Genomic DNA, 47,558 nt, shown 5'->3' with positions numbered 1-47,558 from the left:
CCGGTACGCCGCGCGCGTGCGGGCGCTCGCGTCCGACGATCTCGTCGAGTGGGTGCATCGCGAGCCGATCGACTGAGATCCCCGTCCGGCGGTATCCCCGCACTACCCAAAGCTGATCGTCAGCGCCGCCCGCCGCGGCGATCACTACCCGTGACCGCGCCTACCCCCGTCCAGGGCGCGGCCTGCCGGATACGGTGCCCGGGTGAAGGTACGCGTCACGGGCGTCGTCATCGAGGACAACCGGATTCTGCTCCTGGACCAGGACACCGACACCGGCCGCTCCTGGTCGCTGCCCGGCGGAAAGGTCGAGCCGGGCGAGCCCATCGGCGACGCCCTGATGCGGGAGATGCGCGAGGAGACCGGCATCGACGTGGAGGTCGGCCGGCTTCTGTACGTGTGCGACCACCTGCCCGGTGGCGGTACCCACGTCGTGCACCTGACGTTCGAGGCCACCCGGGTCGGCGGCAGTGTGGGCGCGGTCGCCGAGGGCGCCGACACGGCGCCGATCCGCGGCGTGCGGTTCGTGCCACTGGCCAATCTGCCGTCGATCGGCTTCTCCTCGCGTTTCGTCGAGCTGGCGCAGGCCGGCTGGCCCGGCGCCGGCTCCTACATGGGCGCCAAGTCCAACATCGGCCTGTGACCGTGTGAACGCGGTGACCACGTGGCCGTTCAGCACGCTCAAGGGCAGGCTGCGCTCAACCAGGCCGTTCATCCGTGCGTTCAGTACCCCGGCCACCAGGTCGGCCGGCATCCGATGGTCCGGATCGTCGGCGATGAAGCGGATGCCGACGCCACGGCCCCGGTCAGCCACCTGCTCACGGGCCCGTCGGCCTGATCCGGGCCGTCGGCGCACCACACCTGCACGTTGCCGAGCAGGTGGTGGATGGCGCCGGCCGGTACGTCGTCCCGAACAACGTCCACGGTGTCGCCGCCGCGTAGTCGGCGTTGGTGGCCTCCATGCCGTCCATCAGGCGGGCCATCTCTGACAGCCGCAGCAGGTGGGCGCCATGGCGGGCCGCGAACGAGGCGGCGCCAATCCAGGTCACCCAGTACACCGGATGGGGCTCGAAACCTGGGCGGACCGTCCACCGGTCGCTAACAGGATCGCGGTGGAGGCGGAGATCCCTCTGGCTGCGGACATCGCGGCATGAGCTGCTCTACCGTGCAAGCTCTCGCTGGCTGTCTCTATCCGGCGACCGGCTCAGCGAGTGGAGTGAAGAGCTCGCCGAGCCGAGCCACCGCCGTTGGGATGATCCAGTAATAGACCCACGTGCCCCGTCGCTCGCTGTCGATCAGGCCCGCTGTGCGCAGCACCTTGAGGTGATGGCTGATCGTCGGTGCGGTCAGATCGAAGGCGGCAGTGAGGTCGCACACGCAGACCTCGCCCCCAGGGTGCGAGCCGATCATCGACAGCAGACGCAGCCGTACGGGATCGGCGACCGCCTTCAGCAACACGACCAGCTCGGCGGCGTCGGCCTCCGACAGCGGAGCGCGAGCAATGGGCGCACAGCACTCCTGGTTGAGTTGGTTGTCCCCGAGACTCACGGCGATACTCCCCGATCCGGTCGTTGCTGCCCCGCTGCATAGTTCGACGGTCGTCTAAATGGTAGGTGGCGACGGCTGAACAACGCGAATGCTCTGAAATGCCTTGCCTTGGTGGTCAGCCGCAGCAGCTGCCTGACGTGGAGACGGTCGCCAGCGGCAGCTCGGTGCCCAGCAGGCCGCCGCTGATCCCGGGGGCCAGTCCCACGCGCTGCTCCTGGGCCTCGGCCAGGGACGAGGAGCATACTCCGGTCTCGGGCAGCTCCAACTGGACCTGGCGGGCGGCGTCCCAGTCACCGGCCAGTGCCGCGACCACCGAACGGACCTGCTCATAGCCGGTGGCCATGAGGAAGGTCGGAGCGCGGCCGTAGCTCTTGACGCCGACGGCGTAGTAGCCGGGCTCGGGGTGAGCGAGCTCGTCGACGCCGTGGGCGGGCACGGTTCCGCAGGAGTGGGCGTTGGGGTCGATCAGCGGGGCCAGCGCGCGGGTGGAGCCCAGGATCGGGTCCAGGTCCAGGCGGAGCTCGCCGGCGATGGAGTGGTCCGGGCGGTAGCCGGTCGCGGCCACGACCCGATCCACGATGACGGTCTTTTCGTGGCCGGACGGATCCTTGCTGACCACCTCGATCCCATCGCCAGTCTGGTGCAGGCGGTGGGTGAAGAAGCCGGTCACCATGTGGATGCGGCCTGACTCGATGTGGGCGCGCAGCCGGGTGCCGAGCGCGCCACGAGCGGGCAGCGCGTCGGCCTCGCCGCCGCCATAGGTGCGGCTGGGGTTGCCGGCCCGGATCGCCCAGGTGATCGGCGTGTTCTCCAACTGGGCCAGCGCCAGCAGGGTGGTGGCGGCCGAATGGCCCGCGCCGACGACCAGGACACGCTTGCCTTCGTACCTGTCGCGGTCGGTGCCGAGCACATCCGGCAGCGCGTGGTCGACCTCGATCCGGGATTCGCCGTGGGCGGGCAGTCCGCTGGCGCCGAGCACGTTGGGAGTGGTGGAGGTGCCGGAGGCGTCGATGATCGCGCGGGCCTGGAGTTCCTCGCCGCTTTCGAGACGGATGAGGAACGGCGCCTCATTACGGCCGGCGGTGCGGACCCGGTCGTAGCCGTGTCGGCTGATCGCCGTGACCTTCGCGTTCAGCCGTACCTTGTCGCCGAACAGCTTGGCCAGCGGGGCGAGGTAGTCGTCGACGAGCTCGGCGCCGGTGGGCAGCCAGCCGGGGTCGGGGGCGCTCCAGCCGTCGCCCTCCAGGAGACGGCGTGCGGCGGCGTCGATGTTGTACTTCCACGGGCTGAACACCCGCACGTGCCCCCACTTGGCGACCGATGCGGCGACCTGGTCACCGGCTTCCAGGATGAGGAAGTCCAGGCCGCGCTCGGCCAGGTGGGCGGCGGCGGCCAGTCCGACAGGGCCCGCGCCGATCACGACCACGGGCAGGGCGCCGGTCTGCTCGGCCCCGGTGAACTGCTCGATCTCGATCGCGGTGGTGCCGCAGCATCCATCACTCATGAGTGTTCTCCCAGATGAGATGGGACTCCAGGGGCGAGCAGCAGAGGCGAAGCGCGCCGCCATCCCCTTGAATAGAAGTTGGTCTAAGCAATCGACAGTATGCCGCATTGATTAGATATATGCCAAATTAGAAGCTTGTCGAAACAGGCAAGGTTTTGGCGAGAGTCAGCTGGCGCAGGAGGGAGCGGGCATCGGCGCCGACGCCGCGCAGGCTGTTGGAGGCCGGGGTGCGCTGTCACTCCAGCCCGAGATTGCCGAGACCGCGGCGTGCTCGAGAGCCCGCCCGCCTGATGGTGCGACCGTTGCTGGTCAGCGCTCCCAATGGTGCGAGGTAGTCAAGGATGGGGCGGTAGCCGGTGGCCAACAGCACCACTTCCACGAGCCCACGACGGCCGTCGATCCACTCCACCTTGCTGCCGTCCAGGCGAGCAAACATGATGTTGAGACCTCTGCGAGGTCCTTGACGGTGCCCAGTATCAGCGCCTGGTCGTTATCCCGGATCGCTTTCTCCAGCCGGACTCGATAGCTCTCGATCGATGCCCACGCGGCCTCCTCGAGACCGTCGGGGCGGGGGAGCGCTAGATCCATAGGACCACTCTGGCGTGTTGCTACGGCTCATCGACCGAACGGCGGGGACCCGGATACGCCGAGAACCAGTCAACCCGTAGAACCGCGAATCAACTTGAACACGGCAGTGCACGGTCACGAGGTTCAGCGCGACGGTCAAATGACGGTCAAACGATCAAGAGGCCAGATCCGCAACCTCGGGATCTAGCCTCTGAGCTGGTGAAACTGGGTGGGGCTACCAGGACTTGAACCTGGGACCTCTTCCTTATCAGGGAAGCGCTCTAACCGACTGAGCTATAGCCCCGCGCACACCGAACGTTATCGCATCCGCAGGAAGGAGGCGAACCGGTTGTTCGGACGAGGAAAAGCTTACCGCCTCCGGAGTGCTGCTCGCGCCGTTCCCGTGCTCGGTCCCGGCGCGAGCAGCCCCGCCTACTCGGCCTCGCTGAAGGTGACCTCGACGCCTCCGACCAGGTCAGAGGCGATGTTGTAGATGACCGCCCCCAACGTCGAAAGCGCCGTGATCAGTACGACGTTCACAGCCCCGATCAATGCCGTGTAGCCAAGGATCCGCACAGGCTCGAACCACGAGGCGATGTTGATGGGGATCGAGTTCTGTCCCTGCTCGCCCTGGCCGAGCTGGTTGACCAGGTCGACCAGCGAGTCGAACACGCCCAGGGCCGACAGCACGCCGTACAGGACGGCCACCGCCACGAACAGCACCACGAAGCAGACCAGGGAGACCACGAAGCTGAACTTCATGGCCGACCACGGCTCGACGCGGCGCAGGACCAGGTGGGCCTTGCGGGGGAGGCGGGCCCCCGAGGCGCTGGACGACTTCTTCTTGCCGGTCAGTTCGACCGCAGGCGGTGCCTCCGTGGCCAGCGACGGACGCAGGCGGACCGTCTCGTTGCCACCCTCCGCAGGGGGCGCGGACGCGGGAGCCGACGACCGCGCGTCCTCCTTGGCCGGACCGGCCGGACCGGCCGGACCTGGCTTGCCCGGCGCAGGCGGCGCGGACGGCCCGGACTGTGCAGGCTGCGAGGACGGCGCAGACTGCGCGGGCTTCGTGTCCTTGCTGTCGTCGACCGCGCCGAATGTCTCGGATTGGTTGGGCTTCTTCGGTTGCTGTCCGTTACCCGAAGCCGCCTTTGTCCTGGCGGGGCCACCCTGGGCGCTCATGGACTACTCTCCTCCCCCGTTTTCCTCAATTTCCACCGAAGTCTCCATCGACTCCGCGTTCCGGGCGAGGGCCACCACGCTGTCGCCTTCAGCGAGATTCATCAATCGCACTCCCATGGTCTGGCGGCCGGACTGCTTGATCTCGCCGGCACTCGTCCGGATCACCCCGCCGGCGGACGTGATCGCGAAGACCTCGTCCTCTGGGTTGACCATGACGGCTCCGACCAGCTTGCCACGGGAAGACACGATTTTCGCAGTAAGCACTCCCCTACCGCCACGTCCTTGAACTGGATACTGCTCCACTGGCGTCCGTTTTGCGTACCCACCCTCCGTGGCGATAAGCACATCTTGACCATCGGCCATCCGATTCATGGCGAGAAGTTCGTCACCCTCGAGGAACCTCATGCCGATGACACCGCTGGTCGCGCGGCCCATGGGCCGCAGCGCCTCGTCGGAGGCGGTGAACCTGATCGACTGGGCGCCCTTGGAGACCAGCAGCAGGTCGTCGTTCTCGGAGACCAGGCGGGCTCCGATGACCTCGTCGTCCTCCCGCAGGTTGATCGCGATCAGACCGCCGGTCCTGGGGGAGTCGTACTCGGACAGGCGCGTCTTCTTGACCAGCCCACTGCGGGTGGCCAGGACGAGGTAGGGGGCGACGTCGTAGTCGCGTAGGTCGAGAACCTCCATGACTGTTTCGTCGGGCTGCATCGCCAGAAGGTTCGCGAGATGCATGCCACGCGCGTCGCGCCCGGCGTCCGGCAGCTCGTACGCCTTGACCCGGTACACCCGGCCCTTGTTCGTGAAGAACAGCAGCCAGTGGTGGGTCGTGGTGACGAAGAAGTGGTCGACGATGTCGTCCTGGCGGAGCTGTGCACCGCGTACGCCCTTGCCGCCGCGCTTCTGCGCCCGGTAGAGGTCGGTACGGGTGCGCTTGGCGTAGCCGCCCCGGGTGATCGTGACGACGATCTCGTCCTCGGCGATGAGGTCCTCGATCGACATGTCGCCGTCGTAGGCGATGATCTCGGTCTTCCTGTCGTCGCCGTAGCGGCCGACGATCTCGCCGAGCTCCTCGCCGATGATCTCGCGCTGCCGGGCCTCGCTGGCCAGGATCGCGTTGTACTCGGCGATCTGCGTCATCAGGGCGTCGTACTCGTCCTGGATGGACTGCCGCTCCAGGGCGGCCAGCTTGCGCAGCTGCATGTCGAGGATGGCCTGCGCCTGCACCTCGTCGATCTCCAGGAGCGCCATGAGGCCCTGCTGGGCGTGCGAGGCGGACTCGGAGGCCCGGATGAGGGCGATGACGTCGTCGAGCCGCTCCAGGGCCTTCAGCAGCGCACGCAGGATGTGGGCGCGCTCCTCGGCCTTGCGCAGGAGGTAGCGGGTCCTGCGGACGATGACCTCGATCTGGTGCGCCACGTAGTGCCGGATGAACTGGTCGAGCCGGAGCGTACGCGGCACCCCGTCGACCAGCGCCAGCATGTTGGCGCCGAACGTGTCCTGCAGCTGGGTGTGCTTGTACAGGTTGTTGAGCACGACCTTGGCGACCGCGTCGCGCTTGAGCACGATCACCAGGCGCTGCCCGACCCGCGAGGAGCTCTCGTCGCGTACGTCGGCGATGCCGGCCAGCTTGCCCTCACGCACCAGCTCGGCGATCTTGAGGGCGAGGTTGTCGGGATTGACCTGGTACGGCAGCTCCGTGACGACGAGCGCCTGCCGCCCCTTGTCCTCCTCGACCTCGACCACGGCGCGCATGGTGATCGAGCCGCGCCCGGTGCGGTAGGCGTCCTCGATGCCCCGCCGGCCGACGATCAGCGCCTTGGTGGGGAAGTCGGGACCCTTGACCAGCCTGATCGCCGCTTCGAGCAGCTCTTCCTCGCTGGCCTCCGGGTTCTCCAGCGCCCACTTGACCGCCGCCGCGACCTCGCGCAGGTTGTGCGGCGGGATGTTGGTGGCCATGCCGACGGCGATGCCGCCCGAGCCGTTGACCAGCAACTGCGGGAAGCGCGCCGGCAGGACGTCGGGCTCCTGCGACTTGCCGTCGTAGTTGGGGCGGAAGTCGACGGTGTCCTTGTCGATGTCGCGCAGCAGCTCCATGGCGATGGGCGCGAGCTTGCACTCGGTGTAGCGCATCGCCGCCGCCGGGTCGTTGCCGGGCGAGCCGAAGTTGCCCTGCCCGTCGACCAGCGGGTAACGCATCGACCAGTCCTGCGCCAGGCGTACCAGCGCGTCGTAGATCGAGGTGTCGCCGTGGGGATGGTAGGTGCCCATCACGTCACCGACGACGCGGGCGCACTTGAAGTAGCCGCGGTCGGGACGGTAGCCACCGTCGTACATCGCGTAAAGCACCCGCCGGTGCACCGGCTTGAGACCGTCGCGGACGTCCGGCAGCGCCCTGGACACGATGACCGACATCGCGTAGTCCATGTAGCTGCGCTGCATCTCGGACTGGATGTCCACCGGCTCGATGCGTTCAGCCGGGGGAGTGGTGTTCACGTCCGTCACAGGTAAATGTCCTTAAACGTCGAGGAAGCGCACGTCGCGGGCGTTGCGGATGATGAACTCGCGCCTGGCTTCCACGTCCTCGCCCATGAGCACACTGAACAGGTCGTCGGCCTGCGCCGCGTCGTCGAGTGTGACCAGTCTCAGCAGCCGGGTCTCCGGGTTCATCGTGGTCTCCCAGAGCTGGCTCGCGTTCATCTCGCCGAGGCCCTTGAAGCGCTGCACGTTGTCGCGCGGCCGGGGGTCGGCCTTTCCGTTGGCGATGCCCTCGGCGATGACCGCGTCGCGCTCGCTGTCGGAGTAGGCGTACGAGGCGTCCTCGCCCTTGCGGTCCCACTTGATCTTGTAGAGCGGCGGGCACGACAGGTAGACGTGACCGGCCTCGATCAGCGGCCTCATGAACCTGAACAGCAGCGTCAGCAGCAGCGTGTTGATGTGCTGGCCGTCGACGTCGGCGTCGGCCATCAGGATGACCTTGTGGTAGCGCAGCTTGGCGATGTCGAACTCGTCGTGCACGCCGGTGCCCAGGGCGGTGATCAGCGCCTGGACCTCGTTGTTCTTCAGGACCTTGTCGATCCGCGCCTTCTCGACGTTGAGGATCTTGCCGCGGATGGGCAGGATCGCCTGGAAGCGCGAGTCGCGGCCGCCCTTGGCCGAGCCGCCGGCCGAGTCGCCCTCGACGATGAAGAGCTCGCACTTCTCCGGGTCGTTCCACTGGCAGTCGGCCAGCTTGCCCGGCAGGCCGCTGCCCGACTCGAGCAGCGACTTGCGCCTGGTCAGGTCGCGGGCCTGGCGGGCGGCGATGCGGGCGCGCGAGGCCTGCAGCGACTTGTTGATGATGTCCTTGGCCTCGCCGGGGTTTCGCTCGAACCAGTCGCGCAGGTGGTCGTTGCAGGCCTTCTGCACGAACGACTTGGCCTCGGTGTTGCCCAGCTTGGTCTTGGTCTGGCCCTCGAACTGCGGGTCGGACAGCTTGACCGAGATGATCGCGGTCAGCCCCTCGCGGACGTCCTCACCGCTGAGGTTGTCGTCCTTGCCCTCCTTGAGGAACTTCTGCTCGCGCGCGTAGCGGTTGACGATCGTCGTCAGCGCCGCGCGGAAGCCCTCCTCGTGGGTGCCGCCCTCCGCGGTGTTGATCGTGTTGGCGAACGTGTAGACCGACTCCGAGTAGGAGTTGTTCCACTGCATGGCGATCTCGACCGCGATGCCGTCGCCCTCCTCCTCGAAGGAGACGATCGACGCGTGCGCCGGCTCCTTCTTGGTGTTGAGGTGCTGGACGAAGTCGGCCAGGCCGCCCTCGTAGTGGTATTCGACCGTCAGGGGCTCGCCGTTGACGTGGTCGGGCCGCTCGTCGGTCAGCGTGATCGTCAGGCCCTTGTTGAGGAAGGCCATCTCCTGGAAGCGCCGCGAGAGCGTCTCGTAGTTCCACGTGGTGGTCTCGAAGACGTCGGGGTCGGGCCAGAACGTGATCGTGGTGCCGGTCTCGTCGGTGCCCTCGCCCTTGGCCAGCGGCGCGACGGGCTTGGAGTGCTCGTAGCGCTGGCGCCAGTAGTGGCCGTTCTGCTTGACCTCGACGTCCATGGCGGTGGACAGCGCGTTGACGACGGCCGAGCCGACGCCGTGGAGGCCTCCGGAGACCGCGTAGGACTGGCTGTCGAACTTGCCGCCCGCGTGGAGCGTGGTCAGCACGACCTCGACGGCGGAGCGCTTCTCCACCGGGTGGATGCCCGTGGGGATGCCACGGCCGTTGTCGACCACGCGTACGCCGTTGTCGGCCAAGAGCGTGATGTCGATCCTGGAGGCGTAGCCGGCGAGGGCCTCGTCCACCGCGTTGTCCACGATCTCGTAGACGAGGTGGTGCAGGCCGCGCTCACCGGTGGAGCCGATATACATACCCGGGCGCTTGCGAACCGCCTCAAGCCCCTCGAGTACGGTGATAGAGCTAGCGTCGTAGGACAACTGCAAAATCCTCCTGCCGCGGACACGCGGCGGGGGAGGCGATCAAATACAAAGCTGCCCCTACCGTGCCCGTCACCGTCGTGAGTGCCCCGATGCGCGGTCACCCAGGGGAGTCGGTTTGCTGCCGGGGTGACACGCAAGCGGACGTGTCCGGAATCCGTCTTCATTCTACCGGGTCCGGAGCCCGATGGTGGCAAGGAACGCGCCTGTGATGCGCTGTAGCTCGTTTTGCCCCCAGTCCAGCATCCCCCCTCCGGAAAGGGGGCTTATCGCGTCTGCGGCTTTCTGATCGCCCCTGGAGCCCAACCACACGTCCTATCCGTAGGTGTCGCCCGGGCCCCGGCTTCCGGTCACCCTCAACCCGCCCGACGGTCTCGGCGCGTTCTGCGGGCCTCTGACCTTGACCTTCGTGACGGTGCCGTCGCCGAGCTCCTCGTTCAGCCTGCGTACGAGGGTGCGGGCGAGCAGCCGCACCTGCGTCGCCCACGCCGTCGAGTCGGCCAGGATCAGCACCTCGCCGTCCTCGAACGACTCGGGCTTGGTGTGGGCGGCCAGGTCAGGGCCCACGATGTCGATCCAGCGTCCGAAAACCCCGCCGACGGCCGCCGACCGCTCCCAGCCGCGATCGGCCAGCAGGTCGGCTATCGCGCGGCCGAAGAGCTGCGGATCGCCGGCCTCCCTGCGCGGCCCGGCCTTGCGCCTGGGCTCGCGCCGGGGGAGCTGGCCGCGCTTGGCCGCGTCGGCCTTGGCCTGGGCGAGCTTCTCGCGGGCCATCGCGGCGCCCCGGGCCGCGGGATTGTCGTCAACGGACACGGTTCACGCTCCCTTCAGCGACGTCGAACCTGGCCCCCACCAGCTCCGCGGGGACGTCGGCCGGCACGGCCGCGGTGATGAGCACCTGCTCGGCGGGGGCGACGATCTCGGCGAGCCGGCGCCTGCGCTGGCTGTCGAGCTCGGCGAACACGTCGTCGAGGATCAGCACGGGATCGCCGCCGTCGGCCCGGAGCAGGTCGTACGCCGCCAGCCGCAGCGCCAGGGCGAACGACCAGGACTCGCCGTGGCTGGCATAGCCGCGCGCGGGCAGGTCGCCGATGCCGAGTATCAGGTCGTCGCGGTGCGGGCCGACGAGCGTGACGCCTCGCTCCAGCTCCGCCGAGCGGACCTCCAATAGCCGCTCCCGCAGCCGTTCTTCAAGGGTTTTCCCCAAGTCTGTGGATAACGTCTGTGTATCGAAAGATCCCCGCTCACCGGGGGCTTCACCGTCCCGGCCGTCCTCATCCGTGTCTCCACCTGTGGACAACGTGCTGCGGTACGCCAGCGTCGCGGGGGCGCTCCCCGGGGCGAGCGCGGCGTACGCGCCGGACACCAGCGGGCGCAGCGCCTCGATGAGCTCCAGCCGCGCCCGCAGCAGCTCCGCGCCGTGCCTGGCGAGGTGGGCGTCCCACACCTCCAGCGTGCTCAGCACGTCGCCCGCGCCCGCCGCCGCGAACGCGGTGTCGCTCTCCGCCCGCCGGGCGCTCCTGCTGCCTCTGCGGGCCTGCGCGGCCGTACGGAGGAGCGCGCCGCGCTGCTTGAGCACACGGTCGTAGTCGGCGCGCACACCGGCGAACCTGGGCGCCCTGGCCACCAGCAGATCGTCGAGGAAGCGGCGGCGCTCAGCGGGGTCGCCCTTGGACAGCGCGAGGTCCTCGGGGGCGAACAGCACCGTGCGCAGCAGGCCGATGACGTCGCGCGCCCGCGAGACGGGGGAGCGGTTGAGCCTGGCGCGGTTGGCCCGCCCCGGGTTGATCTCCAGCTCGATCAGCGCCCGCCGGTCGTCCCTGTGGACGGCGCAGCGCACGATCGCCCGCGTGGCGCCCCTGCGCACGAGCGGCGCGTCGCTCGACACCCGGTGGCTGGAGTGCGTCGCGACGTAGCCGAGGGCCTCGACCAGGTTGGTCTTGCCCTGGCCGTTGGGCCCCACGAACGCCGTGACGCCCGGCTCCAGGCCGAGCTCCACGGACGCGTACGACCTGAAGTCGGTCAGCGAGAGGTGGGCGACATGCACCCCACGAGGTTAGTGCGCCCCGGGGATGGCTGTGGTCACCGACGCTCGGTCTCGCGCGGCGGCACCACGTCGGCGCCCGGCGAGTCGGCGCCCTTGCCGGTGCTGCCCTCCGCCGAAGTGATCGCGTGGCCGCCGAACTGGTTGCGCAGGGCCGCGACCGCCTTCATCGCGGGCGAGTCGTCCTGCCGCGAGGCGAACCGGGCGTACAGCGCGGCGGTGATGACCGGCAGCGGGACCGCGTGGTCCACAGCGGCCTGCACCGTCCACCGGCCCTCTCCGGAGTCCTGTGCATAACCGCGGAGCTGGTCGAGGTGCTCGTCGTCGTCGAGCGCCCGCACCAGCAGGTCGAGCAGCCAGGAGCGGATCACGGTGCCCGTGCGCCAGCTCTTGAAGGAGCCCTTGACGTCCTTGACGACGTCGGAGGCCTCCAGCAGCTCCCAGCCCTCCGCGAACGCCTGCATCATGCCGTACTCGATCCCGTTGTGGACCATCTTCGCGAAGTGCCCGGCGCCGACGTCGCCCGCGTGGACGAAGCCGTCCTCGCCCTCGGGCTTGAGCGTCTCGAAGATCGGCATCAGCCGCTCGACGTTGGACTGGTCGCCGCCGCACATGAGCGCGTAGCCGTTCTGGAGGCCCCACACGCCGCCGCTGACGCCGCAGTCGACGAAGCCGATGCCCTTCTCGCTCAGCTCGGCCGCGTGCTTCTGGTCGTCGACGTAGTGGGAGTTTCCGCCGTCGACGACGATGTCGCCCGTGTCGAGGAGCTCGCCGAGATCGTCGACCGTGGATTGGGTGGGCTTGCCCGCGGGGACCATGACCCAGACCGCGCGCGGCGCCTGCAGGCGCTCGACCAGCTCCTTCAGGCTGGAGACGTCGCTGATCGCCGGATCGCGGTCGTAGCCGATGACGTCGTGGCCGCCGCGGCGCAGGCGCTCGGCCATGTTGCCGCCCATCTTGCCAAGTCCGACCATGCCGATCTGCATGTTGTCTACCCCCTTGTCAGACTTCCATCATCCCCGATGACAGGTTCAGCCTGACAGGCGGATGGGCATGATCAGGTAACGGTAGTCCGTAGCGGCTCCGTCCTCCACAGGCTTGCCACCCGTGAGGATAGCGGGCTTCGTCGATGTGGTCATCTGGAGCCGCGCGATGTCGGAGTCGATGGCCCCCAGCCCCTCCAGCAGGAACTGGTGGTTGAAGGCGATGTTCATCTCCTCGCCCTCGTAGTCGACCGGGAGCGCCTCGACGGCCTGCGCCTCGTCGCCGCTGCCCGCCTCCAGCACGACCTCGCCGCTCTTGAACGCCAGCCGCACCGGGGTGTTGCGCTCGGCGACCAGGGCCACGCGCTTGACCGCCTCGACGAACGGCCCTGTGGACAGGTCCGCACGGGCGGAGAACTCCGTGGGCAGCAGCGAGCGGTACTTGGGGAACTCGGGGTCGAGCAGCCGGGTCGTGGTCCGCCGCCCGGCGCTGGAGAAGCCGATCATGCCCTCGCCGGTGCCGCCGGCGGAGCTGAGCGCGATCTCCACCTCAGCGCCGGTCGTGCCGAGCGCCTTGGCCGTGTCGGCGAGGGTCTTGCCGGGGATCATCGCGATGGCGGCGAAGTCGGGCTGGCCCGGCTGCCACTTCAGCTCGCGTACGGCGAGCCGGTAGCGGTCGGTCGCGGCGAGGGTCACCGTGTCGCCCTCGATCTCCATCCGCACGCCCGTGAGCATCGGCAGCGTGTCGTCCCGGCCCGCGGCGACGGCGACCTGGGCGACGGCGGAGGCGAACACGTCGCTGCCCACCCGCCCGGCGGCCGGCGGCATGGCCGGGAGGGACGGGTAGTCCTCCACAGGCATGGTGAGGAGTGTGAATCGGGCGCTGCCACAGGTGACGACCGCCTTGGCGCCGTCCACCACGAAGTCCACAGGCTGTGCAGGAAGAGAGCGGGTGATCTCGGCGAGCAGCTTGCCGGAGACCAGCACGACACCGGGCTCGCCGGTGTGGAGCTCGAGCGTCACCTCGGCGGAGACCTCGTAGTCGAATCCGGACAGCTTCAGCTGCTGCTCATCGGTGACCTCCAGGCGCATGCCCGCGAGGACGGGCACCGACGGGCGCGCGGGGAGGCTGCGTGCCGTCCATGCCACCGCCTCAGCGAGGACGTCTCGCTCGATTCGGAACATCACGGTGATCAGCCTCCTGGGTTCGTCGTTGATTCAAGTCTTCACTCTCCCGCACCTGAGCTCCGGGAGAACCCTCTATGGGTCTTTGAGTTTCTTAGTTAGAGATAGAAGAGGTCATCACACTAGGGGCTGTGGAAACTGGGGACAACTGACGTTCCGGCTGGTCAGTGGCCCTGTTTTCATCCACTGGGGATGTGGGTGACGCCTGGGGAGAACTCGCGCGCCTGGGGATGGAGAGATTTCACCCACAGGCCGTCCCCAGATCTTGGTGCCTTCATCCACTGACATCGGGGGGTTATCCACGAGGTTTCCACAGGTTGTCCACGGGGTAAAACGGACACCCCTGGAGTCCCAGATCGCCTGTTCACAGGCCGTCCACACGTTATCCACGAGTAGTCCCCAGGTTCTCCCCAGGGTGTCCCCAGAGTTGTCCCCAGGACCTGTGGGGGATTTTTTCGGGCATTGTGTGGCGAAGAGCCGCCGGGATTTGGCGTTTCCGCAGATCCACAGTGTTTTCCACAGGCTGTGCATGACGCTCAGGCCCCGCGGGATGTCCGCTTGATACGCAAAGTCAGCTCGTTGACCTGGTTGTACATCGACCTGCGCTCGGCGATGAGCGAGCGGATCTTCCGCTCCGCGTGCATGACGGTGGTGTGGTCGCGGCCGAACTGCTGGCCGATTTTGGGCAGGGACAACTCGGTCAGCTCACGCGCCAGATACATGGCGATCTGCCGGGCGGTGACGAGCGCCCGGCTGCGCGAGGTGCCGCAGAGGTCCTCGATGCTGATGCCGAAGTATTGGGCGGTCTCGGTCATGATCGCGGCGATGGTGATCTCGGTGTCGGACTCCGTGGTGATCAGGTCCTTGAGCACCACCTCGGCCAGCTGCAGGTCCACACCCTGCCTGTTGAGGCTGGCGAACGCGGTGACCCTGATCAGGGCGCCCTCGAGCTCGCGGATGTTGGTGGAGATGCGGCTGGCGATGTACTCCAGCACCTCGGGCGGCGCGGCCAGGCCCTCCTGGATGGCCTTCTTCCTGAGGATCGCGATCCGGGTCTCCAGCTCGGGCGGCTGCACGTCCGTGATCAGGCCCCACTCGAACCGGTTGCGCAGCCGGTCCTCCAGCGTGGTCAGCTGCTTGGGCGCGCGGTCGCTCGAGATGACGATCTGCTTGTTGGCGTTGTGGAGCGTGTTGAAGGTGTGGAAGAACTCCTCCTGCGTCTGCTCCTTGCCCTCCAGGAACTGGATGTCGTCCACAAGCAGGATGTCGATCGCCCGGTAGCGGCCGCGGAAGCCGTCGGCCTTGTGGTCGCGGATGCTGTTGATGAAGTCGTTGGTGAACTCCTCGGAGCTCACGTATCTGACCCGCGCGCCGTCGTACAGGCTCTGTGCGTAATGCCCGATCGCGTGCAGCAGGTGCGTCTTCCCCAGCCCCGAGTCGCCGTAAATGAAGAGCGGGTTGTACGCCTTTGCGGGGGATTCGGCCACGGCCACGGCCGCCGCGTGAGCGAACCTGTTGCTGGCCCCGATGACGAATGTCTCGAATGTGTACTTCTGATTGAGCCGGGCCGGTTCGCTGGGCTTCGTGCTCTTCGCCTCCCACCGGTTCGGCGCCGGCTCCGGCTCTTTCTCCACAGGCGGTGTGTACGACTGCGCCTGTTCAAAAGAGAAGCCCTGCTGTGGATATTCGGTGGATATCTGGGGCTGCTCAGGCTGTGGAGAATAGAACTGCGGCGGCTCGGAGGCCTGCTGGTGCTGCGATTGCGCGGGCTGTGCGTAACGCAGCTGACTCTCCACAGTCTGGGGATAACCCTGAGTCACAGGCTGTTGATGAGTGTCGCGCGACGGCTGCTCCGGCGCCGTGGTGTCGATCATCACGGCCAGCCGCATGTTCTGGCCGAGCTCCTGCGACAGCGCGTGCGCCACGAGCGGACGCAGCTTGCCCTCGATGAGGTCCTTGAGGAAGTCGTTGGGGACGCCGAGCACGATGGTGTCGTTGGCCAGCGCGATCGGGCGGACCATGCCCAGCCACGTGCGCTGCTGGATCGGCACGTTCTCGTTGAGGAAGTTGTTCAGGGCCCTCGCCCATACCGTGCCGAGGTCGACACCGTTCATGGTGCGGTTCCCCTCCTTCCTCTCGCGGCCCCCCGCGATCGTTTATCCACATGCGCGGCCGCGCGCTGTGATCGGCGGCCCCTTCGTCCACAGCGTGGAGGCCGGGCTCCGTGCCCAGGTCCTCCACAGGAGATCCACAAGTTGTGCACAGCCTTTGAGCGGCTCCGGGAGGGCCGACAGTATCTATGTGCACAGCTGTGTTCAAGCGTTGTCCACAGCCTAGTGGTACCTGGGTGCACATACTGTGGACGGTGGTCTGGCGGTGGAAAAGTCGCCTGTGGAAAGGTGGATAACCCGTTCAGTTTGACCTGGACGGTGCTTCCCCCGTAACGTACGACGGTCGGCTTGTCACGCGACGGCTATTTCGCGTGCCCTCGCTTCCCTGGCAGGCCATCCATGTGTGTATAAGCGCCTTTGCGGCGCACCATCAAGCCTGGAGCCCACCCGTGAGCAAGCGTACTTTCCAGCCGAACAACCGTCGCCGCGCGAAGACCCACGGCTTCCGGCTGCGGATGCGCACCCGGGCCGGTCGCGCCATCCTCGCCTCCCGTCGCCGCAAGGGCCGCGAGAAGCTGTCGGCCTGACCGTCCCACGCGTTTTCGGCCCGCCGGTGGATCTCGCCGGCGGGCGTTAGGCGTATACGGTGCTGTCCCGTCAATCCCGCATGCGGCGCGGGGAGGAGTTCGAGGCGGCGGTCAGGCGCGGCAAGCGCGCAGGTCGCCCGACTCTGGTGGTGCATTTTGCCATTTCGGGGGAAGAGTCCCCTCGGGTGGGTTTCGTAGTGAGCAAGGCCGTCGGTGGCGCCGTGACCCGTAATACGGTCAAGCGACGGCTCCGACACCTGATGCGGGACCGTCTCGACCGGCTGCCGCGAGGTAGCCTGCTGGTGGTACGCGCCAACCCACCGGCCGCGTCCGCGCGATTCGAGCACCTGGCCGCCGAGCTCGACTCCGCGCTGGAACGTCTGCTCAGGCGGCGCGAGTCCTCGACGGGTGGACAGAGATGACGGAGCAACCGCAAGGGGTGACACCGAGCTTCGCCGCTCGGGCACTGATCATCCCGATCCGGTTCTACCGGGCCTTCATCAGCCCGATGCTCGGTCCACGCTGCCGCTTTTACCCGTCGTGCAGTGCGTACGGACTCGAGGCGATCGCCACGCACGGAGCACTGCGCGGCACTTGGCTGACTGTCCGGCGCATCGGGCGGTGCCACCCATTCCATCCCGGAGGTATAGACCCGGTGCCCCCACGCCCGGTCCGGTCCCACGAAACGCAAGGGAGATAGCTCGGTGGAGCTGTCCTGGCTCAACTGGCTGTACACAGCCGTCGCCCAAGTCATCACCTGGATCCACCAGGGGTACAGCACGGTCCTAGACCCTAACAGCGGCTTGACGTGGGCGCTCACCATCATCACGCTGACGGTCTGCATGAGGATCCTGATCTTCCCGCTGTTCCTCAAGCAGATGCGCTCGTCGCGAAAGATGCAGGAGCTGGCGCCGAAGGTCCAGGAGCTTCGCAAGCGCTACAAGAACGACAAGCAGCGCATGAACCAGGAGGTCATGGCGCTCTACCAAGGAGCGGGCGCCAACCCCCTGGGCGGCTGCCTCCCCGTCGTGGCCCAGTTCCCGATCTTCATCTCGATGTTCACGGTGCTGCGGGCGATCGCGGCGGACCAGCCGAAGTTCGGGATGACGCAGGAGCTGGTCGACAGCGCCAAGCAGGCCCTCATCCTGGGCGCCCCGCTTCCCTCCACCTTCTTCGAGGCGGCCCACGTCAGCGAGAAGATCGTCATCGGTATCTTCGTCGCGATCAGCTCGGGCACCACCTTCCTCACCGTCCGGCAGAGCGTCACCCGCTCCATGGCCCAGATGCCGGACAACCCGATGGCGCAGCAGCAGAAGATCCTGATGTACATCTCGCCGCTGTTCGCCTTCTTCAGCCTGAACTTCCCGCTCGGTCTGATCATGTACTGGGTCACCACCAACCTGTGGACGCTCGGCCAGCAGCACTGGTTCTACAGCCGCCACCCGATGCCGCAGTTCGACGCCAAGGGCAACCAGATCCCCGTGCAGTCCAAGCCGGGCCTGATCACCAAGCTCCGCAAGACCACGCCGGAAGAGCAGGCGCCTCCGCCCCCGCCTGAGCCTAAGATCGTCAGGCAGCAGCCAAGCCGCCAGTCCCGCAGTAAGCGCACCGGCAGCAAGAAGTCTTGAACACGAAGGAGAGGCCGGCCATGACCGAGGCCGAGCAGGAGAAGGCTCCGGATCTCAACGCGCTGGAGCAGGAAGGCGAGATCGCTGCCGACTACGTCGAGGGCCTTCTCGACATCGCCGACATCGACGGCGACATCGACATGGACGTCGAGGGAGACCGCGCCATGGTCTCCGTCGTGGGTCTCAAGGGCAACGAGCTCGTGGGCCCCGGGGGAGAGGTCCTGGAGGCGCTGCAGGAGCTGACCCGCCTGGCCGTGCACCGGCAGACCGGCGAGCGCTCCAGGCTGATGCTCGACGTCGGCGGCTATCGCGAGCGCCGCAGGGCCGAGCTCACCAAGCTCGGCACCGAGGTTGCCAACCAGGTCAAGGACCGGGGCGAGCCGAAGTCGCTGCAGCCGATGACGCCCTTCGAGCGCAAGATCGTCCACGACGCGGTGGCGGCCGCCGGGCTCCGCAGCGAGTCCGAAGGCGAGGAGCCGCACCGCTACGTGGTGGTCCTCCCCGCCTGAGGAGTGTTACGCCATTCGATCCGGCCGTCTGCCCGCTCGCACGCGAGGTGGACGGCCGTTTCGCATTTGCACTCTTTTATCCCTGTACGTTCGCCGAAACCGCGTATAGGCGCGTATGCGCCTTGTTAACGTTCTCCGGCTCGGATCTCGCCATACCGACGGCGGCGTGCTCAAAGGTCGCCTTCAGACCGGCCCGCTAGTCTTCCACTGTGATCTCACCTCTAGCCTTGAGTAGAGACCACCCCGCATCTAGATCAACACCGGGCTGTTGCCCGCCTACCAGGACGGATCAGTCCCAGAAAGGGCCACCGACCAGTGAGCGATGAGCTTCCGGCGCCGCCGGACATAGCGCGGGACGTCTTCGCCGGGGAGGCTTGGGATCGCGCGAACGCGTTCGCCGAGCTGCTGGTGGGGCCCGGCGTGGTCCGCGGGCTGCTGGGCCCGCGTGAGGTGCCCCGGATCTGGGACCGCCACCTGCTCAACTGCGCGGTCGTGGCCGAGGCCGTGCCGCCGGACGTGCGCCTGGTGGACATCGGGTCCGGCGCCGGCTTGCCAGGGCTCGTGCTGGCGATCGTCCGCCAGGACATCACGGTCACGCTCCTCGAGCCGCTGCTCCGCCGTACCGTCTTCCTGGAGGAGTGCGTCGAGGCGCTCAAGCTCGACAACGTCGAGGTGCTGCGCGGGCGGGCGGAGGAGCTGGCGGGCAAGCGCGAGTTCGACGTCGCCAGCGCTCGCGCGGTCGCGCCGCTCGACCGCCTCCTGAAGTGGGCCATGCCGCTGCTCCACGAGGGTGGCGAGCTGATCGCCATGAAGGGGGAGCGCGCCGCCGAGGAGCTCGCCGAGGCGGAGCCCCAATTGCGGGCCATCGGAGCCCGATCGGCCGAGCTCGTGACGGTCGGGCGCGGTAAGGTCGAGCCGCCGGCAACACTGGTTCGGGTGGTAGCGGGTCGCGCGCCGGAGCGGGCCAGGCGGCGACGAGGGAGGTGACGGTTGTGCCAGTCGCGTCAAGCGGTCTTGGCTGGCCGGGCAGCCGTCCGTCCGAGAGTCCAAGCGGGGTTGGCTGGCCCGAAAAGGGCGTGTCGCGACAGCCAATTCCCGACACCGGCACACCACTGGTTGAAAGGATGGCCATCGTGACCCAGACCCCCCTGAACCCCGGCGATTCGCCGTTGGTACGAGAGGCGCTCAGCTCAGTGGTTTCACGTGAAACATCTGCAACCCCCACCGCCGCCCAGACCCCCGGCGACGGGGACGGCTCCTGGCCTCGCCCGCCCAAGACCAGGGTGATCGCGGTGGCCAACCAGAAGGGCGGCGTGGGCAAGACCACCACGTCGGTGAACATCGCCGCCGCGCTCTCCATGCACGGCCAGCGCGTCCTCGTGGTGGACCTCGACCCCCAGGGCAACGCCTCCACGGCCCTGGCCACGGAGCACCGAGGGGACGTGCCGGACGTCTACCAGGTCCTCGTCGACGACCTTCCGATGGCGGACATCGTCAAGCAGGTCCCCGACATGCCGAACCTCTACTGCGCACCGGCCACCATCGACCTGGCGGGCGCGGAGATCGAGCTGGTCTCCCTGGTGGCTCGGGAGGCCCGCCTGCGGCGCGCGCTGGCGGCGTACGACGCGGTCGAGCTGGACTACATCGTGATCGACTGCCCGCCGTCGCTCGGCCTGCTGACGGTGAACGCGTTGGTGGCGGCGGACGAGGTCATGATCCCCATCCAGTGCGAGTACTACGCCCTGGAGGGACTCGGGCAGCTCCTCAGGAACGTGGACCTGATCCGGGCCCACCTCAACCCGACGCTGAAGCTCTCGACCATCGTCCTGACGATGTACGACGGGCGCACCCGTCTGGCCTCGCAGGTGGCGGAGGAGGTGCGGGCGCACTTCGGTGACACGGTGCTCAACACGGTGATCCCGCGCAGCGTCCGCCTGTCCGAGGCGCCCAGCTACGGGCAGTCGGTGATGACCTACGACCCGGGGTCGAGCGGGGCGATGGCGTACATGGACGCGGCCCGCGAAATCGCCCACCGCGCCGTCGTCTCCTGACCGACCGCCCTCTCCCGCCGCCCTCTTCGACTCTGAACCCACGCCGAGAGAGCACACCCATCCCGGCCCGTTCCACCGGGCCCGCCTGTGTGCCGCCACGGATGTACTGCATGCAGTCGCGGTGTTTTCGCGTGCGGGCGGGAGCCCCGCAGCACACCTGACGAGAGTCCTCCGCCGCACCAACGCCCGGGGCCCATCGCCACCACGGCGGCAGCGCCGGTACATCACTACGGAGACGGCGCCGCCCGCTGCCAAGGAGACGGCGTCGACCTACGCCGCTGAGGCGGCGCGGCGCACGACTATGGAGACGCGCCAGCTGCTGCACGATGACGGCGTCGACCTAAGCTGCTGAGGCGGCGCATGACTACGGAGACGCGCCAGCTGCTGCCACCTTGACGGCGTCGACCTACGCCGCTGAGGCGGCGCGGCGCACCGCCATGATGACAGTGCGAGCCCCACCGCCGACGCCGAGACGGCGTTGCGCTGCTCCCCGCCGCCGACGCCCGCATCATGAGGACGGCACAGCCGGGCTGCGCGCCCGTGAAGCGATGCGCCCGCGCTGCGACGGTCCGTAACACCACGCTCCTGAGGCGGTGGAATGAGGGCTTCGTAGGTGGACGTGGTCGGAGGCGGTCGTCCGGTGGGTCAGGTTGGTCGGTTGGCGGGTGGGTTTGTGGCCGTGTCGGTGTAAATACCGCCGGTCCGTGTGTGGCGAGGGGGCACCGGGCGGGGCGTGCAACGGTAACCTCTCCTGGAGTGACCGGAATCGACCGGGTGGATGAGGAGACGCAGTGAGTCAGCAGCGGCGGGGATTGGGCAAGGGGCTCGGGGCGCTCATCCCGACCGGTCCCATTGTTGACGGTTCGGGGACGGTGCCGGCTCCGTCGAACGGTTCAACGGGGGAGACCGGTCCGAAGCCGATCGCCGGAGCGTACTTCAAGGAGGTCGCGCTCGACGCGATCGTCCCCAATCCGCGCCAGCCGCGTGAGGTCTTTGACGAGGAGCGTCTTGAGGAGTTGGCGGCCTCCATCCGGGAGGTCGGTCTCCTGCAGCCGATCGTGGTCCGGCCGGTCGGAGGCGGCCAGTACGAGTTGATCATGGGGGAGCGGCGCTGGCGAGCGTGCCAGCAGGTCGGGTTGGACGCGGTTCCGGCGATCGTCCGCAACACCCAGGACACCGATCTCCTCCGGGACGCGCTCATTGAGAACCTCCAGCGGGAGCAACTGAACGCCCTCGAAGAGGCCGCCGCCTATCAGCAACTCCTCGATGACTTCCAGGCGACGCACGAGCAGCTGGCCCAGCGGGTCGGCCGTTCTCGCTCGCACATCACCAACACCCTCCGCCTCCTGAACCTCCCTCCCGAAGTCCAGCGCACGGTGGCCGCCGGCGTCATCAGCGCGGGTCATGCCCGGGCGCTCCTCGGCCTCAGCAGCCCAGAAGAGCAGATACAGCTGGCCAAGCGCATCGTGGCGGAGCTCCTCTCGGTGCGGGCGGTGGAGGAGATCGTGGCGATGGGGAGCGCCAAGGCGGCCAAGAAGCCCACTCGCGAACGCCAGGTGGCAAAGCCCACGGCCCCCGGCCTGACGCACCTCGCCGACCGCCTCTCGGATCACTTCGAGACCAAGGTGAAGGTGGACCTGGGGCGGCGCAAGGGCCGCATCGTCGTCGAGTTCGCCACCATCGACGACCTTGAGCGCATCATCGGCACCATGGCGCCGGAGGCGGTCCGCGCCATGCGGGAAGCCGAAGACTGACCCCTTCTCATTCTGTGTTTCACGTGAAACCAATGCGGCTCAGGCTCGAAGCCTGTGTTTCACGTGAAACGTGGCGCCCCACTGTCCCTGTGCCTCCCACGGTCGATGGTGTGGGGCCAATCCGTCCTCGGCCGCTGTTTCACGTGAAACAGGGAGCCGGGTGGCAGCGTGTTTCACGTGAAACAGCGGCTGGCGTGGTTGCGGTCCCTACGTGACGGCGGCCTTGTGGAGATCGCCCAGGAAGTCGTCCACGTGTTCCGGGGTCGTGTCGAAGGCGGTCATCCACCGGACGACGCCTGCAGGCTCGTCCCAGTAGTGGAAGAGGTAGCGGCTCCTGAGGCTCTCCGCGAGGGCGGGCGGAAGGGTGGCGAAGACGGCGTTGGACTGGACCGGGTAGGTCAGGGAGACGCCGGGCAGATCGGCTAGGCCATCCGCGAGCCGGGCGGCCATCTTGTTGGCGTGCGACGCGTTCGCGCGCCAGAGGTCGTCCGTCAACAGCGCCGACAGTTGAGCCGAGATGAAACGCATCTTCGAGGCGAGCTGGAGTGACTGGCGGCGGAGGTACGGGATGCCCGGAGCCAGTGAGGAGTCAAGGATGACCACCGCCTCTGCGGCGAGAGCGCCGTTCTTGGTGGCGCCGAAGCTGAACACGTCAACACCGGCATCCGCAGTGATGGACTTCAGGTCGCAGTCGAGATAGGCGGCGGCGTTGGCGAGCCTGGCGCCGTCCACGTGGAGGCGTAGGCCCGCCTCATGTGCGGTCTCCGCGAGGGCGGCGATCTCGTCGGGGGAGTAGCACGTGCCGAGCTCGGTGACTTGAGAGATGGAGACGACCGAGGGCTGAGGGATGTGCGGATTGCCGATCACACCCAGCTGGGACTTGACGTCGTCAGGGCGGAGCTTCCCTTGCTCGGTGGGGATCGTCACCAGCTTGACGCCGAGCAGGCGCTCTGCCGCCCCCGTTTCATGGGTGGCGATGTGGGCGCTGTCGGCGCAGAGAATCGAGCTGTAGCGGCCGAGCGTCAACGACAGCCCGACCATGTTGGCGCCCGCCCCGTTGAGCACCGCGAACCCCTCGGCGTCCGGGCCGAACGCCTCCTTGACCTTGTCCTCGAACACCGAGGTCCACCGATCGTCGCCGTAGGCGGGCGCGTCACCCTGGTTGGCGGCGGCTATGGCTTCCAGAACGGTCGGGTGCACGCCCGCGTGGTTGTCGCTGGCGAAGCTCTTGGGGTACATCGAATCGATCAGCACACGGTAAGGCTACTTACTCGCCTTCGACAGACGTCCTGCCCCGTCGTCCCGTCCCGTCGTCCGTTCGTTCTGTGGGCGCGAGGGGGCAAGGAGTGGCCGGTGCGACGCCGCTACCGCGTCGTCCCTGTGCCATCCGTATCGGGCGGTGTAGCGCCGAGTCCGACGATGGCACGCGCCCCCTTGTTGAGGGAAGGGATGGCACGCAGCATCGCTTGTTGCCCGAGTCGCGTCGGCCGTCTGCGTGGCGGTGCCGCGTCGAGTCGTCTTCTGGAGGCAGGCACGCAGGAGCGTTGGCCGTTTGCGTGGCGGCGCGCCGCCTCGAGTCGTCCTCTGGGAGCGGGCGCTCAGCGTCCGCTGTCTGCGTGGCGGCGCCGCGTCGAATCGCTCTAAGGGAGCCGGGCGCCAGAAGCGTCGGCTGTCCAAAGTGCCCGGCGCGGCGAAGTCGTGCTGCTGGACGGGCGCCGTCGGCCGAACTCGCCGCGCCGTGCAGCGAGAGAGGGGTCGGGTACGGGAGCGGGAGGCCGCATTCTGGGGGAGGGGTCGGGTACGGGAGCGGGAGGCCGCATTCTGGGGGAGGGGTCGGGCACGGGAGCGGGAGGCCGCGTTGTGGAGGAGGGGTCAGGCGCGGGAGCGGGAGGCCGCGTTCTGGAGGAGGGTGCGGCAGAGGTCCCCGAGGTCCTGGCCGGCGGCCTCGGCGGACATCGGCAGGAGCGACGTCTCCGTCATCCCCGGTGCCACGTTGACCTCCAGGAAATGCGGGATGCCGGCCGCGTCGACGATCAGGTCCGTACGGGAGACGTCACGGAGGCCGAGCGCCGTGTGGGCGGTCACCGCCGTCTCCGCGCAGGCCGCGGCCGCCTGGGCCGAAAGGCGGGCGGGAGCGAAGAACTCCGTGTGCCCGGCCGTGTAGCGGGCCGCGTAGTCGTAGACGCCCTCGTCCGGGACGATCTCCACGGCCGGCAGGGCCACCGGGCCGTTGCCCAGGTCCACGACCGAGACCGCGACCTCGATGCCCTCCACGTACCGCTCGATCAGCGCCGTGTCGCCGTACGCGAAGCAGCCGACCATCGCGGCGGGCAGCTCCTCCGCCGTACGGACCATCGAGGCGCCCAGCGCCGACCCGCCCCGGGCGGGCTTGACGAACAGGGGGAGGCCGAGGCGCTCCACGATGCGGCCCAGCACCACCGTGGCGCCGAGGTCGTGGAACGTCTCCTTCGGCAGCGTGACCGACTCGGGCGTCCGCAGGCCGACGGAGCGCACCACGGCCTTGGCGGTGGGCTTGTCGAACGCGACCCGGCACGCGTCCGGGTCGGCGCCCACGTACGGGACGTTGAGCAGCTCCAGGACGGAGCGGATCGCGCCGTCCTCGCCCGCGCCACCATGCAGCGTCACGAACACGGCGTCCGGCGGGTCAGCCAGGATCGACGGCACGAGGGAAGCGTCGGTGTCGCGGGTCTCCACATCGACGCCCGCCGCACGCAGCACCTCGCTGACTCGGCGACCGGAGCGAAGCGACACCTCTCGCTCGTAGGAGAGACCTCCGGCCAGCACGAGCACGTGGCCCAGATCGCTCATCACTTCTCCTCCGCTGATCGCACGCGCCGCTGTCCAACCGTACCGCCATGGCGTCGTCGCCAGGCACGGTGCCGACGCCATGGCGCGTCCGCCCAGCGGCATGCGGAGGGCCGGGCGGGGCCGCCTGGCCCCGCCCGGAAGGTGGCGCTAGGCCAGATCGGGGCCGGGAGTGTCGACGCCCAGGTGGTCGCGGACCGAGCCGGTGCCGAACGTGTCGCGCAGCTGCATCTCCTGCTCGATCACCCCGGCCAGCCGCCGCACCCCTTCCCGGATCCGGTCGGGTTCGGGGTAGCAGTACGAGAGCCGCATGTGCCGGGCGCCGCTCCCGTCCGAGTAGAACCCGGTCCCCGGGACGAACGCCACCCGCTCGGCCACCGCCCGCGGCAGGATGGCCTTGGAGTCGAGCCCTTCCGGCAGGCTCGCCCAGACGAAGAAGCCCCCGGCGGGACGGGTCCACGTCACCTCGGGGGGCATCAGGGAGTCGAGCGCGTCCAGCAGCGCGTCGCGGCGCTCGCGGTAGAGCTCCCTGAACGTCTTGATCTGCTCCTGCCACGGCTGCGTGGCGAGGTACTGGCCCACGGCGAGCTGGGTGAACGAGGAGTGCGAGAGCACGGCCGACTCCATGGCCAGCACGAGCTTGTCGCGGATGGCGTGCGGGGCCAGCGCCCAGCCGACGCGGAAGCCGGGGGCGAGCGTCTTGGAGAACGACCCCAGGTAGACCACGCCGTCCGGATTGTCGGCCCGCAGGGCCCGCATGGGCTCCCCGTCGAACCCGAGCAGTCCGTACGGGTTGTCCTCGATGATCAGGATCCCGGCCTGCTGGCAGATGTCGAGCACCTGCTGCCGGCGGGCGATGTTCAGGGTGACGCCGCCGGGGTTGTGGAAGGTCGGGATCGTGTAGAGGAACTTGATGGGCGCCCCGGCCGTCTCCAGCGCGTAGATGGTCTGAGCCAGCGACTCGGGCACGATGCCCTGCTCGTCCATAGCGATATGAACGACTTTGGCCTGATAGGCGGCGAACGTGCCCAGCGCGCCCACGTACGAGGGACCCTCGGCGAGCACCACGTCGCCGGGGTCGATGAAGATGCGGGTGATCAGGTCGAGCGCCTGCTGCGACCCGACGGTGACGACCACGTCGTTCGCCCCGGCGTGGATCCCCTCCAGCCGCATGACCTCGCAGATCTGCTCACGCAGGTGCGGGTCGCCCTGGCCGGAACCGTACTGCAGCGCGACAGGGCCGCGCCTGGTGACGAGGTCGGAGACCAGCTCGCCGACCATGTCGAGGGGAAGAGCCGTGACGTACGGCATGCCGCCGGCGAGGGAGACCACCTCGGGCCTCGATGCGACGGCGAAAAGAGCTCGGATCTCGGAGGCGACCATCCCGGTAGCTCGCGCGGCGTACCGATCGACGTATGCGTCGATGCGCGACCCTTGAGTCGCGGGTGTCTGACCGTGATCCAGCTCTCCTGTCACGGCCCACCTCCTAGGTGTCATATCGGACTGAAATACCAGATTACGCTAACCGGACATGTCGCCCGTGACGGGCTCGACCGTCGTGGTGTCCGCTGGCAGCATCTCCACTGGGCTACGATGCCACCTGTGGACGCGGTTTTCGCGGGCTTTTCCGGGTCAACGACAGGGGGCCGTAGTTGTCGCGCCGGCTGGTCAACATAACCCTGGACAATCTCGAAGATCTGCCTCGGCGCTGCCGAAGGTGCGTGTTCTGGGAGCTCGATCCGGTCAGCGGGGAGCGGGCGGTGGAGTCAGGCGATCCCGCGCTGGAGAAGGAGGCCTGGATCTCCGGCACACTGCTCGAATGGGGCAGTTGCGGGAAAATCGTGTACGTCGACGGGGTCCCGGCGGGGTTCGTGCTCTACAGCCCGCCGCTCTACAGCCCCCGTTCCGTGGCCTTCCCCACCTCGCCGGTCAGCGCCGACGCGGTGCTGCTGATGACGGCGCACATCATTCCGGAGTTCTCGGGTGGCGGGCTGGGGCGAATGCTCATCCAGGGCGTGGCCAAAGACTTGACCAGGCGCGGAGTGAAAGCCATTGAAGCTTTTGGCGACCTCAAGTGGGAAGAGCCTAGTTGCGTAGTTCCGGCGGAATACTTGCTTTCTGTTGGTTTTAAGACGGTTCGTCCGCATTTGCGTTTTCCGCGGCTCAGGCTCGAGCTCAAGACCGCCGTCTCGTGGCGTGAGGACGTCGAGGTGGCCTTGGAGCGGCTCCTGGGCTCCATGAGTCCGGAACGCGCCCTACGTCCCGTCTGACGACCCCTGAGGGCCGTACATCCGAGAACAACGCGAAAGCCCCCCGCCACAGAGAGCGGGGGGCCGGGCGCGACCGCGGGAGAGCGATCAGATGATGCCGTCGAGCTCGCGCAGCAGCATGGCCTTCGGCTTGGCGCCGATGATCTGCTTCACGACCTCTCCGTTCTTGTAGACGTTCATCGTCGGGATCTGGAGCACACCGTACTGGCGCGGAACCTCCGGGTTCTCGTCGATGTTGAGCTTGACGATCTCCAGCTTGTCGCCGTGCTCGTTGGCGATCTCCTGGAGGATGGGCGCGACCTGACGGCACGGGCCGCACCACTCGGCCCAGAAGTCGACCAGCACGGGCTTGTCGCTCTTGAGTACGTCAGCTGCGAAAGAGGCGTCGGTGACAGCCTTCACGGTGCGCTCCTTACTTACTTCTCGTTGTTGGCCAGCCAGCGCTCGGAGTCGAGCGAGGCCGCGCAGCCGGTGCCGGCGGCGGTGATGGCCTGGCGGTAGGTGTGGTCGACGACGTCTCCCGCGGCGAACACGCCGTCGATGTTGGTCGCCGTGGACGGCGAGGCCACCTTGACGTAGCCGTTCTCGTCGAGATCGATCTGCCCCTTGACCAGCTCGGTACGCGGATCGTGCCCGATGGCCAGGAACAACGCGTCAGTGGCCAGCTCGCATTCCTCGCCGGTCTTGACGTTGCGCAGCTTCACGGCCTCGACGTGGGTGTCGCCGAGCACGTCCACGACCTCGGAGTCCCAGACGAAGCGGATCTTGTCGTTCGCGAACGCCCGCTCCTGCATGATCTTGCTGGCCCGCAGCTCGTCGCGGCGGTGCACCACGGTCACCATGCGGCCGAACCTGGTCAGGAACGTGGCCTCCTCCATCGCCGTGTCGCCGCCGCCGACAACCACGATGTCCTTGTTGCGGAAGAAGAAGCCGTCACAGGTCGCACACCAGGACACGCCGTGCCCCGACAGGCGCTTCTCGTTCTCCAGGCCGAGCTCCCGGTAGCCGGAACCCATCGCCAAAATGACGGACTTGGCGTAGTAGGTGTCGGTGTGGGTCTTGACGACCTTGGGGTTGGCCTCCAGGTCCACCTCGACCACGTCGTCCGTCACCAACTCGGCACCGAATCGCTCGGCCTGCTTGCGCAGGTTGTCCATGAGGTCGGGGCCCATGATGCCGTCGGGGAAACCGGGGAAGTTCTCCACGTCGGTGGTGTTCATGAGAGCGCCGCCGGCTGTGACGGAGCCCTCGAAGACCAGCGGCTTGAGCTCGGCGCGCGCGGAGTAGACGGCCGCGGTATAGCCAGCTGGGCCGGATCCAATGATGATCACGTTACGAACGTCGCTCAACGCTCCACGCCTTCCTCGTCTGCTGTTGCACCCGCGTCAACAGATCCTAGGCCGCCGTGATTCCCTGCTCCGCACACGACGCCCCCACATGGGCCCCCCGCACAGCGAAAGAGCCCGCCTGGGCGGGCTCTTTACGCGTGCTCTGCCTACCAGTGGCCCAGAGCGGGCTTCCGGAGGTTCTTACAGTTGAACGGGTCCACGATGTCGATCCGCAGCTTCTGCGTGGCCTTGTCCTTCCAGGAAGCCACGATGAGGGCCTCCTGTCCGTTGTACTGGCCCTGGTCCACCGCGTACGTCGGCAGCTTCGACCGGCTCGCCACCCGGCTCACGCACTTGTCGACCTTGCCCGCGTCGTCGGGACCCTCAGGGATCATGCGCTGGAAGCCGAACATGCCTTCCAGCGGCTGGCGCAGGTCCTGGTCGCTGTAGTTGTGGCCGCTGTCGGTCAGCCCGTACGACTTGGCCCGCGGATGCACCTTGGCCGGTGTCGTGGGCGCGGGCTGCGCCTGGACGCCACCGTTCGTGGCCTCGCTGCCACCGCCGGCGCTCACCAGCAGGCTGGTCGAGGTCACGACCGCGCCCACCACCGCCGCGGCCGCCGCGGCCGCGATCGCGGGCATCGCCCATCGGCGCCGCCGCGAGGCCCGGCGCTTGGCCGGGACGATCGTGCCGTCGTCGGAGACCACTCCAAGGCGTACCGGTTCGCGGGCCGGTTCGCGGGCCGGCTCGGGGGCTGCTTCGGTGGCCACCTCGACTGGTCGCTCCCACGGGGAGTCCCGCATGAGCTCATCCCAGTCGGGTGGTTCCACGAGGCCGACACCTCCCCGCCGGGACTCCGCCTCGGCGGCCAAGGCCTTGTCGATGCGCAGTGCGACACCCATCGGCATGGCCGGTGTGGGGGTCGCCGCGAGCACCTCGCGAACCGCCGCCAGGTCTGCCAGCAGCTCCCCACAGGGGTCGCAGACCGCGAGATGCCCGCGGACCTGGCGCGCCGTGTCGACGTCTAGGAGACCCTCGGCCAGCTCGGCCAGGATTTCCAGATCGTAGTGCGTATCACCCGTCACGAAGTTCTGCTCCCTTCGCGGATGAGACGCGATTGAGGTCCGATCGGTTCCGCAGATGCGAAAGAATTGGGGCAAGTTTCGCGCGCCCTCGCGCGCACCTGCTCTTCACCGTGCCGCTCGGCACTTGGAGCACCTGAGCTGCGTCTTCGACCGAGTAGCCCATCATGTCGACGAGCACCAGCGCCGCGCGCTGGTCGCTGGGCAGCAGTTTGAGCGCGGCCGAAACCTCCATCGAGACCTCGCGCTCGACGGTCTGGTCAGGCAGCGGGGTCTCACGCTCGGCGGCCTCGATCAGCTCGTCGTCCGCGACGGGTCTGACCGATTTACGGCGCATCCGGTCGAGGCAGGCATTGACCACGATCCGGTGGAGCCAGGTGGTGACGGCCGCCTCGCCGCGGAACGTGGCGGCCTTGCGGTATGCGGAGACGAAGGCATCCTGCACGGCGTCGGCGGCCTCGTCAGGGTCACCGAGCGTACGCAGGGCGACCGCCCACATACGGTCGCGGTGTCTCTTGACGATTTCGCTGAAGGCGTGTGGATCCCCGTTGATATGCGCGGTCAGCAGCTCGGCGTCTGTGACCGCCGGCCGCTCCGCTGCTGAGGGTGTCTCGGGTGGGGAGTTCACAAGAGGGATTCCTGATTTATGCCGATCCGGGAGAGTGCACCACTACCTCATAGATGGTGCCATGAAAGTTGCCCGCATCCGCCGGAAGACGCGTAAACCAGATCAAAACGTACTGACCGGTTGCCGGTTGATCAGGGGCCAGCGTGGTCTTGCCGGCCGCGTTCTTCTGAGTCGCCACCGTCTTCAGCGAGCCCAGATCGGACGAGTCGCCCACCTTGAGCTCGACCGTCGCACCCGGAGCATCGGACAGCGTAGCGACCACGTCGCTGATCTGCATGGACTTGCCCATGTCGAGCAGCAGGCCGACGCCCTTCTTCAGGTTGCCCAGGTCGGCGCTGGTGTAGCCCTCCGTCTTCCACAGGGTGCTGGGCTTGCCGTCGATGGCGAGTTCGGCCATGTCGGACTTCTCGTCCTTGTCGCCGAGTGGGTCGAATCCCTGTGCCTTCTTCGGCTTGACCACCTGGGCCTCGGCCGAGGCCGACGTGGAGCTGCTGGGGGTGCCGCCCTTTGCCTCGGGCGTGGTCGGGCTGCCCAGGCTACGGCCGATCGTCCAGGCGCCGACGCCCACGGCCGCGATGACGAGCAGCACGACCAGCGTCATCAGCACCCGGTTGAGCGTGCTGCCGCCGCCGTTGTGCGGGGGGCGCGGCGTGGGCGGCAGCGGCGGGACCGTGAGTTGCTGGCGGTGCGCGATGTCCAGGCCCTCGGTGTGGGAGGCGGAGGCCACCGCGGGGGTCGAGGGGTAGGCGATCGGGATCGGCATGGGCCTGGCCACGTCGGCCAGCGCCTCGGCGACCTGGGACGGGCTGGCCAGCGCGCCCTGACCCTTGCGGGCCTCGGGCAGGCACGCGCGTACGGTGACCGTGTCGAGGTAGCTCGGCACCCCGGCGGTGACCTGGCGGGGCGTGCAGAAGTGACCGTCGGTCATGGGGGCCGCGGGCAGCCCGCCCTCTTCCTCGTCGCCCGGCCAGTGGCCGGTCAGCCCCGCGTACAGCAGCCGGCCGAGGCCCTCGGCGTCGTCGAGCGCCGGCTGGTCGGTGGTGAGCCCGGACAGCGCCGCGTCGACGGCCACGCCGAGCACCTTGACCGTGTTGCCGGTCGTCCACACCAGGTGGGACGGGCGCAGGCACAGGTGGTAGAGCTGCGCCTCGTGGGCGTGCGCGAGGGCCTCCGCGGCCTCGGCCACCAGCCCGGCCGCCCGCTCGGGCTCCAGCGGGCCGGAGGCGAGCAGGTCGGTCAGGGACTCGCCGGTGACCCACTCGCTGACGACGTAAGCGGCCTTCTCTTCCTCCGCGGCGTCGAACACCTGCGTCAGGCGCGGGTCGGTCAGCCGGCTCGCGGCGCGGGCGGCCGTGACGACCTCGTGCACGCGGGGGAAGTCGGGCGCGAACGTGTGGACGGCCACGGGCCGCGCGAGTATCTCGTCGATGGCCTTCCACAGCGTGGCGCCGTCGGACTCGCTGACGCGGTCCTCGAGCCGGAAACGCTCGGCCAGACGGGTGCCGGGTTCGACGGCCGACGTGCTCACAGGCTCACTCCGCTTGGCCGATCGGGCGTGTTCATGACTTGAATCACCTGCGTGGTGGTGTCCCACGAAGGCACGCTATGCCGGGTGGATCCGCCCACGCCCCTCCTGCTTCCATTCGCGCGTGTCGGGCTCCATGGTAGTGCCGAGTGGAATCGGCCCGCGTTCTTTACCGACCTACCCGCCCCGCGACCATCCCAACGATGGAATTGACCTCCGGGATGCGCATTCTGTGGGCGACGCCGAGATAGAGCAGCAATCCCAGGCCCCCGCCCACGGCCAGCACGATCAGGGAGTTGACGAACCCTAGCCCGGTGAACACTCCCGTGACCACCCAGACCGCCGCCAGCGCCACCGCGGCCGTGGGCATGGCCGCGAGGTACATCCTGGTCAGCGCCATGCCGATGGTCCAGCCGCCCAGCCCTCGGACCCGGCGGCTGGCCAGCCACCAGGCGGCGAGCCCGCCCAGCGCGTACGCGATGGCGTACGCGAGCGCCAGCCCCATCACGACGTAACGGGCCGGCAGCAGCGCGTTGAACAGCACCATGAGGGCCGCGTTGACCGCCGTCGTGCCCGCGCCGATGAAGACCGGCGTGCGGGTGTCGCCGAAGCTGTAGAAGACCCGGAGCAGCAGCTGGAACAGTGCGAACGGCACCAGCGCGAGCCCGTACACCTGCAGCACGTTGCCGATGTAGACGGCGTCGGCGACGCTGTTGGCGCCGTGGCCGTAGATGGGCACGGTGATCGCCGGACCGAGCACCATGAGCAGCAGCGACACCGGCACCATGAGCGAGCAGATCAGCCGCACGCTCGACCCGAACTCGCTGCGCACGTCGTCGAGCCGCCCTTCGCCGACGGCCCGGCTCATCCTGGGCAGCATGGCGGTGATCACCGAGACGCCGATGACGCCGTACGGGAGCTGGAAGAGCTGGAACGCCAGCGTGTACGGGCTGATGCCGTGGCCGCTCACCACCTCTCCCGCCGCGCTGGCGAGGTTGGTGGTCAGCATGAAGCCGAGCTGAGTGACGATCACGTAGCCGATCGTCCAGACGCCGGCCCTGCCCATCTCGCCCAGCCGGGCGTTGCGCACGTCGAAGCGGGGCACGAAGGCGAATCCCACCCGCTTGAGCGCGACGACGAGGATGGCCGCCTGGACCACGATGCCCGCCGTGGTGCCCACGCCGAGCAGCGCCAGGCCACCGGTGCTGACCATGTTGACGTCGCTGCCGAAGCCCAGCACGGCGTAGACCAGGAACACCCCGATGACGACCAGGTTGTTGGCCACGGGGGCCCACATGGGAGCGCCGTAGCGGTCGCGGGTGTTGAGGATGGCGCCGGCCACCGCGCCGACGCCGAAGAAGGCGAGCTGCGGCAGGATGAAGCGGGCCAACATGACCGCGGCCTCGTATTTGGGGCTGGTCGGAGCCCAGTCGGTGTAGAGGTCGATCAGCAGCGGCGCGGCGAACACCGCCACCACCGCCACCCCGATCAGCACCACCGCGGAGAGCGTCAGCAGCCGCTGCTCGTACGCCCGGCCGCCGTCGGGGTCGTGCTGCTGCGCCCGGACGATCATCGGCACCACGACGCTGCTCAGCACGCCGAGAAGGAGCAGGTCGAGGATGCTGTACGGGATCGCGTACGCGGCGTTGTAGGAGTCGCCCAGTGCGGCCGTGCCGATGGCGTAGGCCAGCACCATGGTCCGCACGAACCCCGTCACCCTGGACACCATCGTGCCCGCCGCCATGACGGCGCTGGCCCGAAGCATGCGGCTCATACGGACTCACTCTCCCGGGTCTTGGCTGCGCGCGCGAGCTTCCGTTCTGACCTGCGTCGCAGCACCCGCGTCACCACGGCGGCGAGCATCACGGTCAGCGCGGCGCCCACGATCACCGAGGCGATCCCGGTGTAGCCGGTCGTACGGATGGTCAGCCGCTGCGGCTCGCCGTACGGCTGGCCGTCGGCCGTCTTGAGCTGGACGGTCACCGTCGCGTCGCCGCTGGTGCCGGGGGCGGCGTTCATCGGCACCTGCACCATGCCGCTCTGCCGAGGGCCGATCGTCATCGGCTCCTGCTTCGGCGGGAAGTTGACCTGCAGCAGCTCGGGGTTGTTGGACGTGACGTCGATGTGGAGGGCGATCGGCACGCCCAGCTCGTTCTTGACGCTGATCGGGATCACGCCGCTGCTGCCCGCCAGCGTGCGCGTCCGGTTGGGGCCGGACCCGGTGATCTTGATCATGTCGATCTGGGCCGTCACCGCCGCGTTGACCAGCTTGTACGCCGAGCGGCCCACACGGGTGTTGTTGCGCCAGGCCGACGAGGTCAGCCTGAGCACCGCCGCGTCGAAGGCCGACGGCGCCTTGCTCTCCGTGATCAGGGACGTGAGCTGCGCCTCCGAGGTGACCTCCTTGACCGGGGTGAGGTATTTCCCGGTCAGCTCGTCCTTGCGGTCCTGATCGGTGTAGGTCAGCCCGGCGCGCGGGACGGCCAGTCTCGTCGGCTTCAGCGAGTCGATCGGGGTCAGCTTCAGCCAGGGCAGCTTGGTCGCGGTCTTCATCAGCTCGGTGACGAGCTTCGGGTTGGGGTCCCAGCGGCGCGACGGGGCGATGACGATCGACCTGGGCGACGTCTGGCCGGGCTCCGCGGCGATCATCGCGGTCTCGGCGATGAAGCGTTGCGTGCTGAGCAGCGTCGATGTGCCGGCCGCCGGCTCGAACAGCTTGCTCAGCCCGGCGTCGGCCATCAATGCGGTGACGGGCCCGTTCACCGAGTCGAGCGTGGCGGCGGCGTCGGGCGTGAACGGCACGGGTGGCTGCGGCGGCAGGTTGGTGGGGTTGAGCAGGACCTTGTCGACCTTGTCCGTGCTGACGGAGAGCAGGTCGAGCGCGTCGGCGTCGAGCACGCCCGCGGGCGGCCAGTTGACGTTCGTCTTGACCTCGCGCCGCAGCAGCGACGCGAGCTTCTGCTTGCCCAGCGCGATCGCCTTGCCGGGCTGCGCGTCCAGCCCCTGGTGCGCGAGCGCGGCCACGTCGGGATCGGCGTACGGGACCGCGAACACCGGAGAGGCGGCCAGCGCGGTGCCCATGGTCGTCAGCCAGCTCGTGGCCTCGGCGCTGGCCGGCCTGTCCTGGACGCCGTCCTTGGTCTTGACCTGGTACTTCGCCTTGGACATCGCGGTGAGGTCGTCGAGCAGGCCGGGCTCGACGAACCAGCTGACGTTCTTGGGGGCCGCCTGCGCGATGCGCGCCAGATCGGCGAGCCGCCCCTTGCCGGTCACCGACTGGCTCAGCTTGTCGTCCAGGAACAGGGGGTTGTCGGTCGCCCGGTGCGGCTGGTCGATGACGGGCAGGGCGATGGCGAGCTTGTTGCGCGGCAGCTTCGGCACCGTGGGCGGCGCGTAGGTGACGTACGTGCGCTGCGCGGGGGTGATCGCCACGTTGAACTGGGACACCTCCACGGCCACCGGGTAGACCCCGAAAGAGGGGACCGCGGGGTAGGTGAGCTGCGCGGGCGTCGCGATGAACTCCCAGGTCACCTGGGCGCCCGCGGCCAGCGCCTGGACGTCGAAGCGGGAAGTGGGGGAGACGTTGGGCGGGAGTGCCGCCGGGTCGCTCTCGTAGGCGGCCATGGTGGCGCGGTCGGGGAACTTCTGTGGCGAGTAACGCAGGCGTACGCTCAGGCCGTTCATCGGCGTGCTGCCGTTGTTGCGCAGCGTGCCGGTGAACTTGATCACATCGGCCCGCGAGGTCGCCGGCTGCGGCGACATCGATGAAATCGAGAGGGAAATGTTCTGCCTGCTCGCCTTCGCGGTCTTCGTGGCAGCCGCGCCCGGCGCGGTCGCCACCACGGTGAAGGCGAGCAACGCGAAGAGCAGCGTGGCCTTACGGATCACGCGAATGCCCGAGCTGGAGTACGACGACGCACGCCCGCAATGGTACGGGTTCAGTGCCGCCGCGCGACCGCCTCACGTGATCCTTTCGCGCGGAGGTCGACCATCTTGCCTGGCAGGAGCGCCAACAGGTCGAGCACGCGCAGGGCCAGTGCGGTGTGCCGTTCGCCGGTGGCCGTGTAGACCGGATCGTCGTAGACGGGATCGTCGTCGTCCAGCAGCCGGTCGTCGACGAACATGGGCAGCGACTTCGGCAGCAGCAGCGGGCACACCAGCCCGCTCGCGTAGTCGGTGGCCGCGTTGACCACGTGGGCCGGGGCCGGTCGCACCCGGCGTACACCGAGCACTCCACCGACGGCTCCCAGCGGCGGTGGCGCCGACACGGGGGAGGTGAACGCGATGACGACCTCGCGGCCGACCCTCGTGGCGACTTCGAGCACAGTGACCATCAGGCACCTGTCGGGTGCCGCCGAGACCGCCTCCGGCAGATCTTCCGCGCATGTCATGGGACGCGGAAGGCGTACGATCTCATGATGGACCTGGTGTGCGAGGAGCCAGCGGTGGATCGCGAGGGCGTCCTTCATATAGTCCTCCTTGCCTTGTTCCATGGCCCCCGACGGTCCCAAGACCGACGGTAACCCCGACCCGGTGTGGCTCGGGGGATATGTTTCGGCAGCACAAGAAGGACCAATCCGCTTGTCCGACTCAACTCTGACTGACAGCCAGCGACGGGCCATGACGGACCTGTTCCGCAAGATCGCACCGGTGGCCGACGAGCTCGGCCGCCTCTTCGCCGCGCAGGGGCACGAGCTGGCCCTCGTCGGCGGACCCGTACGCGACCTGCTGCTCGGCCGCATCGGCAACGACCTCGACCTGACCACCGACGCCCGCCCCGAGCGGGTGCTGGAGATCGTCAGGGACTGGGCCGACGCCGTGTGGACGATCGGCATCGACTTCGGCACCGTGGGGCTGCGCAAGGGCAGCTGGCTGATCGAGGTGACGACGTACCGGAGCGAGTCGTACGACCCGAAGTCGCGCAAGCCCGAGGTCATGTACGGCGAGACGCTCGAGGAGGACCTGGAGCGGCGCGACTTCGCGGTCAACGCGATGGCCGTGCGGCTGCCCGGGCACGAGTTCGTCGACCCCTACGGCGGGCTCGACGATCTGCGGGCCAAGGTGCTGCGCACGCCGGGCACCCCCGAGCAGTCCTTCGGCGACGACCCGCTGCGCATGCTGCGGGCCGCCCGGTTCGCCTCGCAGCTCGGGTTCCGCGTGGACGAGCAGGCCGTGGCGGCGATGACCGAGATGGCCGGGCGCATCGAGATCGTCTCGGCCGAGCGCATCCGCGACGAGCTCGACAAGCTCATCTGCGGCGCCAACCCGCGCGAGGGCCTGCGGCTGCTCGTCGAGACCGGCCTGGCCGCGCACGTGCTGCCCGAGCTGCCCAAGCTCCGCCTGGAGATCGACGAGCACCACCGGCACAAGGACGTCTACGAGCACACGCTGACCGTGCTCGACCAGGCCATCGCGCAGGAGGAGGACGGCAAGCCCGACCGGACCCTGCGCTGGGCGGCGCTCCTGCACGACATCGGCAAGCCGAAGACGCGCCGCCACGAGACGGGCGGGCGGGTGTCGTTCCACCACCACGAGGTGGTCGGCGCGCAGATGACGAAGAAGCGGCTCACCGAGCTGAAGTTCCCCAAGGACGTGGTGACGGACGTCGCGCGCCTGGTCGAGCTGCACCTGCGCTTCCACGGCTACGGCACGGGCGAGTGGACCGACAGCGCCGTACGCCGTTACGTGCGCGACGCCGGTCACCTGCTGGACCGGCTGCACAAGCTGACCAGGGCCGACTGCACCACGCGCAACAAGCGCAAGGCGGCGGCGCTGTCCCGCACCTACGACAACCTCGAGGAGCGCATCTCCAGGCTCGCCGAGGAGGAGGAGCTGGCCAAGATCCGCCCCGAGCTGGACGGCAACGAGATCCAGCGCGTCCTGGGCGTCGGGCCCGGGCCGGTGGTGGGGCGCGCCTACAAGTTCCTGCTCGAGCTCAGGCTCGACAAGGGCCTGATCGGCAAGGAGGCGGCTACCGAGGCGTTGTCGGAGTGGGCTCGGTCGAACGGCCTTGGCGGATGATCATCCGGTAGACGAGGGCCGCCACGGGGTAGCCGACGGAGATGATCGCGACGGCGACGTAGGACTTGCCGTTGGCGGGCAGGATCACCGCCGCCAGGGCCGCGGCCAGCACGTACATGCCGTTGAAGAGCATGTCGTAGATGGAGAACGCGCGGCCCAGGTAGATGTCCTCGACGTCGCGCTGGACCGTGGTGTCGGCGCAGATCTTGACGCTCTGCCCGGCCACCCCGAGCACGAACCCGGCCGCCGGCAGCCCCCACTCCTGGAACGGCAGCACCAGCGCGGCCGTCAGCACCCCGGCCGCCGACAGCGCGATCGGCACCCACCGCGTGATCGTGAACCGCGCGGTCGCGTACGGGGTGATGATCACGGCCAGGAAGTAGCCGACACCGGACGTGGCCACGACGATACTGACCCCGCGCAGGGCGGCCTCGGGGTCGCCGTCGGTGAAGTAGTAGCGGTAGAGGATGATGCCGAGCGCGGTCGCCATGCCGTAGAGGAAGCGGTGCGCGGCCATCGCTCCCACAGTGGCGGCGGCCACGCGGTGGCGGACGAGGTGTCCGGCGCCGTCCGCGAGCCCGATCAGCACGTTGCGCAGGGCCTCGCGCGCCTGCGGCTTCCTGGGGTCGTACTCCGGGCCGAGCAGGTCACGTGCCATCGTCCGGGCCACCAGCGCGCTCAGCCCGAACACCACGCCGGAGGTCACCAGCAGCAGCGCGACGCCCCGGTCGGTGCCGCCGAACACCTCGCGCAGCAGGAACCCCACGCCCGCGCCCACGAACGTCAGCACGGTGCCGGAGGTGGGGACGACCGCGTTGGCCGCCATCAGCCGGTCGGCCGGCACCACGTGCGGCAGTGAGGCGCCGAGCGCGGACAGGAAGAACCTGTTGACCCCGAGGACGCCGAGCGCCGCCGCGTAGAACACCGGGTCCGGCACGTCGGCGGCGACCAGCCCCGCCGTGACCAGCAGGAGCGCACCGCGCACGATGGGCGCGACCACCAGGATCTGCCGTCGCGACCAGCGGTCGATGAAGACGCCGACGAAGGGCCCGAGCACGCTGTACGGCAGCAGCAGCACGGCCAGCCCCGCGGCCACCTCGATCGCGGTCGTCTGGCTCTCGGGGCTGAAGAAGGCGAACCCCGTCACGCCGAACTGGAAGATCCCGTCGGAGAACTGGGAGATCAGCCGGGTGGCGAACAACCGGCGGAAATCTCGGCCCCGCAGGACGACACGTAGGTCGGCGACGAACGACACGCCGCAAGCCTAGTCCTCCGCGTCCCCTACGATGCCGGGAGATGTTCGCGTTGCAGGCGGCCCATGGGTTACCAGCGGTCGGCATGATCTCGTACGCTTCATAGCGTGACGATTGAGGAACACGTTGTGCTGGTCGACAGCGCCGGCCACGCACTCGGCACCGCGCCCAAGTCCGAGGTGCACGGTCGCGAGACGCCGCTGCACCTGGCGTTCTCCAGCTACGTCTTCGATCACGAAGGCCGCGTGCTGCTCACCAGGCGGGCAGACCGCAAGGTCACCTGGCCGGGGATCTGGACCAACAGCTGCTGCGGCCACCCGCTGCCGGGCGAGCCGCTGGACCGGGCGGTCGAGCGGCGGCTCTCCTACGAGCTGGGGCTCGCGGTGAAGAGCATCGACCTGATGCTGCCGACCTTCGCCTACCGCGCCGTCATGGCCAACGGGATCGTCGAGCACGAGCTCTGCCCGGTCTACCGCGTCACGGTCTCCTCGCCCGTCGTGCCCAACCCCGAAGAGGTGGGGGAGACGCGGTGGATGCCGTGGAAGGAGTTCACCGAGGGGGTGCTGAACGGGCTGCTGGCGATCTCGCCCTGGTGCCGGGAGCAGGTGCCGCTCCTCGACGAGCTCGGCTCCGACCCGGCGACCTGGCAGCCCGCGTCGCCGTCCGAGCTGCCCCCTGCGGCGCGCGTGTAGCGCGGCGCCGGGGGCAGCATCAGCGGCGGGTCAGCGCTCGACCTCGCCCCGGATGAACTTCTCGACGTACTCCCGGGCCTCGTCGTCCGAGAACTGCTCCGGCGGCGACTTCATGAAGTACGAGGAAGCCGAGAGGATGGGCCCCCCGATCCCGCGGTCGAGGGCGATCTTGGCGGCCCGTACCGCGTCGATGATGATCCCCGCCGAGTTGGGCGAGTCCCAGACCTCGAGCTTGTACTCGAGGTTGAGCGGCGTGTCGCCGAACGACCGCCCCTCCAGCCGCACGTACGCCCACTTCCGGTCGTCCAGCCACGGCACGTGGTCCGACGGCCCGATGTGCACGTCGGCCTTGCCCATCTCGTGCGGGATCTGCGAGGTGACCGACTGCGTCTTGGAGATCTTCTTCGACTGGAGCCGCTTGCGCTCCAGCATGTTCATGAAGTCCATGTTGCCGCCGAAGTTGAGCTGGTACGTGCGCAGCAGCTCCACCCCGCGGTCCTCGAACAGCTTGGCCAGCACGCGGTGCGTGATCGTGGCACCGACCTGCGACTTGATGTCGTCACCGACGATCGGCACCCCGGCCTCGGTGAACTTCTCCGCCCACACCGGGTCGGAGGCGATGAAGACCGGCAGCGCGTTGACGAAGGCGACACCCGCGTCGATGGCGCACTGCGCGTAGAAACGGTCCGCCTCCTCCGAGCCCACCGGCAGGTAGGAGACCAGGACGTCGACCTGGTTGTCACGGAGCACCTGGACCACGTCGACGGGCGCCTCGTCGGACTCCTCGACGATCTCCCGGTAGTACTCACCCAGGCCGTCGAAGGTGTGGCCGCGCTGGACCGTCACCCCCGTGGGCGGCACGTCGCAGATCTTGATCGTGTTGTTCTCGCTGGCGACGATCGCCTCCGAGAGGTCCCGGCCGACCTTCTTGGCGTCCACGTCGAACGCAGCGACGAACTCGACGTCGCCGACGTGGTAGTCGCCGAACTTCACGTGCATCAGGCCCGGCACCCGTACCTCCGGGTCGGCGTCCTTGTAGTAGTGAACGCCCTGGACCAGCGACGACGCGCAGTTGCCGACACCGACAATGGCCACGCGAACCGAACCCATCGCACTCGCTCCCTTACTCATCAGTTGACGTGGTATCTCCTTCGGGCCTGTCCTCGGACGAGGCCCGACGCTCCGTTGCGATCAGCTCGTTCAGCCAGCGCACCTCGCGCTCGACCGACTCGAGCCCATGACGCTGCAGCTCGAGCGTGTAACTGTCGAGACGCTCCCTGGTGCGCGCCAGCGCTGTGCGCACCGCGTCGAGCCGCTCCTCCAACCGGCTGCGACGCCCTTCGAGGATGCGCAGGCGCACCTCCGCCTCGGTGTGGCGGAAGAACGCGAAGTGCACGCCGAAGCTCTCGTCCTCCCAGGCGGAAGGACCGGCCTGCGTCAGCAGCTCTTGCAGCCGTTCCTTGCCTTCGGCGGTCAGCTTGTAAACGATCTTCGACCGGCCGCCGACGATCGTGGCAGGAGCGGGCTGCTCCTCCGCGATGAGGCCCTGAGTCAGCAGCGACCGCAGACAGGGGTACAGCGAACCGTAGGAGAACGCGCGGAACATCCCCAGCAGGGCGTTGAGCCGTTTGCGCAGCTCATAGCCGTGTAGCGGAGTCTCGTGCAGTGACCCGAGCACGGCCAGTTCCAAGACCCTGCCCTGTCCGCCGGCCACCGGAACCGCCTCCTCTCGCGTCGATGTATCGAGCCGATACATCTTGAGGATACGTCGACCCGCTATATGGCTGCAATCTACGAATCTGCCAAGCCGTTGGGATGGAGTCGCAAAACGCCGTAGTCTGGCGCTCATGTGGTCACAGAGAAGGGTGGTGGATTACGGCCTGGCGAAACGGGCGGTGGTCCGCTCTCTGCGCGCGGGGCGTTCGTCGCGCGGCGATGTCTGTGACGCACAGCCGTACCTCCTTCGCGCGGCGCGCTATTTCGGCGAGCCGACCGAACGCCTCTGCCCGGTCTGCGAGAGGGAGAACGTCACCAACGTGACCTATGTCTACGGCGATTCCCTTGGGCGGCATGCCGGTCAGGCAAAGGTCACGTCAGAACTCGTCGCAATGGCTCATGATTACGATGAGTTCCGCGTGTACGTGGTCGAGGTCTGCCAAGGTTGTTCCTGGAACCACCTGACGGTTTCGTACGTCCTTGGCAACGGACCGCCTGACCCCGCCGGCCAAGCGTGAAGACCGAGGGCGGCGAGAACCTCACGCCCAACCGCCGTTTATGTTCCGACGACGATGCGAGGACGTGTTGAGTAACAGCATGAATGAGGGGACGGCCCGCCCGGGGAGGCGCCGTCGTTCCAGCTCATCCCGTTCTGTGCCCGCTGGTTCCCCCCCGCAAACCGGCGAACCGGGCTGGGGAGCGACGGAGCCGCCGCGTCGTCCGGAAGCCGCCTACGAGCAGACCGGGGCCATGGCGGCGCAGCCGTACGACGAGGGTCCCGGCCGCGGCGACCAGCCGCCGCCGCGCTCGCGCGCCCGCCAGGACCCGCGCACGCTGAGTAACCAGGAGACGATCGTCAGCGACGCGCCGCGGCGCTCGCGAAGGCGGGGCGAAGGCGGGCCGCCCGAGCCACCAGGGCCGCCGACCAAGAAGGACGGCGGGAAGGGTGGCTGGCGCAGGTTCGTGCCGAGCTGGAAGATCGTCGTGGCCGGGTTCGTGGTGCTCGCGGCCGGCTTCTTCGGCATGATCATGATCGCGTACGCCAACACGCCGGTGCCGGACGTCGACCAGGCCAAGGCCGACGCGGTCGCGCAGCAGAGCACCATCTACTACCGGGACGGCAAGACCGAGATCGCCAAGCTCGGCACGAAGCGCGTGATCGTCCCGATCTCGAAGATGGACCAGACGGTCAGGGACGCCGCGGTGGCCATCGAGAACAAGACGTTCTACGAGGACTCCGGCATCTCCATCTCCGGTATGTTCCGCGCGCTCTACATGACCGCGACCGGGCAGCAGCTGCAGGGCGCCTCGACGATCACCCAGCAGATGGCCAGTAACTACTACGACGGCCTCAACCGAGAGATCTCGATCAAGCGCAAGATCAGCGAGATCTTCGTCGCGGTCAAGATCAACGACAAGCTGTCCAAGGAAAAGATCCTTGAGAACTACCTGAACACCGTCAACTTCGGCCGGGCCTACGGCGTCGAGGCCGCCGCCAAGGCGTACTTCGGTGACCGCGCCACGGCCGCGAAGCTGACTCCCGAGCAGGGCGCCTATCTCGCCGCGCGCATCCAGCAGCCCAACTGGGAGCCTGACGCCCCCGCGCTCAAGGACCGCTGGACCACCACCATCCAGTACATGGCCCAGCAGTGGCCCGACAGGTACGGCAACCTCCCGCAGACCGCCAAGTGGCCCAAGATCCGCAAGGACAGCAACGAGAACGAGCTCGGTGGCCTCAAGGGCTACATGGTGATGCAGGTCCTGCAGGAGCTGAAGGATCGCGGCCTCCCCCCTGACGCGGTCAGGAGCAGCGGCTTCCACATCACCTCGACCTTCGACAGGAAGCTCATGCTGGCCGCCAAGGAGGCGGTGCAGAGCACGACCAGCAGCATGAGCAAGGAGTACCACGCGGGGCTGGCCGCCGTTAACCCGAAGAACGGCCGGATCCTGGCGTTCTACGGCGGCAGCAACTACGTCAAGGACCCGTTCAACGAGCCCTTCGACGCCAAGAAGCAGGCCGCCTCCGCGTTCAAGCCGTATGTGCTGGCGGCCTGGCTGCAGGCCGGCTACTCGCTCAAGAGCTACGTGCCTGGCAACGAGACGGTGCCGAAGGAGATTCCCGGCATCCAGAAGGAAGGCATCAGGAACAGCCACAACGTCGGCCAAGCCATCGATGTGGTCAAGGCCACCGCCCAGTCGGTCAACACGGCGTACGTGTCGATGGCATACGCGCTGCCCGGCAAGATCGATGAAGTGAAGAACCTCGTCGAGTCGGCCGGGTTCGACCAGAAGCGTATGGAAGCCGACGTCAACGAGCACAGCTACCAGTTCGCCATCGGCAGCGCCCCGGTGAGCGCGGTCGAGCAGGCCGCCGGCTACTCCATCTTCGCCAACGGCGGCAAGTACACCAAGTACCACGTCGTGCAGGAAGTCAGGCAGGGCAAGCAGGTCGTCTACCCCGAGCAGCGGGCCTCCAAGCAGGTCGTCGACCCGGGCGTGGCCGCCGACGCCACGGTGGCCATGCAGGAGGTGCTGCGCAGCGGCACCGCGGCGGGCCAGGGCCTGGGCAACCGGCCGGCCGCCGGCAAGACCGGCACGAACAACAACGAGAAAGAGGCCTGGTTCGTCGGCTACACGCCGCAGATCTCGGCCGCCGTCGGGTTCTACCGCGAGCAGTGCAAGACGAAGAAGGGCAGGGTCGTGGAGCCCATCAACTCCAGCTGCCCGGAGACGCCCCGCGGCAAGCCGAGCTCGAAGTACAACAGGGACAACCCCTACTCGACGGCATACGAGGTGTCCCTGGGCTTCGAAGGGGCCGGTCCGCCCACGGCCACCTGGCACAAGTTCATGACGCTCGCCCACGAGGGCCTGCCCGTCGAGCAGTTCCCGAAGCGGGCCGAGATCGGGGTGCCCGAGAACATCGTGCCGAGCCCGACGCCCACGCCGAAGCCGACCGAGGACGACCCGTTCGACACCGGGGACGACCCGCTGGGCGACCAGGGCAACCAGGACTGCTTCGTCAACCCGTGCAACGACAACGTCACCCCCACCGAGGAGCCGACCATCGACGATGGCGGCGATGACACCGGGTTCCCGCAGACCGCCAACGGCGACGTGGCCGGCGGCAACAACGGCAACGGTCACGGCAACGGTGGCGGCCGGCTGCCCGCGCCGAAGCCCACGGGCTGGGCCTCGATGCCCAGGTCTGAGGAGCGGTGACGAGCACGGAGGCGCGCGCCCCCTTCGTGGCGCGCGCCGTGCCGTACCTCCCCCTGGGGCTGATCGCCGCCCTGGGGGCGACCCTCGCGTACGTGGTGCGGCTGCCGTGCCGCACCGGCGGCTGGAATGACCAGGTCTCGACGTACACGAACTTCTGCTACACCGACATCTACCCCCTGTACTTCGACAGGGAGCTGGCGACGCAGAACCCCTATTTCGCCCACGTGCCGTTCGACAAGCAGGTCGAGTACCCGGTCGTGCTGGGCGAGGTCATGCAGGTGATCAGCTGGATCGCCAGGGCGCTCACGCCTGACAGGGTCGCGCAGGCGGTCAGGTTCTACGACCTGACGGTCGTCCTGCTCGGCGTCTGCCTGGTGGCCGGCGTGCTGCTGATGGCCGCGGTGGCCGGGCCGACGCGGCGGTGGGACGCGCTCTGGTACGCCGTCTCGCCCGCCGTGGTGCTGGCCGCCTACATCAACTGGGACCTGGTCGCGGGCGCGCTGTCGATGGGCATGCTGCTGGCCTGGGCACGCCGCCAACAGGTGCTGGCCGGGGTGCTGCTGGGGCTCGCCATCGCGACCAAGTTCTACCCCTTGATGTTCCTGGGCGCGCTGTTCCTGCTCACGTGGCGTACCGGGCGATGGCGGCCGTTCCTGGTCACGCTGGCCTCGACCGCCGGCGCGTGGCTCGTCGTCAACGTGCCGTTCATGGTTTTAGCGTGGGATGGCTGGCGCAGGTTCTACGTCTTCTCCGAGGAGCGCGGGGTCGACTGGGGATCGCCGTGGCTGTTCTTCCAGAGCAAGGGCTGGGCCATCCTGGGCGAGGGCGACGTGAGCAGGCTCGGCATGGCCTCCCTGGCCATCCTGTGCCTGGGCATCGCCGTGCTCACGCTGGCCGCGCCGCGCCGGCCCCGGCTGGCGCAGATCTGCTTCCTGGCGCTGGCGGCCTTCATGATGACGAACAAGGTGTGGTCGCCGCAGTTCGTGCTCTGGCTGGTGCCGTTCGCCGTGCTGGCCAGGCCCAACTGGAAGCCGCTCGTGCTGTGGCAGCTCGCCGAGGTCTGGTACTTCGCCGCCATCTGGCTCTACCTGCTCGCCCAGCCACCGCTCAGCCGGAACGACCTGGGCATCGGTGACGACACGTACTTCACCGCCGTATGGGGGCGGGTCATCACGATCGGGATCATGATGGCGTTCGTGGTCAGGGACATCCTCCGTCCGCACAAGGATGTGGTGCGCCAGGCGGACATCGACGATCAGGGAGGCGGCGTCTTCGACGACGCGCCCGACCGGTTCACGCTCACCTCCGCCGTCCGATGATCACCCGCTCGGCCGGCCGGGACGCGCTGCTGCTCTGGCTCGGCTCGCGGGCCGGGCTGCTGATGGCGACGCTGCTCGGGACGGCGCTCACCGCGTACACCGGCAAGTGGCGCCAGTGGGACGCCGGGCTGTTCATCACGATCGCCCAGTACGGCTACGACGGCGAGCCCGGCCGGCCGGTGGACCAGGGGCTGCCCGCGTTCTTCCCCGGGTTACCGGTGGTGCTGCGGGCCGTGCACGTCATCGTGCCGGACTGGGCGGCGGCCGGGCTGCTGATCTCGCTGGTCGCCGGGGCGGTGGCCATGGTGGCGCTGGCCCGGCTGGCCGAGATGGAGGGCGCGTCCGGCTGGATGGCGGTGCTGGCGCTGCTGCTCTTCCCGATGGCGGTCTTCCTGGCGGCGGGCTACAGCGAGTCGCTCTTCCTGGCCTTCGCGATCCCGGCCTGGCTGGCCGCCAGGCGGGGGCTGTGGTCCGCCGCCGCGCCGCTCGCGGCGGGGGCCTCGTGCGTGCGGATCACGGGGCTGTTCCTCGCGATCGCGCTCGTCGTGGAGTTCGTCACGCACAAGGAGTCCGTACGGCGGGCCGGATGGCTGGCCGTGCCGTTCGTGCCGCTGGTGGCGTACTCGTACTACCACTACAGCCGCTCGGGGGACTGGCTGGCCTGGAAGCATGCGCAGGAGGCCGGGTGGGGGCGCGACTTCGTGTGGCCCTGGCAGGCGTGGAAGACGACCTGGCGCTCGGCCATGGGCTCCGACGACTTCGCCGTGGCCTTCCGGATGGAGATCGCCGGGGCCGTGGTGGCGTTCGCGGTGCTCATCTGGCTGCTCCTGCTGCGCAGGTGGAGCGAGCTTGTCTACACGGGGTTGCAGGCGGCGGCGCTGATGACGTCGGCGTACTACCTGTCGATCCCGCGCTCGCTGCTGCTGTGGTTCCCGCTGTGGGTGCTGGTCGCGAAGGTCTCGACCAGGAAGCCGTGGGTGCTGGTGCTGTACGCGCTGATCCTCGGGCCGCTCATGCTGCTCAACGCGGGGCGGTTCCTGAGCGGCGCGTGGGCGGGCTGATCTCTATACCCGCTTCTTCGTCTAAGTAATCCAGGAAAGTTATCCACAGGCTGTGTGTATTTCCTAGAGGTTCTTCCGCAGGAACGCGATGTCGTCGGCCTGGCCCTCGGCGGGCGTCTCCACCACGATCGGCGCCCCGGCCGCCCGGCAGACCGCCAGGATCAGGTCGGGATCGATCTTCCCCTTGCCCAGGTTGGCGTGGCGGTCGGCGCCGGAGTCGAAGTCGTCGCGCGAGTCGTTGCAGTGGACCAGGTCGATCCGCCCGGTGATCGCCTTGACCCGCTCGACCAGGTCGACCAGCTCCTCGCCGCCCGCGTGCGCGTGGCAGGTGTCGAGGCAGAAGCCCACGTCGAACCCGTCGAGCGCCTCCCACAGGCGGGCGATGCGCTCCAGCTTGCGCGCCATCGCGTTGCCGCCGCCCGCGGTGTTCTCGATCAGCACGGGGATCGGGCACTCCATGCGCTCGAACACCTTGCGCCAGTTGTCGAACCCCGTCTGCGGGTCGTCGTT

General features: G+C 68.4%; 43 protein-coding genes and 1 tRNA gene (1 of these 44 cut by a window edge). 16 read left to right on the top strand and 28 right to left on the bottom strand.

The genetic code is table 11. The features are described 5' to 3' along the window. Window positions 1-202: 202 nt before the first annotated feature. On the top strand, window positions 203-640 hold the full coding sequence (locus AB0H84_RS30940; protein WP_357611786.1) for an NUDIX domain-containing protein: 438 nt from the start codon (window positions 203-205) through the stop codon (window positions 638-640). A 175-nt stretch (window positions 641-815) separates the two neighbouring features. Here AB0H84_RS30940 and AB0H84_RS30935 read toward each other — a convergent pair whose 3' ends face one another. The 13 genes from AB0H84_RS30935 to dnaA all read right to left on the bottom strand — a co-directional run bounded on the left by AB0H84_RS30935 (window position 816) and on the right by dnaA (window position 15,582). Beyond that, a complete protein-coding gene (locus AB0H84_RS30935; RefSeq protein ID WP_357611783.1) occupies window positions 816-1,046 on the bottom strand; it encodes a hypothetical protein in 231 nt (76 codons plus the stop codon). A gap of 139 nt (window positions 1,047-1,185) precedes the next feature. Next, window positions 1,186-1,545, bottom strand: a complete 360-nt coding sequence (locus AB0H84_RS30930) for a metalloregulator ArsR/SmtB family transcription factor (RefSeq protein ID WP_357611780.1) — start codon at window positions 1,543-1,545, stop codon at window positions 1,186-1,188. 115 nt (window positions 1,546-1,660) lie between these two features. Further along, window positions 1,661-3,049, bottom strand: a complete 1,389-nt coding sequence (locus AB0H84_RS30925; protein WP_357611777.1) for an FAD-dependent oxidoreductase — start codon at window positions 3,047-3,049, stop codon at window positions 1,661-1,663. A 235-nt stretch (window positions 3,050-3,284) separates the two neighbouring features. Next, a complete protein-coding gene (locus AB0H84_RS30920) occupies window positions 3,285-3,485 on the bottom strand; it encodes a hypothetical protein (RefSeq protein ID WP_357611774.1) in 201 nt (66 codons plus the stop codon). A gap of 361 nt (window positions 3,486-3,846) precedes the next feature. Next, a tRNA-Ile gene (locus tag AB0H84_RS30915) sits at window positions 3,847-3,920 on the bottom strand. 128 nt (window positions 3,921-4,048) lie between these two features. Next, window positions 4,049-4,798, bottom strand: coding sequence for a DUF3566 domain-containing protein (locus tag AB0H84_RS30910; RefSeq protein WP_357611771.1), 750 nt, complete (start codon window positions 4,796-4,798; stop codon window positions 4,049-4,051). A 3-nt stretch (window positions 4,799-4,801) separates the two neighbouring features. Then, window positions 4,802-7,300 carry a DNA gyrase subunit A gene (gene gyrA, locus AB0H84_RS30905; protein WP_357611768.1) on the bottom strand — a complete coding sequence of 833 codons (2,499 nt, stop codon included), beginning with the start codon at window positions 7,298-7,300 and terminating at the stop codon, window positions 4,802-4,804. A gap of 12 nt (window positions 7,301-7,312) precedes the next feature. Continuing rightward, on the bottom strand, window positions 7,313-9,235 hold the full coding sequence (gene gyrB / locus AB0H84_RS30900) for a DNA topoisomerase (ATP-hydrolyzing) subunit B (RefSeq protein ID WP_357611803.1): 1,923 nt from the start codon (window positions 9,233-9,235) through the stop codon (window positions 7,313-7,315). A gap of 336 nt (window positions 9,236-9,571) precedes the next feature. Further along, the gene (locus AB0H84_RS30895) at window positions 9,572-10,069 is read right to left on the bottom strand and encodes a DciA family protein (RefSeq protein ID WP_357611765.1); all 498 of its coding nucleotides are present in this window, start codon (window positions 10,067-10,069) and stop codon (window positions 9,572-9,574) included. Further along, window positions 10,059-11,303 (bottom strand): DNA replication/repair protein RecF, encoded by a 1,245-nt coding sequence (recF, locus tag AB0H84_RS30890; protein WP_357611762.1) that lies wholly within the window; start codon window positions 11,301-11,303, stop codon window positions 10,059-10,061. Before recF ends, AB0H84_RS30895 begins: the two co-directional genes overlap by 11 nt. A 35-nt stretch (window positions 11,304-11,338) precedes the next feature. Continuing rightward, window positions 11,339-12,286, bottom strand: coding sequence for a phosphogluconate dehydrogenase (NAD(+)-dependent, decarboxylating) (gnd, locus tag AB0H84_RS30885; protein WP_357611760.1), 948 nt, complete (start codon window positions 12,284-12,286; stop codon window positions 11,339-11,341). Window positions 12,287-12,331: 45 nt separating this feature from the next. Further along, entirely contained in the window at window positions 12,332-13,471 is a 1,140-nt protein-coding gene (gene dnaN, locus AB0H84_RS30880) for a DNA polymerase III subunit beta (RefSeq protein WP_357611757.1), read from the bottom strand. 533 nt (window positions 13,472-14,004) lie between these two features. Further along, complete coding sequence (gene dnaA / locus AB0H84_RS30875; protein ID WP_357611754.1) at window positions 14,005-15,582, bottom strand: chromosomal replication initiator protein DnaA; 1,578 nt, start codon at window positions 15,580-15,582, stop codon at window positions 14,005-14,007. A gap of 446 nt (window positions 15,583-16,028) precedes the next feature. Between dnaA and rpmH the strand changes: the two genes are divergently transcribed. The 8 genes from rpmH to AB0H84_RS30835 all read left to right on the top strand — a co-directional run bounded on the left by rpmH (window position 16,029) and on the right by AB0H84_RS30835 (window position 22,108). Further along, the gene (rpmH, locus tag AB0H84_RS30870; protein WP_020547366.1) at window positions 16,029-16,166 is read left to right on the top strand and encodes a 50S ribosomal protein L34; all 138 of its coding nucleotides are present in this window, start codon (window positions 16,029-16,031) and stop codon (window positions 16,164-16,166) included. Between the two features lie 59 nt (window positions 16,167-16,225). Beyond that, window positions 16,226-16,588 carry a ribonuclease P protein component gene (gene rnpA, locus AB0H84_RS30865; RefSeq protein WP_357611751.1) on the top strand — a complete coding sequence of 121 codons (363 nt, stop codon included), beginning with the start codon at window positions 16,226-16,228 and terminating at the stop codon, window positions 16,586-16,588. Beyond that, entirely contained in the window at window positions 16,585-16,866 is a 282-nt protein-coding gene (gene yidD, locus AB0H84_RS30860) for a membrane protein insertion efficiency factor YidD (protein WP_349447690.1), read from the top strand. Before rnpA ends, yidD begins: the two co-directional genes overlap by 4 nt. Before the next feature lie 4 nt (window positions 16,867-16,870). Beyond that, window positions 16,871-17,794, top strand: a complete 924-nt coding sequence (yidC, locus tag AB0H84_RS30855; protein WP_357611748.1) for a membrane protein insertase YidC — start codon at window positions 16,871-16,873, stop codon at window positions 17,792-17,794. Between the two features lie 20 nt (window positions 17,795-17,814). Further along, window positions 17,815-18,303 carry a R3H domain-containing nucleic acid-binding protein gene (locus AB0H84_RS30850; RefSeq protein WP_344999698.1) on the top strand — a complete coding sequence of 163 codons (489 nt, stop codon included), beginning with the start codon at window positions 17,815-17,817 and terminating at the stop codon, window positions 18,301-18,303. Window positions 18,304-18,618: 315 nt separating this feature from the next. After that, the gene (rsmG, locus tag AB0H84_RS30845) at window positions 18,619-19,290 is read left to right on the top strand and encodes a 16S rRNA (guanine(527)-N(7))-methyltransferase RsmG (RefSeq protein WP_357611745.1); all 672 of its coding nucleotides are present in this window, start codon (window positions 18,619-18,621) and stop codon (window positions 19,288-19,290) included. Window positions 19,291-19,436: 146 nt separating this feature from the next. Further along, window positions 19,437-20,354 carry a ParA family protein gene (locus AB0H84_RS30840; RefSeq protein ID WP_357611742.1) on the top strand — a complete coding sequence of 306 codons (918 nt, stop codon included), beginning with the start codon at window positions 19,437-19,439 and terminating at the stop codon, window positions 20,352-20,354. 791 nt (window positions 20,355-21,145) lie between these two features. Next, a complete protein-coding gene (locus AB0H84_RS30835; protein WP_357611739.1) occupies window positions 21,146-22,108 on the top strand; it encodes a ParB/RepB/Spo0J family partition protein in 963 nt (320 codons plus the stop codon). Between the two features lie 207 nt (window positions 22,109-22,315). Here AB0H84_RS30835 and AB0H84_RS30830 read toward each other — a convergent pair whose 3' ends face one another. From AB0H84_RS30830 to AB0H84_RS30820, 3 genes are all read right to left on the bottom strand, one after another. After that, entirely contained in the window at window positions 22,316-23,362 is a 1,047-nt protein-coding gene (locus tag AB0H84_RS30830) for a low specificity L-threonine aldolase (protein ID WP_357611736.1), read from the bottom strand. 618 nt (window positions 23,363-23,980) lie between these two features. Beyond that, on the bottom strand, window positions 23,981-24,937 hold the full coding sequence (locus tag AB0H84_RS30825; protein WP_357611734.1) for a D-alanine--D-alanine ligase: 957 nt from the start codon (window positions 24,935-24,937) through the stop codon (window positions 23,981-23,983). A 147-nt stretch (window positions 24,938-25,084) separates the two neighbouring features. Then, on the bottom strand, window positions 25,085-26,317 hold the full coding sequence (locus AB0H84_RS30820) for a PLP-dependent aminotransferase family protein (RefSeq protein WP_357611801.1): 1,233 nt from the start codon (window positions 26,315-26,317) through the stop codon (window positions 25,085-25,087). Between the two features lie 269 nt (window positions 26,318-26,586). On the opposite strand from AB0H84_RS30820, the gene AB0H84_RS30815 reads away from it, so the two are divergent. Then, complete coding sequence (locus AB0H84_RS30815) at window positions 26,587-27,204, top strand: GNAT family N-acetyltransferase (protein WP_357611732.1); 618 nt, start codon at window positions 26,587-26,589, stop codon at window positions 27,202-27,204. A gap of 87 nt (window positions 27,205-27,291) precedes the next feature. On the opposite strand, the gene trxA is transcribed toward AB0H84_RS30815, so the two are convergent. The 8 genes from trxA to AB0H84_RS30775 all read right to left on the bottom strand — a co-directional run bounded on the left by trxA (window position 27,292) and on the right by AB0H84_RS30775 (window position 36,236). Next, window positions 27,292-27,606, bottom strand: coding sequence for a thioredoxin (gene trxA / locus AB0H84_RS30810; protein ID WP_344999712.1), 315 nt, complete (start codon window positions 27,604-27,606; stop codon window positions 27,292-27,294). 14 nt (window positions 27,607-27,620) lie between these two features. Then, window positions 27,621-28,553: a thioredoxin-disulfide reductase gene (gene trxB, locus AB0H84_RS30805; protein WP_357611729.1), complete on the bottom strand. Its 933-nt coding sequence runs from the start codon at window positions 28,551-28,553 to the stop codon at window positions 27,621-27,623. A 146-nt stretch (window positions 28,554-28,699) separates the two neighbouring features. After that, a complete protein-coding gene (locus AB0H84_RS30800) occupies window positions 28,700-29,617 on the bottom strand; it encodes a hypothetical protein (RefSeq protein ID WP_357611726.1) in 918 nt (305 codons plus the stop codon). Further along, window positions 29,607-30,242, bottom strand: a complete 636-nt coding sequence (gene sigM / locus AB0H84_RS30795; protein ID WP_185069557.1) for an RNA polymerase sigma factor SigM — start codon at window positions 30,240-30,242, stop codon at window positions 29,607-29,609. Before sigM ends, AB0H84_RS30800 begins: the two co-directional genes overlap by 11 nt. 16 nt (window positions 30,243-30,258) lie before the next feature. Beyond that, on the bottom strand, window positions 30,259-31,770 hold the full coding sequence (locus AB0H84_RS30790; RefSeq protein ID WP_357611723.1) for a protein kinase family protein: 1,512 nt from the start codon (window positions 31,768-31,770) through the stop codon (window positions 30,259-30,261). Between the two features lie 166 nt (window positions 31,771-31,936). Next, a complete protein-coding gene (gene murJ / locus AB0H84_RS30785; protein ID WP_357611720.1) occupies window positions 31,937-33,541 on the bottom strand; it encodes a murein biosynthesis integral membrane protein MurJ in 1,605 nt (534 codons plus the stop codon). Further along, window positions 33,538-35,655, bottom strand: a complete 2,118-nt coding sequence (locus tag AB0H84_RS30780; protein ID WP_357611717.1) for a DUF6049 family protein — start codon at window positions 35,653-35,655, stop codon at window positions 33,538-33,540. The genes murJ and AB0H84_RS30780 overlap by 4 nt, the downstream gene beginning before the upstream one ends. Window positions 35,656-35,705: 50 nt before the next feature. Further along, window positions 35,706-36,236, bottom strand: a complete 531-nt coding sequence (locus tag AB0H84_RS30775) for a YbaK/EbsC family protein (RefSeq protein WP_357611714.1) — start codon at window positions 36,234-36,236, stop codon at window positions 35,706-35,708. 151 nt (window positions 36,237-36,387) lie between these two features. On the opposite strand from AB0H84_RS30775, the gene AB0H84_RS30770 reads away from it, so the two are divergent. Beyond that, window positions 36,388-37,788: a CCA tRNA nucleotidyltransferase gene (locus tag AB0H84_RS30770; protein WP_357611798.1), complete on the top strand. Its 1,401-nt coding sequence runs from the start codon at window positions 36,388-36,390 to the stop codon at window positions 37,786-37,788. Here the strand turns inward: AB0H84_RS30770 and AB0H84_RS30765 are convergent. Beyond that, complete coding sequence (locus AB0H84_RS30765) at window positions 37,739-39,043, bottom strand: MFS transporter (protein ID WP_357611711.1); 1,305 nt, start codon at window positions 39,041-39,043, stop codon at window positions 37,739-37,741. The genes AB0H84_RS30770 and AB0H84_RS30765 overlap by 50 nt on opposite strands. Before the next feature lie 105 nt (window positions 39,044-39,148). Between AB0H84_RS30765 and idi the strand changes: the two genes are divergently transcribed. Further along, window positions 39,149-39,733, top strand: a complete 585-nt coding sequence (gene idi, locus AB0H84_RS30760; protein ID WP_357611708.1) for an isopentenyl-diphosphate Delta-isomerase — start codon at window positions 39,149-39,151, stop codon at window positions 39,731-39,733. Window positions 39,734-39,763: 30 nt separating this feature from the next. Here the strand turns inward: idi and AB0H84_RS30755 are convergent, their stop codons facing one another. Continuing rightward, window positions 39,764-40,843 (bottom strand): inositol-3-phosphate synthase, encoded by a 1,080-nt coding sequence (locus tag AB0H84_RS30755; protein WP_357611705.1) that lies wholly within the window; start codon window positions 40,841-40,843, stop codon window positions 39,764-39,766. Window positions 40,844-40,856: 13 nt separating this feature from the next. Further along, on the bottom strand, window positions 40,857-41,447 hold the full coding sequence (locus tag AB0H84_RS30750; protein ID WP_357611795.1) for a PadR family transcriptional regulator: 591 nt from the start codon (window positions 41,445-41,447) through the stop codon (window positions 40,857-40,859). A 133-nt stretch (window positions 41,448-41,580) separates the two neighbouring features. Here AB0H84_RS30750 and AB0H84_RS30745 point away from each other — a divergent pair, with 133 nt between their 5' ends. From AB0H84_RS30745 to AB0H84_RS30730, 4 genes are all read left to right on the top strand, one after another. Then, window positions 41,581-41,967: a DUF5318 family protein gene (locus AB0H84_RS30745; protein WP_357611702.1), complete on the top strand. Its 387-nt coding sequence runs from the start codon at window positions 41,581-41,583 to the stop codon at window positions 41,965-41,967. 232 nt (window positions 41,968-42,199) lie between these two features. Continuing rightward, window positions 42,200-44,668, top strand: coding sequence for a transglycosylase domain-containing protein (locus tag AB0H84_RS30740; protein ID WP_357611699.1), 2,469 nt, complete (start codon window positions 42,200-42,202; stop codon window positions 44,666-44,668). Continuing rightward, entirely contained in the window at window positions 44,665-45,987 is a 1,323-nt protein-coding gene (locus AB0H84_RS30735) for a glycosyltransferase 87 family protein (RefSeq protein ID WP_357611696.1), read from the top strand. The genes AB0H84_RS30740 and AB0H84_RS30735 overlap by 4 nt, the downstream gene beginning before the upstream one ends. After that, complete coding sequence (locus AB0H84_RS30730; RefSeq protein WP_357611693.1) at window positions 45,984-47,048, top strand: mannosyltransferase family protein; 1,065 nt, start codon at window positions 45,984-45,986, stop codon at window positions 47,046-47,048. The genes AB0H84_RS30735 and AB0H84_RS30730 overlap by 4 nt, the downstream gene beginning before the upstream one ends. A 63-nt stretch (window positions 47,049-47,111) precedes the next feature. Here the strand turns inward: AB0H84_RS30730 and AB0H84_RS30725 are convergent, their stop codons facing one another. Then, window positions 47,112-47,558: the 3' portion of a deoxyribonuclease IV gene (locus AB0H84_RS30725; RefSeq protein ID WP_357611690.1), read on the bottom strand. 297 nt of this gene lie beyond the right edge of the window; the window shows 447 of its 744 coding nt (coding positions 298-744); its start codon lies beyond the right edge, outside the window — the gene reads right to left on this strand; it ends in the stop codon at window positions 47,112-47,114.

The organism is Nonomuraea sp. NPDC050786, from assembly GCF_040654115.1.
Taxonomy (GTDB): Bacteria; Actinomycetota; Actinomycetes; order Streptosporangiales; family Streptosporangiaceae; genus Nonomuraea.
This window is presented reverse-complemented; position numbering and strand designations above follow the sequence as displayed.

Coding starts and splice junctions, on each gene's coding strand:
- gnd (WP_357611760.1), bottom strand. CDS start 12,286: ATGCAGATCGGCATGGTCGGACTTGGCAAGATGGGCGGCAACATGGCC.
- AB0H84_RS30825 (WP_357611734.1), bottom strand. CDS start 24,937: ATGAGCGATCTGGGCCACGTGCTCGTGCTGGCCGGAGGTCTCTCCTAC.
- AB0H84_RS30755 (WP_357611705.1), bottom strand. CDS start 40,843: ATGGGTTCGGTTCGCGTGGCCATTGTCGGTGTCGGCAACTGCGCGTCG.
- AB0H84_RS30925 (WP_357611777.1), bottom strand. CDS start 3,049: ATGAGTGATGGATGCTGCGGCACCACCGCGATCGAGATCGAGCAGTTC.
- AB0H84_RS30745 (WP_357611702.1), top strand. CDS start 41,581: ATGTGGTCACAGAGAAGGGTGGTGGATTACGGCCTGGCGAAACGGGCG.
- dnaA (WP_357611754.1), bottom strand. CDS start 15,582: ATGAACGGTGTCGACCTCGGCACGGTATGGGCGAGGGCCCTGAACAAC.
- AB0H84_RS30770 (WP_357611798.1), top strand. CDS start 36,388: ATGACGGACCTGTTCCGCAAGATCGCACCGGTGGCCGACGAGCTCGGC.
- yidD (WP_349447690.1), top strand. CDS start 16,585: ATGACGGAGCAACCGCAAGGGGTGACACCGAGCTTCGCCGCTCGGGCA.
- AB0H84_RS30820 (WP_357611801.1), bottom strand. CDS start 26,317: ATGGTCGCCTCCGAGATCCGAGCTCTTTTCGCCGTCGCATCGAGGCCC.
- AB0H84_RS30730 (WP_357611693.1), top strand. CDS start 45,984: ATGATCACCCGCTCGGCCGGCCGGGACGCGCTGCTGCTCTGGCTCGGC.
- murJ (WP_357611720.1), bottom strand. CDS start 33,541: ATGAGCCGCATGCTTCGGGCCAGCGCCGTCATGGCGGCGGGCACGATG.
- AB0H84_RS30910 (WP_357611771.1), bottom strand. CDS start 4,798: ATGAGCGCCCAGGGTGGCCCCGCCAGGACAAAGGCGGCTTCGGGTAAC.
- AB0H84_RS30740 (WP_357611699.1), top strand. CDS start 42,200: ATGGCGGCGCAGCCGTACGACGAGGGTCCCGGCCGCGGCGACCAGCCG.
- AB0H84_RS30850 (WP_344999698.1), top strand. CDS start 17,815: ATGACCGAGGCCGAGCAGGAGAAGGCTCCGGATCTCAACGCGCTGGAG.
- AB0H84_RS30920 (WP_357611774.1), bottom strand. CDS start 3,485: ATGTTTGCTCGCCTGGACGGCAGCAAGGTGGAGTGGATCGACGGCCGT.
- AB0H84_RS30775 (WP_357611714.1), bottom strand. CDS start 36,236: ATGAAGGACGCCCTCGCGATCCACCGCTGGCTCCTCGCACACCAGGTC.